We start from the raw sequence: 57671 nt of genomic DNA, 5'->3' as shown, positions 1-57671 counted from the left end.
GGCGATGAGTTGGCATTGAATATTGTTAAGGAATTTCTACAAGCAAATTATGATGGCGGTCGTCATCAAGTACGTGTCGACATGTTAAATAAAATGGCGTAATTAGGAAGGATGAATGAAATGAAAATCGCAATTGGCTGTGACCACATCGTCACAGATACAAAAATGGCAGTATCAGATTTCTTAAAATCAAAAGGACATGAAGTGTTGGATATGGGGACCTATGACTTTACCAGAACCCATTATCCGATCTACGGAAAAAAAGTCGGAGAGGCCGTGACTAGCGGAGAAGCAGATCTAGGAGTTTGTTTGTGTGGAACAGGTGTTGGGATTAACAACGCTGTCAATAAAGTACCTGGTATCCGCAGTGCGCTGGTTCGCGATATGACGACTGCTATCTATGCGAAGGAACAACTAAATGCCAATGTGATCGGCTTTGGCGCTCGGATTACGGGAGAATTTTTGATCTGTGACATATTAGAGGCCTTCATCAATGCCGATTATCAAGAAACTGAAGAAAACAAAAAATTGATCGCCAAAATCGATCACGTCGAAAAAGCCAGTGACAAGCAGTCTGATCCGCATTTCTTCGATGAATTTATCGAGAAATGGGATCGTGGCGAATACCACGATTAAGCGGGTGGACAAATGATTTTAACAATAACGATGAATCCCTCGATTGATATTTCTTATCCATTAGAAACCTTCAAGCTCGACACAGTCAATAGAGTAAGAAATGTTCGCAAAACAGCTGGCGGTAAGGGTCTAAATGTGACACGTATCTTGAAGCAATTAGATACGGAGGTGATTGCTAGTGGTTTAATCGGCGGTTTTTTAGGTGAAGAGATTAAAAAGGACCTGACTCAAAATGAGATTGCTCATGACTTTTTACCTATCAGCGGAGAGACACGTAATTGCATCGCTGTTTTACATGAAGGAAAACAGACGGAAATCCTAGAAAATGGACCTGTTATTACTGAACAAGAAGCAAGAGCGTTCTTGCAACATTTCGAAAAATTAGCTGTTAAAGCCGAAATCATTTCTTTTTCAGGAAGCTTGCCAGAAGGATTGCCTGCTGATTTTTATCGACAAATGCTGCAAGTTTGTCAGCCAAAGCCTGTCGTTTTAGATTGTTCAGGGACAGCATTAAGGGAAGTGTTGCGAGGCAGTGTAAAGCCTAAGCTAATAAAACCCAATACCGAAGAGCTGGCTGGTCTGCTAGGACGAGAAATCTCAACAGAATTATCAGATTTAAAAGCCGCCTTGTCAGATTCGATGTTTGATGAAATTGAATGGATAGTGGTTTCAATGGGGGGCGACGGAGCCTTTGCCAAACATCACGAGACTTTTTATCGCGTGACAATTCCAAAGATTGATGTCGTCAATCCAGTTGGCTCTGGTGATGCGACCGTTGCCGGATTGACCGCTGCGATTCAACAAGGTCTTTCGGATGAAGCCGTGTTAAAACAGGGCAATGTTTTAGGAATGCTGAATGCTCAGGAAGCGACGACTGGCTATGTCCAATTAGCCAATTATCAAAAACTATATGATCAAATCTTAGTGGAGAAAGTGTAGGAGGATACGGAAATGAACGAAGAAAAACGTCAATATATCAAGCAACTATGCAATGAAGATGGAGTGATTGGGGCCTTAGCAATTGATCAACGCGGGGCTTTGAAGAAGATGATCACAAAATTCAAGGGCAGCGAAGCAGAAGAATCAGAAATCGTTGAATTTAAAGAAATTGTTTCTTCACAATTAACGAAATATGCTTCATCGATTTTATTAGATCCCGAATATGGCTTGCCAGCAGCTGACGTTAGAGCAAAAAATGCCGGCTTGCTGTTAGCTTATGAAAAAACTGGTTACGATGCGTCAACTCCCGGCCGTTTACCAGATTTATTATCGATCTGGTCAGTTAAACGTTTAAAAGAAGCAGGCGCCGACGCTTGTAAGTTCCTACTTTACTATGATGTCGATGAAGCAGAAGAGATTAACAATCAAAAACATGCCTTTATTGAACGAATCGGCTCAGAATGTCAGGCTGAAAACTTACCCTTCTTCTTGGAGCTTGTTTCTTATGATGCGAATATCTCTGATGCGACTTCGAAAGAATACGCCATTAAGAAACCTCATAAAGTCAACGATATGATGAAGGAATTTTCTGATCCACGTTATGGCGTAGATGTGTTAAAGGTGGAAGTACCCGTCAATATGAATTATGTGGAAGGCTATGGGACAGACGAAGTCGTGTACACAAAGGCACAAGCGGCTAACTTCTTCAAGGAACAGGCTGAAGCCACTAACCTGCCATTTATTTTCCTAAGCGCTGGCGTGAAGGCCGAATTATTCCAAGAAACACTGCGCTTCGCGAAAAATGCCGGCTCAACCTTCAATGGCGTACTCTGCGGCCGTGCGACTTGGGCAGATGGTGTAGAAAGTTATATCGTTGATGGAAAAGAAGCAGCATTGGAGTGGATGAATACGCAAGGGCGTAAAAATATTGAAGAATTAAATACCGTATTGAAAGAAACTGCTACACCGGTGGAAGTGTTAACGAACTCTTTATCATAAGAAATCAGACTGTGAAGCACAATTGCTTGTAGTCTTTTTATATGAAAATAATTAATTGTGTTCCTCGAAAATTACGCAAAAAGACTGTCCGCCTATATACTGTAAGTGGATGGAATTTTTTAGCTATCGTAATGAGTTTGCGGCTCGATGCGGTAGCCTTTTTTAGTTAAGTCTGACACACTTGTTTGTTCATAGTGCAGTTCTAAGGTTTTATAAAGGACTCGTAAGATTTTGTGTGTAGTCGCGATTACAGCTTTCTGTTTACTTCCGCGACTGGCTATTCGGTGAAAGAATTCCGAAAATTCAACATTTCCGGACTGTTCCGCCGTTCGTCCAGCGTGATAAAGTACTGTTCGCAAGTACTTGTTTCCTTTTGTGATATGAGCGGATTTTCTGATCCAACCGCTCCCGCTGCTTTCATAGTTTCCCAGACATAGCCCTACCCATGAAGCTAAGTATTTTTCTGATTGAAACGCTGAAATATCTAGGCCGATTTCAGCCTAGATCACTTCGATCGTCGTTTGACTCACCCTTGGGATGGTGCGTAACTTATCAACGACTTCCTGATGAGGCGCGATTCTTTTTTTGAATATCAGTGGTTAATTCATGAATCTGCGTTTCTAGACAATCGATGTACTTTTGAAAGAGTCCCATCTAACGCTAAAAGGATATCTTGTGGAGAAACGCGGACTTTTGCATGAAGACACTTCGTGACGCTTTTCTCCGTCAATTTTTCACCACAAAGAAGCAGGTCTATCAATTTTCTCCCCGTTTTTGCATAAATATCAGAAAGAAATCCTGTAAGTTTGATGTTCGCCTGCTGTAGTACTTTGTGGATTCGATTTTTATGCTGGGTCACTTCAGAAACTATTTTCGAACGTGTTCTGGTCAATGCTTGCAATTCCTGAATATCCAGAGTAAGGACATAACTTGAAGCGACCAGTCCCATACTCCCTAACTCGGCAATCCATTCGGTATCTTTTTGATCGGTTTTTCGACCAACGAGCCCTCTAATGTATTGTGGGGTGGCGAGGATTAAACGAAACTGATTTTCCTCAAGAACAGACCAAATGAGGCGCCGATATTGTCCTGTACTTTACTTCAATACCGTAGTGATTTTTTGTTTTTTGAGCCTCGAAGCGAGTGCTCGCAACTCAAAAGTTCCCGTACCAAAAGTCTTGATCCGTTTCTTTGACCGACTCGTAGAAAAAGATCCTACAAGCAAACAATCAACAACTGTTTTCTGGTGCACATCCAATCCATAATACCGTTCAACCATCACATTCATTATTCCCACTCAACAATTGATTGCTTTTTTTCAAATTGGGCAACTATCCACAGAAAGAACGGTATACAAACATTTAAGTTTATTAAAGACAGAGAAATTTATTGCTAGATCACAAAATGGAATGAACACTTTTTATTATCTTACAAAAGAAGGACATAATTATATTGGAGGTTATTACACATTACCCAAAGTTCCCGAATACAATTGTAGCACCATTTACAAATCAATGATTATCTCATTAAAATATTGCAGCTTTGCCATAGTCACCCTCATTTAAAAGCAGTGGTTTCAGAACGACGGAAAGTCTATGAAGTCAAAGACCAAAAGAAAAATAAAAAAGGTGTAAAATACTTTGTCCCTGATTTTATTTTCGTTTTTGCTGGTGAGAACGGACGAGAAGTGGAGTGGCAATTTGAAATCGAATTGACTTTAAAAACAAGGAATCGTTATCGTGAAGGGGTCTTTCCAAAATATATTAAGCAATTAAAAACTTATGAAGACGCTCGTTTAATTTATGTTACACCTAGTCCAATCATAAAGGAAGAATTATTTAGAGAGTATTTCATTTATCAACAAGGTGAAAAAATCAGAGGAAGTTTTTGAACGACTACATTTATTTTGTGCAGAAGAATTTGAACATGAAATGAAACGATTACTAAAAGAATATAGATTTATTAATTGGAGTGGGACACATGGACAAAAAACGAAATAGTACGGTAGCACAAGAATAAAAACATAAGGAAAGAACTAGCCGCTTTGCGACTAGTTCTTTTAAGTGCATTGAATTTCGCTTCTTTGGCTCACGCTTTTACGGATTTGTTCCCGCTCACTCGTTTTTATGATAGTGCATTGCCGTATGTAACAATCTACTGCTGTTTGTTACAGTATCACAGCCAGTCGAAAACACAAGGGTATATAAACGAGCAAGCTCGCCCTTGTTTTTTTGTCTATGAAACTTTTACAGCACATCAACCGACCGAAATATACTGGCGAAAATGAACAATCAAATCTAAAAACGAAAAAGGGGAAGAGTGCAACAAGTCCTAGCATGAGTCAAAGAAGCGAACAGCTTCCCTCACTCACACCAGACAAAAATGGTTGTTGAAACCACAAAAAAATCGAAAGAGGGGACCGAAAAAGTTTAACGATAACAAATTTGTAAAAGGATTAAAAAAACAAGAAAACGAACAGCTGACAAAACGACATTTAAAAATTGATGGTTGTTTTGAAGGAGATTTCACCACTTGGATGGGCTGTTATGCTATTCAAGAAGACAAACCAACCGCTCTTGATCCTATGAATGAAGAAGTAGCCAAAGAACAAGATGAATATAGAGCAAATGGAATGGTACAGGATTTTAGCGAATGGTATAAGCGAGATATTGTCAGCGGAACCCTAGAAAATTTTATATAAAAAAGAAAGTTTTAAGATAAGTAGATTACTCTATTTTTAGAAAATGATAGTAAGTTCCACGGGTGATTATCCACTCGTGGACTAATATAAAAAATAGGTAAGTATGAAGATGGCACAAGAAAAATGGATAGAATAATGAAAGTGAGTTAGGAATCATGACCAAAGAAGAAAAAATAAGTTTGATTTTACGCAACAGCGCCTTCACTTATGAAGAACTAGAAAAACTATCAATGGCTAGTATTGATAGCCTATATGCGGCACATGTCTTAGAAAACAATGGGGATAAAACAATTACCCCGCTGTGTTGCCAATGTGATAACAATGTGGTATGCTTAGCTTTAAAGAAAGGAAGTGATTTCATGACTGTATCACGACTTAGTATTCGGATTGATGGAGATTTAAAAGAGCAAGCAAAAGAAGTTTATAAAGATATGGGAATGGATTTAACCACAGCTGTTACAATGTTCTTAAAGCAAAGTGTGCGAGAACAACGTTTGCCTTTTCAACCAGGCAGAGAACCCATTGAAAATGTTATTGCCCGCTATGAAGTAGAAAATGGATTGACAACAAAAGTTGATTCAGTGGAAGAATTGATGGAGCATTTAAATGCTGACAATTGAGTACACGTCTATATTTAAAAGAGATTATAAAAGAATGATGAAAAAGCATTACGACATGAAAAAGCTAGAAAAAGTAGCTACTTTGCTCGTCACAAACAACTCAGATGAATTGATAAGAAAATATAGAGACCATGCTTTAAAAGGAAACTGGAAAGGTTACAGAGAACTACATTTAGATAAAGACTGGTTACTAATTTACAGGATTGATGATAAAAATTTAATCCTAACAATGATACGTACAGGAAGTCATGATGAACTTTTTTAATCTCATAAATGATGGGATATGAGACTTCAAAATTAAGTAATCAGTAACACATCCCCCCCGTTCTCACGGGTGGATGTGTTACTTTAGACGAAAATCTGCTTGTTTGATTTTGGTTTTCAGTTGTCAAAGATCAAAGTGGAACGCTATTAAGTCCCTTTTCGTCTATTGGTCGTTCGGTATAACTGGCTTGAAACCATGTTCTGACGGTTGTCAAAGGCGTGTAGCGTGCATTTTACCCTTGGTAATTGTTAGATTATACTGGCTGAATGACTGATAGATGATTAGGGAGTCTGTACATCCACTTCTTTGGAAACGGATAAAGCGAACAAGCTAGTTTTTCCTAAAACCGAGTTTGTTCAAGTGTCTTGGAAGCTGAAACATTACGGGTGTTAACTATAGAAAAATAAGCGCGAGTAATAAAAAAATAGGATGTTTAAAGAGTATATGGGAGAAAACTTGTTCTAATGGAGTATGTATTTATTTGGATTAGGGAATATAATCTTATTTGTTATTAGAAATACATGTATTGGGAGATGGAGAAAATGGAAAGAGAACAAATGATTTTGTTGATTGTACAAAATAGTGATTTTACGTATGAAGAACTTGAACAAATGACTAGCAAGACTTTATATACTTTGTACGAAGCTCATGTGTTAGAAAAGAATGGTGGCTAATTGCCTATTTAAAGAAAAAACTTTCGATTGACTTTTTTGGAACAAAAATTTATTCGATAAAAAACAGTTGTTTTCATATGCTTATAGAAAAACTAGTATAAGGAAATTGTATATGTTTAATGAATTAGTGTTTGAGCAAATCCATCAAGAAAAAGTTATTGAACAGTTTATAAAAAAGATTAAGTGCATTGAAACTAAAGTTGGAATGGAAATCAAAGCACAGGACTGGAAATATGTAAAAACGGATTCACGTGTTGTGGTTTTTACGTTTGGAGAGGTTATATTTTCTCAAAAATGTTATACTGACGGAAACAAGTATCGATACTCTGTTGATGAAGAACTAGGGGTCTCTAGATATCCGCGTTTTTGATGGAATTATTATTACAGAATTGTAGTAATAAACGTTCAATGGCTTGCTTCAATTCTCCAAAGCTATGGTATTCTCTTTCGTGACAAATTTCCTGCTGTAATAGACTAAAGAAATTCTTCATGGTCAAATTATATAATCAGGTATTTTTACGGAACATACTTTGGAAGATCTTACGTTCTTTCAACTTATTACTATAGGCCTTCATTTTATAACCCTATCCTTGATTAGAGTGAAAGGTTTGACGATATACATAATCTTCCGTTATATGGATAGTTTCCCATAATAGCTAATACATCCGGATTCTTAGAGATAGGATAAGCTGTTGTACATATCTAAAAAGGGATCAAAATACAGCTTCTTTTTACGAATGATAGCGTATTTATCCGATTCAAAACATTTTAGTTCTGTTGCATCTGTTGTAATCTTTTGATGAAAAATAGTTGTGTAAAAGTATTGATGCATTCGATTTTTCACAATAGTTCCATTTTTCTCACGATAAAATCATACTGACGAGATTTCTCGTAAATGATTGGATTTTAATATCCAGCTTTCGAATCAAACGTTGAACCTTTTTCTTGGTAACATGGAATCCACGTTTTCACAATTCCTTTATCATATGTAAGCAGCTACAATTTTTATGTCAACTTTTTATTTTAAAAGTTTCCTCTTCATTTTTTTCTGGATGAACCATTTTTTTGCCAATACCTATAGGTTGCTTTCGGAAAGTTCAATGTTTCAAGAAGCTCAACTAGTTGAATGATTCTCGGAGGCTGCCGATGATGCGTACGACTGATTCATTTGTCTTTTTGTTTCCTTTTTTCTTCGATACGATGGTTTCGTCTTTAATAGCTGATCTACTCTTTCTGCACGAAAGATTTTCATTTAGTTGGCGATTAATGTAGGATTATTTATCTCTAAATGATTAGTACTTCACGATAAGACAGCTATAACTCTATCACATCTATCTTGAAATGAACAAAGAAGATTTTGACTTTTTCGCAGAAGACCTTCTTCATCGAACACGTGATAAGCATTGAACCAATTTTACATCCGCTGTTCTGATTTCACTCCATATTTTTTCGATAAATAAGATATGCCTGCTTTGAGGCTGTGATATAAGTAAAAAGATGACTTCAAAATTCGAACAATGAATTTGAAGTCATCTTCTTTATACTTATAAAGTATCAATTTTACAGCCTTCCAGAATGATTCATAAAATCTTAAACGAATGATTGTGGTTATCGACATTTTTTCATTCGTTTTTAGCTTAACGAAAATGACTTTTTATACGAAAACTAAAACTCTAAAAAAACAAAAAAAGGCTACCTCCTACTAATCGCATAGTTAGCCAAAATGGTATAGAGCACTTCAATTAATCGTGATTGAGGTGTTCTTTCTATTTGATAAATAACTTCCTCCAAGTTCTTGGTAACGGGACTGATCGGAAAGCATCCGATAAATGATTCGCAACAGTAGATGTACTGTCGCAATAATTGCTTTTTTATGACCGGCGTTCTTTCTTATACGAAAGAAAAATGCCCGTATTCGATTAGATTTCCCTTGGGAAATCGCCGCTGCTCCCTGAGCCAATACTTTTTTCAAATAAGAATTGCCTTTCCTTACTCTTTTACTTCGCGTTTTCCCGGCGCTCTGGTTGTTTCCCGGGCAGACTCCCGCCCACGAAGCTAAATGTCCGGCTGTCGGAAATACCGATATATCTAACCCAATTTCTGCTAGTACGACAGCTGCCGTTCGGCGATTGATTCCTGGTATTTCCTCTAAATGTTCCACATACTCTTCATAAGGCGCGAGATAGTCGTTGGTTGTTTCTTCGACTTCTTTTATTTGATTTTCCAAACACTCGATTTGAGTGAGATGAAGAGCCAACATTTTACGATAATGTGGTGTCATGAATCCTTCTAAGGATTCCATCAATTGAGGAACTTTTCTACGTAAAGTAGTGTAAACACACGCTAGAATGAGACTTTCTGTAATGGGTTTGTCCTCAACCAAGGCATAAAGTAAGGCTCTTCCGGATTTTCCATAGATATCTTTTATCACTGAAGTCAATTTGATTCCGGCATTCTGTAAAACCATATGCCCACGATTCTTTTCCCGATTCAAGTCTTCCACCAAATGCTTGCGATACCGAGTCAAGTCTCTCAATTCCTGAATCGGTTCCGGTGGAATGAAACTGGTAGGAACGACACCCAAACGAGTAAGGCGGGCGATCCATTCCGCATCCTTCATATCGGTTTTCTTTCCCGGGATATTTTTGATCTGACGAGGATTGGCCAATTGTAGCTCAAAATGGTTCTGTAGAATCCGCCAGACACATTTCCAATAGACTCCAGTACTTTCCATACTGATATGTGTGACGTCATAGGACACCAACCAATCAGATAATTCGAACAACCCACGAGTAGTGGTATCGAAGCTAGCGAAAAACTTTTCCGGGCGTTTTTTTCCATCAATAGAGCGAATAACACAGGCAACAATGACTTTTTGATGGATGTCTAATCCAGCACAACAAGAACGAAGGACATCTTCCATAATAAAAAAACTCCTGAAAAAAAGTTCAGAAGAGGCTATTCTACTTATAGAAATGATTTATTTTTATACGCAGGTTCTATGACCTAATGATTGGTACAAATAAGTAGAATGATCTAGTTTGTCACTCAAGGTCAACTTGGAGAAAAACCTCAATAAGTAATCGACCTACAAGCCACTCCTGTCAGTTTTAGTATGACAGGAAATGACCTGTAGGTCGATTCTTTTTCGTTTTCATTCTGTTTGGTGGCGGGAACCGCCATGGGTGTTTGTCACAGCTTCTTTAGTTTGAATTCAAAACTAAATTTTTCCATAAAAATCCCGACCAGATTTCTCCATTCGGTATTTTGTCTAATTTTTAAGTCTCACTACAAAATATTTTCTTTTTTATTTATATATTTGGATATAAGTTATAAAAAAGTGGTTTTTAGTTTTAGAATCTTGTAAGATTAGTGTAAGGAACTTTTTAAAGCCAAAAATGTGCGTATTTTTAGGGGGATTTCTAATAAAAGTTTAGGAGTGAAAAAATGAATAAGTTTCAAAGTTGGCTTTTGGCTAATAAAAATCTGTTAATTACAAATGTAGTAATGTGTCAAGTGTTAGTTTTAAGTATAGGGATAATCAATTTCCCTTATATTGATGATACAGGCAGACAAATCGATGGCAATACGGACTTTGCTAGAAGTTATTCTCGCTGGGGTAGCGAAATTGGTTCTTGGTTAGTTCAAGGAAGTAAACATCTTACGGATATGGGGTTGTGGACGCATATTCTTTCTGGACTCATTGTATCAGTGACAGGGATTATCATTGTTTGCTCTTTTCATAAGAAGCTATCTTTTTTAGCTTTAACAGCATCCATGTTGGTAGGATTTAATCCTTGGTTTTTACAAAATTTAAGTTTCAGATTTGACAGTCCTTACATGTCTTTGAGTCTTTTATTTTCTGTTATTCCACTTCTTTTTTGGAATAAAAATAAAGTCTTATTTTTGGTTGTTTCTATTTTAAGCATTTTTTTGATGTGTAATACTTATCAGGCGTCTTCAGGGATCTATGTGGTGATGGTGTTAGCATTATCACTGAAACAGCTGTTAGACAATCAATCGTTTATTGATGTGCTTAAAAAAGCGATTGTAGCTATGATTAGCTATATAAGCGCCATGTTTCTTTATCTTATTGAAACAAAATTTAACCCTGAAATAGCAACACGAGGCGGTATGACAACAATCGCGAGCGTTAAGGATATACCTAAAACAATCTTAGTAAATAGTCAAATGTATCTGTCAAAAATAACTGAGCAGAGTACAAAACTATGGATACTGTTGTTTTTTATTCTAGTAATTTTCTTTGTTTTAAGTACGGTTCTTAATGCGAAAGTATCGCCTGTTAAAAGCTTTTTATACGTAGTATTGTTTCTATGTTTAGGTTCTATTTTGAGTTACGGCGTCTTTTTAATCTTTCCGGAAAAGCTTCTTTTAATTTCACCTAGGTACGGCTATGGATTTAGTTTTTTTGTAGTTTCAGTTATCATGCTTACTTTGGCAAATACTTCTAAAAACGTGCTAGGATATGTGTCAAAAACAGCGGTTTGTCTCTTCTGTGTTTACCTTTTATCTTTTACATTTGTTTATGCTAGTGCGTTAAGTCACCAAAAGGAATCCTTTGAACGACAAAGTATGATATTAGCCGATGATTTAAAAGACCTAGTGAACCGTGACACGGTGACCGTGCATAGTACGTCTTTATTTAAGGATTCGCCAGTATTTGTCAATAGTTCGAAGAATTATCCTATATTAAAAGAACTGGTTCCACCAAATGAAGCCCTTTATTGGCCAAATCAGTTTTTATTTAGAACGTACACTGGTTTAAATGTGAACATGGAGATTTTTGATATTAACGCGTTGAATAAAGAAGAAAGTGAGTTAATGAAATCTAATTATTATCATGACATTTATGTAAAAGATTCAGAAATATTTGTTCATGTTAAATAATCCTAAAATAAAAGTAATATCAAGGCAATTGAAAGGCCAAAATAAGTTATAACCTTAGAGGCTGTCTCACCCCTAGAGCCAGTCTTAAGTCTTATATATTGGCTAATAGACAATTACTTTACTAAAATAGGATAAATTAAACCAGAAATGTATACTTTGTAAGAAAAAATCATAGCTGTTTTAGGATATTATTTGCTATTTTATGTATTTGCCAATTACAATGGTATTGTAAATAAATACATAAAGTAGCATTAGTAGGTTTGGAGGGATATAGATTTGGAAAATATTTTTGATTTAAACAAGGGATTGTCAAGAAGAAAATATTGGTATTATCAGTGTATACTGTTTGTGTTTGGATTAGGGATAGAAACTTTTTCAATGTTTGTATACAAAAATTCTCTGATTGAAAACAATTATTTAAAATATTTCGTGATAAATGGTCCTTTTGATTTTTATAATTTTCTTAGGATCGTGTTCTTTATAATGATTATTATAGGTTTTTCTGTTCCAAGAAAGAAGGTTTGTTGATATTGGGTGGTCGAAATTTGTAGCTTTACTAAGTCTGTTACCGTTAGTTGGTATTATCACAAGTGGGATTTGTTTATTTAAAAAGGGAAAAGACAATAAAACAGATGAGGCTGTGACATAAGTCTATAAAAAAGAGTACGGTAGCAGCCGTACTCTAAATCATTCAACCCTCGAAAGGATCAAAATCATGCATACAAATTATAACATGAATCAACTCACTTTAGATATCACAACTTCTTATATTCCAAAAGAAGATAGCACCGCTTGTTTTATCAATGAACTCGTTGAATCCCTTGAAATCAACGAAGCATACCTTTTTGGTCGCCCTCGTAATTATGATTTGAGTGCCCTGTTAAAATTAGTTCTTTTCGCCTATACATGCAGCGTGTTTAGCAGTCGGGAAATTGAGCAACTAGCAGAAGAAAGTCTCCCTGCTGGTTGACGCAAGAACAGATTCCTAGCTATCGTACAATCGCGTGCTTTCGAATTTCTAATGAGTTAGAAACGTTGATTGAAAAAGGGCTCGATTCGTTGATCCACTACCTTAGAGAGCAAAAATTAATGAGTGATTCGATTTTTATCGATGGAACGAAGGTTCTCGCAGATGCCAATAAATACAGTTTTGTTTGAAAAAAGAGCACCATTAAATACGACAAAATGAATCGTGAACAGATCATCTCTTTGATGTCTGAATTCAAAGAAGCACATGTAGCGAGTCATATTCCCGAAGAAACCACGCTCACATTAGATAGGTTAGATGAAGTACTTACAAGGCTGGAACTACGATTAGAAGATTTAGAGCAAGAAGTGATCCAAACCAAAGATGCTTCACCGAATCCAGCCAAACAACAACGTCGTACACTAAAAGCACAAAAAAGAAAACTAAGCGAGCGTCGGGACAAAATGACGGATCACCAACAGCGCTTAGCTATGTACCCGAAATAGTTATTCAAAAACAGATACAGATGCCACATTTATGCGTGTCAAAGAAGATCCTATGCGTAATGGGCAATTAAAGCCTGCGTTCAACCTTCAAATAGCTGCCAGTAATCAGTTCATTTTGGATTATGATGTCTATCAAAATCCAACGAATACGAAAACCTTCCCTACTTTTATAGAAAAAATGAACAAGGCGGGTCGACTTCCTAGGTATATTGTGGCAGATGCCGGGTATGGTTCAGAACAAAATTATCGGTACCTTGAAGATGAACGATCGAACCATACTATACCGCATTGATCCCCTACTCTACGATGTTGAAAGAGCAAAGTAAGAAATGGCAATCGGATGAACGAAAAGTCATGAATTGGACGTATAACGAAAAAGAGGATTGCTACCTTGATCCAAAAGGAGTTCGTTTCAATTTCAATGCATACAGGACAGACACGAATAAAGTCGACGGATTTTTCCGAGATTTTAAAGAATACAAAGTAGAAAAATATACAGAAAACAAAGAAGTGATTCAAGAGGCGTTGACCCAAGGGGGCAATACACGCATCATTAAAGTCAATCCTTCGCTAGAATACTTTAAAGTAAAACAACGTACCTTGCTTTCAGAACCTGAGAATGGAAAAATCTACGCACAAAGAAAAATTGACGTAGAACTAGTCTTTGGGTGGATGAAGGCTTGTTTGCATTTCACTCGATACCATGTTCGAGGGATGGAAAAGGTGAAAAAAGAGACAGGCATTCTTATCATGGCATTAAATATGAGGAAGTTAGCGGCAATGAAACGTCTCGGTATGTTAAATACATAAAGAAGTTGGCTCCATGAAATCATTTACTGATTTCATGGAGCCAACTTCTTGTAGTTAATGACAATGACTTATGTCACAGCCTCGTGGTTTGATTCCAAAAAGAAAAAATCCAGTGATTCAGAATGTAAGAGAAATGGTTACGGCTTTAAATATTATTTCTGCAAGACAGGTGAGTAGTGATCAAGCGCCAAAAGTTCTTAGAAAAGAATTTCATGATAACTTTTTGATTTGTGTAGGAAGTGCAAAAACAGCTGGCTCAAAAGCTACTCTCAGCAAACGAACGCTTGAAGTTTAATCCAAACGATCAGGAATTGCTAGCTAAGGTAAAAGTGTTACGTGAAGAAAAGAATGAATTGGAAAAAGAGATTAAGGTATTTGAAAAACAACTAAGAACATATGAAGAAGCATTAACAATTTTAAATGAAAAAGGATTTCCGGAGTTAGGAGATTTCGAAAAATAAAACTAATATTAGAGAGAGTTAATCAAGATTTTTATTCACAGATAATTATGTATATACTTCCAGGAAGTCTTGTGTTATACTTTGTATATACAGAAAGAGGTGTTTTAGATGGAAATGCTATCGATAAAAAAATGGGGAAATAGTAATGGACTTAGACTTCCTAAATCTACGATGGAATATCTTCAACTCCATACAGAAGACAAAGTGAAGGTTATACAAGATGAATCTGATGGTAAGAAACGATTAATTATCGAAGCTTTAGATTCAGATGATGAATTAACAATTGAACAATTGTTTGCAAACTACAACGGAGGAAAAGTAAATGTTGCTGTTCAAAATTTAGGAAAAGCCGTGGGAAATGAAAAATGGTAAAAGTTCCACACCAAGGCGATATTTTGTTATTGAATACAGCTCCCCGATCAGGTCATGAACAGACAGGAAAGAGACCGTATATTGTTTTAAGTCACAATATTATTGCGGATTACAGTAATGTTGTAATTGTTGCCCCGATATCAAGTACCAATAGAAACTATCCTCTGTATGTTTCTATTGACTCTTCCTATCAAATGAAAACTTCAGGAAAAGTATTATTAGATCAATTAACAACTATTGATTACGAAGCTAGAAAATGTGTATTTCTAGAGACAGCTCATGAAAACCTAGTCAATGAACTATTGTTAAAGGTTAAAACGGTATTTCAAAAAGTATAATCATTAGCGAAATGTAAAAAAACTTTATGAAAATGGGGGAACTACTATGGCAACCATTAATCAACTAATTGAATAAAAGAAAAAAAGCAGTAGCTCTTTCGCTAAAGAGTTTGAGTTAGAGTCTCAAAGACTAGAAGTAGCAGTTGCGTTAGCTCAATTGCGGAAAGAGCTAGGTTTTTCTCAAAGGGAACTTGCTGAAAAAGTTGTCAAACCACAAAGTACTATTGCTAGGATTGAAAATGGAACATTGAATGTTAGCTTTAAAGTTCTTTATGAAATTGCACATGACGTAGGAAAAGAATTACACTTAGAATTTAAATAGTTATAATATATTGCAAAAGAACGGCTTACTTTTAATGAAGTGAGTCGTTCTTTTTATTATGGCTCTTTTTCTATTAGTGTATTCTTCAAGCTCTTCTCGTAAATAAAGTTTCACTTTAGCTGGACCTTTTCCTTCAGTTTTATAAAAAGGAATTATATGGTCAATTTTTACTGCTTGATTAAAAGCATTGTTGTTTGGCCAGTTATCTGTGTACCGATCTCTTTGCTGACTAAATGATGAGACAACCATTTGTTAATTCCTTTTTTGTTGTTTCGTTTGATAAATCAATTTCCATTACTTGTCCCTCCATTCAATCACAGTGTACGGAAAACTTTTATAGAAATCAATATTTTACTTGTAATAATATACCAGTACTGTTAAAACAATCGTATAAAGTACGTGTACTGGTAAGAATAGAAAGGGTGATTTAATGATAAATAATGTTGTATTAGTAGGGAGACTAACTAAAAATCCTGATTTACGTTTTACTGTAAGTGGTGCGGCTGTTGCAACTTTTACACTAGCTGTGAATCGTAAATTTAAGAATCAGCATGGTAATCAAAGTTAGACCTAAAAATCTAACTTTTGGAGTTTTTTTGTATGGAAAAATACAGTTTTGAAGTTAAACTTGTTCATGACTACTTATCTGGTCAAGGAGGTCTAAGGTTTCTCGCAAAGAAGTATGGGGTTAAAAATAATTCTCAAATAAGCAAATGGATTAATACCTATAAAGAACTTGGTGAAGAAGGACTACTTCGCAGTCGAAAAAGTAAGAATTACTCTATTCAATTTAAGCTAGATGCGATAGAGTTGTCCTATCAAGAAGTAGCTAATCTTCTAAAAATGAACAATCCATCATTGATTGGAAATTGGCTTAGAACGTATCAGAAGTTTGGTATAGAGGGACTCTCTAAACAGAAAGGACGTCCACCTACCATGTCTAAAAAGAAATGAACCCCAACCATTACCAAGTGAACTATCTCAAGTAGAGAAACTAGAAAAAGAAAATAGAATGTTAAAAATCGAGAATGCCTATTTAAAAGAATTGAAGAGACTGCGTTTAGAGGACGAACAAAAAATGAACGAATCGCACGAATCATTCACAGTCTCCGAAGACACTTTCGATTAAAAGATATTTTGGAAACCCTAAGGTTTCCAAAATCCACTTACATGTACTGGCAAAAACGCCTTGACAGAACAGCTTCAACACAAATAATTGAAGAAGAAATTCAAGCGATTCGTAAAAAACATCAACATTATGGCTATAGAAGGATGAATCAAGAATTGAAACGACGTGGATTTCAAGTGAATAAAAAGAAAGTCCAACGATTAATTCAAAAGTTAAAGTTACAAGTCAAAGCTTTTACTAAGAATCTAGGAAGTACAATTCCTATAAAGGAACCGTTGGTAAAATCGCGACGAATCAAATTTTTAGCGATTTTACCAACGGTTCCTCATCAAAAAATCACAACTGATACAACTGAATTTAAGTACTTTGAAGCAGATAACGCAGGCATCTTTCGTCAGAAAAAACTATATTTAGATTCATTTATGGATATGTATAATAGTGAAATTCTAAGCTATAGCCTTTCTACTCAACCAAACGGTAAAACAGTTATGGCAGGTCTGAAAGAAGCAATTTCTCAAACAAATGATTGTCCCTATCGTCGCACCTTTCACTCTGAGCAAGGTTGGGCTTATCAAATGAATGTCTATATACAAACATTAAAGGACAACAATATCTTTCAAAGTATGTCTCGAAAAGGAACCTGTTTAGATAATTCTCCTATGGAGAATTTCTTCAGTATCCTAAAACAAGAAGTGTACTATGGAAAAATCTATCAAAATCAAAATGAATTAAGAGAAGCAATTGAGAACTACATTTATTATTACAACCATCACCGAATCAAAGAAAAACTTAACTGGAAAAGCCCAGTAGAATTTCGACAATTCAATCAAAAAAACTGCATAAAAAATAGAGTGGAAAAATCCACTCTATAAAATTCTAACTTTTTGGGGTCACTACACCTATTTGTTTGGTCACTTTTATTTTAGCAAAGGTGTTCTTATTTTTATACAAAAAATAAACCAGATGCCAATCAATCTTATTAATTGTTATCTGTTTTTTTCAATCTCTTGTTGTACTAAATTTTATTTAATTTACCGAGTTTTAATTGTTCAATATTTAAAAATTTCTGTATTGAAAGTGAAATAGCTCCACTAATTACAGGGTTCCATTCGATAGGGCTGTTAATAACTAATACGTCTTTTGTAAATTGATTGTTTAAATTTCTTTGGATTATGTTTATTATATCTGGAATTTTTTTTGTTAATGGACTATTGAAAATTACTAATTCAGGTGCATATAACATGATAGCATTATTAACACCAATAGATAAATAGTAGGCATATTGTTCAATCATTTTAACAACTTTTGATTCTTTGTTATTATATAGAATAGAAACTACATCTGAATTTATTTTATTGAGATTTTTCTCTTTCGAAATTTCGTGATAAATCACTTGTGTAGAGCAATATTTTTCTAAGCAACCATGATTTCCACAAGTACATTTTCTTCCATTGGGAAACAAAATAGTATGTCCTAATTGTCCAGCATAACCTTTATTACCAACATCTAGTTTACCATTTTTCACAAGTCCGACACCAATGCCACTATGAAGACTAATGGATGCTAAGTTTTCTATATCTGATGAAAAAGTATATTCACCCAACGCTGATAAATTAGCTTCATTTTGTAAGAATACTGGGAAGTTGTATTCTTGGTTTAACATTTCAACTAGGTTTATTTCAGCAAGATCATTGTAGGAAGTACTGATAATTTTATTATTTAGAACTTGACCTTGAAGAGCTATTGTCATACCTACTATGCCATAATGGGTATGAGGACAATCTGAAGTAAGCTGATTGAATACTTTATGAATTAAATCTTGGACATTTTTTTTGTTAACATAGGTATCAATAAGTTGAACCCTATGGATTTCTTTTCCATCTAAAGAAGCTAATGCGCCATCTATATAGTTATAGCCTAGATCAATTGCAATTACTAAGGCTGAAGAACTACCGTTAAAGGTCAGCATGATAGGTTTTCTTCCTCGATTTGTAGCTTCTCCGATCCTTTTTTCAATGATGAATCCATCGTTTATTAGTTTGTTTGTAATTGAAGAAACAGATGCTTTATTTAAAGAGGTGATCTTACTTAATTCGGCTCTAGATATTTCTCTATGTTTTATAATTTGATTAAGTATTTGAGCTTCATTTTGTTCTCTAATAGTGTATTTGCTGGAAATCATTTTTCTCTCCTTAAATTAGAATAAATTAGTTGTAATTAAAGTTTAAGATTCCTATTTGCTAAAAGCAAATTAATTTATCAAAAAAAATATAGCGTTTACAGTTGACATTTCACTGAGCCTGTTTTATAGTCTATTTATTAATTAGTTTAACGTGCTAACGAATAAATTTCAAGTCATTGATGCTGATTATCTTATGTTTATTTTTTTTAGTTAATTAGTTTATCGTGAAAACAAATTAATCTATAACCTTTTGTTGACACAGAGAGAGCAAAAGGAGTGCATATGAAAGCGTTTGTATTGTTGCGATTACTAGTATTGTTATCATATACAAACTAATTAAGAAGAAATTGAAAGTGGGTTGGAAGATGTGATTGAAGTTACACCAAAATCTTTTTCGAGAACTTTTGATGATGAATTATTGATTGTAGAAGCTTGGGGTGAAAATGCCGTTAGAGTCAGATCGTTTGTAGATATGAACTTTGAAAATAGACTTAATTCTTTAATTGGTGAGCCTGATGCTTTAGGTACAGTCATAATAAATCAAGACGAAAATAAGACAGAATTAATAAACGGGAAAATTAGAGTTGTGTTAGACCATCGGGACCGATTGACTTTTTATAATGAAAAAAATGAAGTGCTATTAAAAGAGTTTATCAGATTGAGAGCTGTCAAACATGATGACGGAAGTGAAGATGCAGGTACAATTGAAATAACTAAAGATTTTAATTCAACGCTGAAGTTGAAGTCTAGAGAATACCACTCTAATTTACAAGGTGGTTTTCAGGTTACAACTAGATTTGAATCTGAATCAAGTGAGAAGATTTTTGGAATGGGACAATATCAACAATCTTATCTTGATTTGAAGAATACAGTTCTAGAATTAGCTCAAAGAAACTCACAAGTATCTATACCATTCTATGTATCGAGTTTAGGATATGGATTTTTATGGAATAATCCAGGTATAGGAGAGGTATCATTTGCTAAAAACATGACTCGATGGAAAATGGCTTCTACTAATTATATTGACTATGTAGTAATTGCGGGTGATACCCCAAAAGAGATACTTCGAAATTATAGTGATTTAACTGGTAAAGTTCCTAAAATGCCTGAAAACTTATTGGGATTATGGCAAAGTAAACTACGCTATCGATCTCCAAATGAAGTAATGGATGTTGTAAAAAAATACTATGCTTTGGGAATAAAACTTTCAACTATAGCTATTGACTATTTCCATTGGCCTAAACAAGGTGAATATCGATTTGATGAAGAATATTGGCCTCAACCTGAACAATTTTTAAGAACATTAAGAGATGAATATAATGTAGAGCCAATTATTTCCATATGGCCTACTGTACAAACTGATGCAATGAATTTTAATGAATATCTAGAAAATGGTTACTTAGTGAAAGTAAATCGTGGCGTTAGATTAACAATGCAAATTCAAGGAAATACAATTTTTGTTGATATGACTAATGAGAAAGCACGAGAATATGTTTGGAACCTCATTAAAAAGAATTATGTTAACAAAGGAGTTAAATATTTTTGGCTAGATGTAGCTGAGCCTGGGTATTCTGTATATGATTTCGATAATTATCGATATAAAAAAGGAACCGATTTACAAATTGGGAATTTGTATCCAATCGATTATTTATCAATGATTTCTGAAGGTTTAGGAAATAATCAATCAGTTGTTACACTTGTAAGAGGTGGATGGGCAGGGGCTCAACGCTATGGAGCTTTGTTATGGTCAGGAGATATTGATTCTAGCTTTGAAGCTTTTCGTAATCAAGTAAATACTGGATTAAACGTTGGGTTGGCTGGGTTACCTTGGTGGACAACAGATATTGGAGGATTTCATGGAGGAGATCCTAAAGATCCTGAGTTTAGAGAATTACTAGTCCGCTGGTTCCAATATGCAACATTTTCGCCTATTTTACGAATGCATGGTGATCGCTTACCACACAGCAAACCATTATCTGATCATGGAGGAGGATCAATGGTTACCGGAGCTCCAAATGAAATTTGGTCTTATGGTAAAGAAGTCGAACAAATACTAACGAAATATATAAAAATACGAGAAGAATTGAAGCCTTATATTAGTAAGTTGATGAGACAGGCCCATGAGTTTGGTGATCCACTTATGAGAACATTATTTTATGAATATCCACATGATCAGAATGCATGGAATATTGAAGATACCTATTTATTTGGAGATGCGATTCTTGTTGCGCCTATTGAAAATTATAAAGAAACTAGTCGAGAAGTTTATTTACCAAAAGGTGAAAGTTGGACAAACCTATGGACAAGAGAAAACTTTGATGGTGGAAAAACAGTGGTAGTCGAAGCAGACATTCAACAAATCCCGATTTTTATCAAAACAAGTGAAAAAGGTAAATTTTCAAAATTATTTGATGTAATTAAGGAGGAAAATTAATGGAAGCAAGTATTTTTCAATTAGTATTAATTGTGCTGTATGGATTTTTTATTAACTTTGAAAAAAACTCAACAATGTTTGGAACTTATCAACCGGTAACAGCGGGTTTTGTTACAGGATTAATCCTAGGTGATATATCAACAGGTTTATTTATCGGTGGTACTTTACAGTTACTATCTTTGGGAATAAGTAATTTTGGAGGAGCTTCAATACCTGACTATCAAACAGCAAGTATCGTAGCAACTTTTATTACAATTACTACTGGGCAAAAACCATCTGTAGGAATCTCTATTGGTATACCAGTAGCTTTATTGATGGTCCAACTAGATGTTATCAGAAATACCATAGGTATCTGGATGGTTCACAAAGCTGAAGCAGGTGTGAAAAAAGGTGATTATAGTATGATTACCAAAATGCAAATGTTTGGCGTGTTTTTAACAGCAGCAACAACAGGCATACCAGTAGCATTGGCAGTAATTTTCGGTCCATCATTAATTAATACAATTCTATCGTATACTCCAGAATGGCTAACCAATGGATTAACTGTTGCTGGAGGTTTACTACCAGCTGTCGGTATAGGGTTACTACTGCGATATTTACCTGCAAAAGAATATTTTAGTTATCTTGTTATTGGTTTTGTAATGGCTGTTTATATGAAAATACCTTTATTAGGAGTAGCGCTTGTAGGGGCAGCTATTGCATTAATAATTTATAAAAAAAATAGTCAAGATTTAGTAAAGAATACTGTGATTAATATAGCAGGGGGGATGGATGACGATGAATAATATCGAACAATTAAAATTACGCATTGATACAAAAACTAAACGAAGTGTTTTGTGGAGATGGTTTTTTACAAGCTCAGTTTCTTCTAATTATGAAAAGATGCAAGCGCTAGCATATTGTTATGCAGTATTACCATTTTTAAAAATAGCATATAAAAATAAACCAGAAGCATTACAAAAAGCGGTATTAAATCATTTACAATTTTTTAATACTAATCCTTGGGTGGCACCTTACATTTTAGGTATTAATGTAGCTATGGAAGAGAATGCTGACGAAAACACAGAAGAGGCTGTAACATCTATTAAGACAGGCCTTATGGGCCCGGTAGCTGGTTTGGGTGATAGTTTATTTGTAGTTATTCCTTGGACTATATTTGGTGCTATTGCAGCAAATATGGCTATTGATGGTAGTCCAGTTGGAATTTTGTTATGGATTGTTGTAAGTGTAGCGCTAAAATTAGTTAGTATTCCATTATTTAATGCAGGATATGCCTCAGGAACAAAATTAATTGCTACTATAGAAAAAAGTTTGAAATTATTAACTGAGTCAACTTCGATTTTAGGATTAATGGTCGTGGGGGCATTAATACCTTCAGTCGTTAAAGCTAATATTACTTTAAACTTTAAACAGGGTAATTTTTCAATGAAAGGTCAAGATATTTTGGATCAAATAATGCCTGGATTATTGCCTGCATTATTAGTTGGTTTAGTTTTCTGGGCATTAAAGAAGAACGTTAAACCTATTTACTTAATTCTTGGTGTTATGGTATTGTCAATTGTTTTAGCGGCTCTAGGTATTTTAAAATAAAATAATTTATGGGAGGCATTTTCGATGGAAATGAAAGGTATTAACAATATTAGAATTGATGATCGCTTGATCCATGGTCAAGTAGCTACAATGTGGAGTAATAAATTGGGAGTAACACGTTTAATGGTAGTGAACGACAACGTTGCTAAAAATGATTTACAAAAGCAGGTTTTAAGAATGGCAGTTCCTGCTGGAATTTCTTCGTCTATCATAACTGAAGAAACAGCTATTAGTAATATTAAAAATGGCAAATATGAAGGACAAAATGTTCTGATGATTGTCAAATCACCCGTAGATTTATTACCATTTATTGAAAATGATTTAGAGATAAAAAGAATCAATGTTGGTAATATGTCAAATCGTAATAATACTACTGTTTTAAGACCAAATATTAGTGTCACTGATGAAGAGCGATCTGCTTTTGAGAAACTATTAAGTCTAGATATTGAAATAACAACAATTATGACACCAGATGATAAAAAGACTTTTTTAAAAGATATATTGTAAAGGAGATCATTATGACCAACGAAGTAATTTTAATGAGCCATGGCCTTATGGCGAAAGAAATTTTGAATTCGGCTCAAATGATCTTAGGTGATCAAATAAATTATCCTGTTGTTTCTATGACGCCTGATGATGGTATTGAAGGGACCTTTAATAAATTAGATAAAATTATTGGTACTTTAAATGATGCAAAAAGAATTGTGATTTTAGCAGATCTGATGGGTGGGACTCCAGCAAATACTGCCATGATGCTAGCAAGTGAAGACTCAAGAATTCAGATAATAACTGGAGTTAATTTGGGAATGGTTTTAGAATCATTCTTTGCTATAAAAGAGGAAAATCTTGTAGAACATTTATTGAAAATAGGTACCGAAAGTATTAAAATACCGAAGTTACAAATTGCTGAAGAAGAGGAAGAGTAAAATTAAAACTACCTCTGACTAATTAATTTTCAATAGTATATAAATTATAAAAATATTAATCGAATTGAAATAACAATTTTAAAGATGATAAGGAGACTTTTAACATGGTTTACTTCCCAAAAATCGAAAAAATTAAATATGAAGGAACGAACACAAAAAATATGTACGCGTTTCGACACTATAACCCAGAAGAAATAATTATGGGAAAGACTATGAAAGAACATTTACGATTTGCTGTAGCATACTGGCACACTATGACACAAGACGGTTCAGATCCTTTTGGAAAAGCAGTTAATAAGCGAAGTTGGTTGGGAGAATCTCCTATGGAGACTGCAAAAAAAAGAGTTATAGCTTTTTTTGAAATTTTAGAAAAGCTAGATGTTGAATATTTTTGTTTTCATGACATTGATATTGCTCCAGAAGGTAACTCTTTAAAAGAATTCTTTTCTAATATTGATGAAATTACAGATTTAATAAAAGAAAAGATGGATGAAACTGGTATTAAACTATTGTGGAATACTGCAAATATGTTTTCAAATCCTCGTTATGTCAACGGCGCAGCATCTACAAATAATGCAAACGTATACGCTATCGCAGCTGCTCAGGTAAAAAAAGGTTTAGATGTTTCAAAAAAATTAGGTGGAGAAAATTATGTTTTTTGGGGTGGACGTGAAGGATATGAAACATTACTAAATACTGATATGAAGTTTGAACAAGATAATATTGCGCGTCTATTCAAAATGGCTATATTTTACGGTGAAAAAATTGGACACAAGCCACAATTTTTGATTGAACCAAAACCCAAAGAGCCTTCAAAACATCAATACGATTTCGATGCTGCAACTACTATGGCATTTATTTTAAAATACGGGTTAGAAAAGGATTTTAAGCTAAATCTAGAGGCTAACCATGCAACTTTAGCTGGACATACATTTGAACATGAACTTAATGTAGCTCGAAACTATGGTGCCTTGGGTTCAATTGATGCTAATCAAGGTGATGTTCTGCTTGGCTGGGATACAGATGAATTTCCTACTAATGTTTATGATGTTACATTAGCTATGTATGAAATACTAGAAAATGGGGGTATTGAACCTGGGGGAATAAACTTTGATTCTAAAGTTAGACGTTCATCTTTTGAAATGGAAGATTTATTACTTGCTCACATTGCTGGAATGGATACATTTGCGAGAGGATTAAAGAGTGCGATGAAATTAAAAGAGGATCGTTTCTTTGAGGATCTAAAAGAACAGCGTTATTCATCGTTTAAAAAAGGTATTGGAGCAAAAATTATTTCTGGAAAAGAAAATTTAGAAAGTTTAACTAATTATGCCCTAAAAAATGATGAACCAATAATAGAATCAAGTCATATAGAATATGTAAAAAATATTTTAAATGATTATCTGTATTAAGAAAAATGAGCTGAAATATCTTTTGTAGGTATTTCAGCTTTTTTGAAAGGATTTAATAATTATGAGTTATGTTTTAGGTATAGATTTAGGTACAAGTTCATTAAAAGGATTATTGGTATCTGAAATAGGGGATGTCATTGCTACGTCTTCATCAGATTATCCATTGTTTTCTTCAAGACCAGGATATAGTGAACAAAATCCACACGATTGGATTAAAGCAATTGAAAATGTAATTAATGATTTATTGAGTGAATTTCCCGAAATGAAAAAAGAATTGAAAGGGATTAGTATATCTGGACAAATGCATAGTTTAGTATTATTAGACAAGGATAATGAAATAATTCGTCCTGCTATTTTATGGAATGATGTACGTACAACGAAACAATGTGAGGATATTATGAATTGTATGGGGAGAGAAGTACAGGAAATTACTAAAAATATTGCTTTAGAAGGCTTTACTTTGCCAAAAATTTTATGGGTTCAAGAAAATGAAGAAAAGAATTGGACTAAAACGAGGCATATAATGTTACCTAAGGATTATTTGGTACATTGGCTAACTGGTTGTTATTCTACGGATTATTCAGATGCAGCTGGTACGTTAATGCTAGATGTTAAAAAGCGCGTTTGGTCCAAGACAATTCTTGATAAGTTTAATATTCCTAAGGAGTATTTGCCAACATTATTTGAGTCTTCAGCTAAAGTTGGTAATATGAGAAGTTCGTTGATTAATAGATTTGGACTAGAAACAAAAGTGGAAATTTTTGCAGGTGGAGCTGATAATGCTTGTGCGGCTATTGGAGCTGGGATAGTTAATTCTGAAGTAGCAATGCTGTCAATTGGTACTAGTGGCGTCTTTTTGTCAATGGAAGACGATGCTGAGAACGAATATCAAGGTAATCTCCACTTATTTAATTCAGCTCTGCCTAATTCTTATTACTCCATGGGAGTAACGTTGGCAGCAGGTAATTCTTTAAAATGGTTTAGAGATACATTTGCTAAAGATGTAGAATTTTCTGATTTGTTAGCGAATATTGATGAAGTAATAGTAGGAAGTGAGGGCTTGATTTTTACTCCCTATATAAGAGGAGAAAGAACTCCGTATCAAGATAGTCAAATTCGGGGGAGTTTTATTGGTATCGATAGTCGACATAGTCTAAAACATTTTACACGATCAGTTATTGAAGGAATAACTTTTTCATTAAAAGAATCTAAAGTAATCATGGAACAAAGAAAAAATTTGAAAATAAAAAAAATTATTTCTGTAGGTGGAGGAACGAAAAATCAACAATGGCTTCAGATACAGGCTGATATTTTTGGCCTTCCTATCACTACATTGGAAACGGAACAGGGTCCTAGCTTGGGAGCTGCAATATTAGCAGTTATTGGTTGTGGTATGTGTGCAAACATTGATAGTTGTATTAAAATGTTTGTGAAATATAAAAAAGTATATCAACCAATTGAAAAAAATGTGTTGTTATATAATAAATTCTTTCAAGTATATAGTAAAGTTTATTCTACTACTAAAGAGATTTGTTATCAATTACAAGAGTAAACGTTAGTCAATTTAATATAATAGTGTTAGTCAAAAAGCATAAAGTAATATTTTAAATTTTTGTCTCCATGATAAATAGAATTGCATTATTTAAGGCAAATAGATAGTACAAAAGATTATGCTTTCTAGAAAATTAAAATAGTTAAGTAAGAAAAGGCGTTTTGTTTGAATATATTTCTTATAACTATTGTACAACGAATAGAATATAAAAATTATGATAGATAGTATGAATGTGTATTTGATGGATAATATATAGATAAAAAAGAGCGTAGCAGGCAATGAAATAGAAAGAAAGTACTATATTTAACTTACCGTAACTATTCTGTAACATTTAGAAAATAAGAATAGTTACGGTAAGTTAAAAAACGTTTTATAATTTTTGTTTTCGAGATAAAAGCTAATGAAAAAGAAGATAATTAAAGTTTTAGTTATTTGTGTTGAAATTAGTATTGGTTTCACAGCATTAGGGACAATTTTGAAAAAGGTTACTCAATTAATAATACGTTAGCAAATCCGTAAAATTCATTAGATAGAAACTTAAATAATCTTTTATTAAAATGAGGATAGAACTTTTATCAGTAAAAGCATTGTATAATAAAAAAAGAGTTTAACTAACAATTAGTGGTTTTGCTCTAAGAAATAAATATTAGAATTACTAATGCCGATATAAATTCTTTAAGGATGGTTAGTTTTTTTCATAGCCTTAGAATAGTTGCAAAATTTCATATAGGACAATGAAAAATAATTGAATATAAGAAAACTAATGGCTAGGAAACTCCAAAATTCTTGAACGACAATGGGGGGTATTTTTTAAATTATCTATATCCTTTTAATGATAATATATCGCAAAAAGAAAGTGATTATTACTGTTAATCATGTTGTATTAAAAAAGCTTGCCTAATTTAGAAATAAATTTATTTCTAAATAATGTTACAGAAAATACTACTCCACCTAAACATCCGATTAAGCTTATTAAAAAAAATAGTTGAAGAGTACTTTCAAATTTGTAAACACTAGAAATGATTTTTAACATTAGTAAGCTTAAAATAGTCATTACTATAGTTGAATAAACTAATCTTGAATAATACTTTCTGTTATATTTTATTGGATTAATATCAAATTTTCTACTTAGAAATCTATAAGCTATGATGGTTGTAAACATCGTACATATAATTGTAGCAATCGATAATCCATACCCTTTAAATAGATATATACATGGAATTTGAATAATAAGTTTTAATAAAAGAGTTATTGAAGTGATTTGCATAGCTTTCTTATGAAAACTTAGTGCTTGTAAAATAGATAATACTATTGTAAAAATCCCTAATAGAGATGTGCTAATAATTGTTGCTGATAAATATCTACTTCCATCTAAATTAAATCCAAAGAATAATGTATTAAGAGGATTGCATAATATTATCATTCCTATCGAAGTAGGTAGTAAAAATGTAAAGGCTAATCGTAGTATTTGTGAGGTACCTTGTAATAACTCAGGTTTTGATTTTACAGTACTTATTAAAGGTAGAGCTGAAATAGTAATTGATCCAATAATACCTAGTAGTACTGGAGCTAATTTATTTAGGATTTGCAGAGGCTAATGTATACAATGTTTGAAGTTCGCTTAAACTACTTTGAGGAAAAAACAAAGAATACAAAACCTTTAAAGAAAATTGATCAATTAATTGTAAAATAGAAATAGCCGATCCTACATATACAAACGGCAATGATTCTTTGATTATATCTATAGCAAGACCTTTCATGTGAGATATAGATTTTAAAGGTAAGAAGTAAAAATCTTTAAGTTGAAACAAATTTCTTTTTTTTCCGATAAAAAGTAGATAAAGAAATGCAACTATTCCCCCTATGGAGGATGCAAATGTACTTAATATAACTGCAGATAAAATACTACCATTAAATTGAACTCTAATTAGATAGGTTCCTACTAAAATACAAACTACTCGAACTAATTGTTCTAGTAGTTGGGAAACACCAAAAGGAAAACTATAATTTAGACCTTGAAAATACCCTCTTAGTGCGCTAAGTATAGGAATAATTAATAAAGAAAAACAAAGGCTACGGATTGCTGTGATACCCGCAGTATGATCAACTATTGGACTTATTTTACTTAATGTAGGAGCAAAAATAAACATTAATAAAGCAGAGAGAATCCCTATTATTTCCATAACTATCAAGCCACTTTTGAACAATTCTTTTATTTGGTTTTTATTTCCATTAATATTTAATTCAGCAATTTTTTTAGCAATGCCACTAGGAAATCCAGCTGTACCAAGTGATAAGAATAAAGCATAAGGTAAGTATGCAACATTATAAATAGCTTGAGCAGTTTGTTGATTGTGGATAGTTCCCATAAATTTTAGCCAAGGTATTAGATAAATGAATCCGAGAATTTTACAAACAATATTAAAGAATGATAACCAAAAACTCCCTATTAATAACTTTTCCCTCATATAGTAACCTCCAATCTATTATAAAAAGTATAAATAATTAGTTAGTAAATCTCTATGGTAAGATTCATTTTTTTATAAAAATTAAAACTTGTATTAATACTTACCTTGAAATAAAACGGAATAAAATCTAATTTAATCAAATTCGAAGGGCACCAACTTACAAAATTGTTAGATAGAAACCTTTGTCTCAATGTTTACAAAACTAGATCAATGGAGCTACAATTCTTGCGTGGAAGACGTTTTCTAATTTTTATTTTCGAGATGAATACTAATGAAAAAGAAGTTAGTTAAAAGTTTAGTTATTTGAGGCATGATTGGGATTGGTTTTACAGCATTAGAAACAAATATAGAAGTTGAAACTAGATCATATAGAAATATTGTAAAATGCTGTTTCTTTTATAGATAAAAATAGCATGCTTAAATACAAAGAGGTGAGAATAAAATAGATGAAATTTATATCTCCGATGATCTTTACGTTACTTCTCGTAATCTTTACTCTTGTTTTTGAATTAAATTTAGTATCTATAGCATACTTTGCCTTATTATTGTCTATCTTTGTACATGAGTTAGGTCATTTAGCTTTTGGATTATTTAATAAAGTTAGACCAGAGTCATTAATATTTGGGTTTATAAAACTTTCGTGGGAAAATCAGTTTAAGATTAGATTAAATACACAGTGGGGATTTTTGGTGGATTATTTAGATATAAGCCAACTACGTTTAATAATAAGAAAATTCTGAGGTTGTTAACCGGAGGACCAATATTTAGTCTTTTTTTTTACATTAACCTTTTTTGTAAAAATTGACTTTTTCAATATTTTTCTTTATTTAATTTTTCAATATTCTTGATTACTGTAGTTCCTTTTAATTTTAACGGGTTTATGAATGATGGATACAATATATATAAATTAGTTACTAAGGATTATATTTTCGAAATGTATTATATTGTATCAAATAGCTTACTTAATAAATATAATCAGTCAACTTTCTTAAATACCAATGAGGTATGCAAAATAATAAAAAAAATAAAGAATTACCATTATATGTGCTAAATACATTCTTACTGTATGTTATATATGAGTATTTAATAGACAAAAATAATAGGAAATTAAAACTAATATACCCAATACTTAGTAAAGAAGACAAGATACTGAATAATAAAAGTTATTTACAGAATTTTTATTTAGCTAATTTGTATATGATAGAATATATCTTATCTGTAGACAATAAACAAACTTTTAAAAAATCTAGACTCAATTAGTAGATCTAGAATTAAATATCTAAATTTTAAATGATCAAAAAGTGCTGATGATGAAATAAGCCAATCAATGACAAAATTTAACAATATCATTAAAAATTATTCAGATCAAACGTCAACTATGATTATAGCAGAAAAACAATGGGTTCAAAATTGAGATAAGAAACCAGCTAGACTGTCAACGTAAAATGATAGGCTAAAAAAAGTGATGTGTGCTTGATACAATTTTTATACAGTATTTCGTGATGTAATAAACAAATTTTCTATTAAAATATGTTAACTAAAAAGACAAACTTTTTGGGGGGCACTACATATACCTTGTTGGTCTTTTTTATATTCCAATTGTTATTAGGTATGTAGCAGGACATTTAAGGTATATTTTGATTTGTGTTCTGGGTCAGCGCACCAAAAACAAAAATGAAACGTGCGTCAGAGGAAGTATGTGTGGTTTTCCAATAAAAACAGCTGATGGTCCAATTTTAAAGAATAATATAGCACAGGAGAATATGAATGAAAAAAGGAAAGTTACCATTAATGATATAGGGAGAAATATAGTGTATTTAAGGAATTTGAGTAACGGTAAATAGTTGATGAATATATACTTTTTTAGTAGAAAAAAACACTGATAGGAGGTATAATATTGAAAAAGAGAATATGTATCACTACTGGAGTTGCAATGTTATTAGGATTATCACCGATATTAACAACAGGGGCTACAGTATACGCAAATGAAGAGAGTAACTACGTATAAGTAAATTCTACAACAAAAGAGCTAGAGCAACGGATGGAGGCGCTAGCCAATCAATACAAAGGAGTTTCTCTATTTGAAACCGAATTCAATAAAGAAAATATGACTCCTGTTCAATTAGAATTATATAACAAAGTTTTAGATCTACAATATGATATTGCTTTACAAAATGGAAGTGCAAAAGGGATGTCTAGAGAGCAATATAAACAATATCTATCAAACGCGATACAAGGTTTTATAATACAACCTAGAAATACTGGACATGGTTTGATTTCTGTTGACGTCTTAGAAACAGTTTTAGATACTGCGCTTAATGTTGTATTAATTATCGGAAGTTTTGGGTCAATGTCTGCAATGGTTAAAGAATTGGGTCAAGAAGGCGCAAAAAACTAATTACAAGATAAAGCAGTTGGATTAATTATTAGTGTGATTCTAAGTTCTGGAAAGCAAGCTGCAAAATTATTAGATTCTATTGACAAAATACCCAATAATGGCTACATTGAATTAACTTAATAGAGTTTACGAAAGGATTGAAAAAGATGTACCTTGTAATAGGGTCAATTCTAATAATCTTTATAGTCTCAGTTTTTATCTCTACTATAGGGACTTTGAATGAAAAAATAACAAATAAATTCTACTTATTTGTTAAATTTTCGTTTAATATTTCTATTGCTTGTATTTTTTTAGGTGGTATATCTTTTCTTTATGCTTACTTTGTTTTTGATGAGTTTAAAAATTTTAAAATTATCTTGATATCCATATTTTTATTTGTAATCTCTTACAAAGGTTATATGGATAAAAAATATTTTCCATGAAGATGTATGATACTAGACTTAATTAGTAAGAAGGAGACATATTGATGGTTCAACTAATTTCTATTATTTTTGCGTTTTTGATTATATACACTTTATTTAAAACAAGAGAAACAAGTAATTCTTCAAGAAAATTAAGAATGTTAGTGTACACTTTTTTGGGGATAATTTTTCTATTAGGCTTAGTAAGTGTCGTATTAGGAACCTATGGGCTGTTGAATTCTTATAACATTAGTGGAAATTGGCGTATAAATATGTCCTCTATTTTAGTTGTGTTGGCTGGAATTTTACTAGTTGTACTTTCTTATGTTGGTATTTCAAAATTTAAAATGAATTGTTAGGTGAATTAAATGAAGAAAGTTATCTCTACCATTTTACTAGTAATCCTTTTTTGTGGGATCAGGTTATGTGGTAAACGCTGCTCCTGAAATGAAGAGTTTGACTAATTTCGAAACGAATGATCAACATTATGATTTACAAGGGATAGAACATTCCTTTTGCTAAAGTGTTAAACTTTAAAACAAGTAGAAAAGATATTACAGCAAAAACGATATTAAAATTTGTATATCTAAAAAAGACAGACAATGAATTGAATAATGCTTCTGCATCTATTAAAGATTGTATTCGCTATGCCACTTCTATTGGGGTAAATATGGAATAGCTTGATGCAATGAAGAATGAACTTGATTTCAACCAAGTGAAGAGTGAGATTGATAAGGATCATCCAGTATTACTATGTTATAAACCAAACAAAACCGATTTAATGGAACCTTATTTATTAGCTGTAGCGCATGGATACGTATACGTTGCTCCAGATGGTCAAAATACTAAAGAACCATTTATGAGTACAAGTATCTGGATGTCGAACTATATATATCCTTCTATCCTGACTACGTTGGCGAATAAAAATAAGTAACAGTTACATATTTTTCAGTGAATAATGCGCCACAAAAAGATTATACATTTATTGGTATGATTATTTTTAAGTAAGAAAGGTTGTAAGGAAATTGAAAAAATACATTTTGTGTTTGAACACATTTGATTGAAGAACATCAACGCGACTATCTCTATGGTAATTAGGGGCACGTACTAAGTGCCTTTTTGAATGTAGAGTCATTTATTATGCTTAAGAAAAAAACTTACACAAAACTCTATACAGATCCGATTTCACTGTAACTGCTTTTAAAGAAAAGACGATATAAAGATAGTATAAAGAAATAAACTTAAGTTTCACACTATCTTTAGGTCTTTTTTTTTATGCTTACAGAGTAAAGAAAATTAGTTAGTTTATTTAACTGGTTGTTTTGAAAAGGAGTGAAGTGAAATGACGATTATTTTAGGAATTATTGGACTCTTATTAATGATCTATCTTTTCTGGTTTTTATTTAAGGGGGAAGAAGTTTGAAAATAAATCTATTTGAAGATACCTGAAGAACGGTACACTAAATAAGCCTACCGTTTTCAAAATTTTTGAAATGGAAGACAACGAGTCTATTTAGGAAGAATCAACGTAACTTTGGTTTAAGCACTATCTATAATGGTATATCCGCGTTTTCTTAAAAGGTCCAGAGCTTGGGATTGCGTCAGAACTTTCTCTTCTTTCGCAGGTTTTGGCTCCAGATATCCTTTAGCAGAATAGGGTTCCACCTTTGATAAGACATTCCAGATAGCGGTCAGGAGCATCTTACAAATAGCAATGATAGCTTTCTTGTGTCCACGATTCGCTTTGATTCTACGATAGCGATTTTTAAATTCTGGATGTTCTTTGGATCTGAGAAGAGCATTGGCAATCTGTACAAGTAGCGGTTTCAACGACTGCCCTGCACGAGAGATACGTGTTGATTTTGTTCGTCGGGCACTGCGATCGTTTCTTGGACAGCATCCAGCCCAAGAAATAAAGTGTTTCGAAGTTGGAAACACGGACATATCCGGTCCTATTTCTGAAAGAATCGCAATCGCTGTTATTGGCTGAGTGTCTAAGCCCGGTATGGTACGAAGTAGTTCCAAAACAGGGGAGAAGGGTTCTGCAAGAGCTTGAATCTCTAGATTGATCTCTTCTCGATGCTTCTCAATCTCGTTAATATGGTTGAGGCATTGGCGAAGCTTAATCGCTTGAGGTACAGAAATCGCCCCCTCAACTGCCGCTTGGATTTCTTCAACGGGAGTTTTACAACGGGCATGGATAAATGGTCGAACATCAAATGATTCACCGGGATGTTCTAACAAGTATTGGATGATAGAAGTGGATGATTTTCCGAACACATCACTAAAAACATCATCTAGTTTCAGATTAGAAACGGTTAAGCAGTTTAAAGCACGATTCTTTTCACTTGTTTTCATGTTGGTCAGTTTCGTCCGATAACGCATTAGATCACGAAGCTGGCGGATTTCAAGACCAGGAATAAAACTGGGTTTGATCATGTCGCACATAAAGAGATCACAAATCCATTTTGCATCTTTGCGATCTGTTTTATTTCCTTTCTGGGGTTTGGTGTACTTCGGATGAGCCAGTGTGACAAAACAAGTTTTTTCAAGAATATTAAAAACAGGGATCCAAAATTTACCGGAAGATTCCAAACACACATCCTTACAGTTGTATTTAGCAAGCCATTCAGCTAATTCATTGAGACCTTTTGTAAAGGAAGAGAAGCGAGCTTGCTTATACACTGTACGACCATTCGCATCTGTGATTCCGATACACGCATAGATCCACGTTTTGTGGACATCCAAGCCACAACAATTTTTACGAAAGATTTTGAACATAGCAACCTCCTGTAAAAAAATAGTACAGGTTTGGTAGGGACTGGTCATCCGGCGAAATCGAGTCAACTTCGGAAGAGATAAGTTTACGGGCTACGGGTTTGCGCCATTCATTGATGCCTTAACGGATGACCGACACCATATAATTATGCGGGGTTGCCGCTATACAGCCCCGCCACTCACCTCCTCGGGTTCTGTAGTGTACCAGGGACCTGCAAGGAAAGGGTAACACGGAATAAAAAAAGAAAGAAGGCGCTCTAAGGTTTTCATCACCTCATTGGTGCCTTTCGTAGGAAGGCGGATTTATAATTATGAATAGCTTGATTTATCAAGGATTATTTTTCCTATTCATATTATTGTTATTGGCAGTGCCGTTAGGCTGGTACATTAAAGAAATCATGCAGGGGGAAATCCCTAAAGGAGTATCCTTCTTACAGCCAGTAGAACGTTTATTTTATAAAGCGATTGGACCTATCAGCAAAAAAGAAATGTCAGCGAAACGTTATGCACTGAATGTGCTGCTGTTAAGTTTCTTCTCAATCGTACTTTTGATTGCTATTTTAATGACACAGCACTTTTTACCGGGAGGTTCCTCAGTAAAAAATCTAACGCTGCCGTTAGCGATAAATACGGCCGTCAGTTATGTTACGAATACCAACTGGCAAGCATATGTGGGTGAAACGACTTTATCAAATACATCGCAAATGTTTGGTTTGACAGCTCAAAATTTTGTTTCAGCAGGTGTGGGACTTTCTGTTTTGGTAGCATTGCTTCGAGGACTTTCACAAGTCAAAAAGAAAGCATTAGGAAATTTTTGGCAAGATTTAACTCGTAGTTTAGTTTACATTCTGTTACCGATATCAATCATTCTTGCTGTTTTATTAATTTCACAAGGAACCGTTCAGTCTTTCCAATCCGGGGTCGCTTATCAAGGTTTGGAAGGGAAAAGTCTTTGGTTGCATTTAGGTCCGGTAGCTAGTCAGGTGGCAATCAAACAACTTGGTACAAATGGCGGTGGTTTCTTTGGTGCTAACTCAGCATACCCATTCGAAAACCCAACACTATTCTCAAACTTTTTAGAGAATATTGCGATCTTGTTGCTCCCAGCGGCATTGATCTTTGCTTTTGGCTTTTGGGTCAAGGATTGGAGACAAGGACGAACGATAATGATAGTATCCTTGTTTTTCTTACTATTAGCTTTCGTCGGCGTTGCTTTTAGCGAGTATTACGGGCCTGAATTTACGCATGTTCTTGGATCGACCAATTTGGAAGGAAAAGAAATTCGCTTCGGCATTGGCTGGTCTAGCTTATGGTCCGTCGGTACGACCGCCGCTTCGAATGGTTCGGTGAACGCGGTGTTGGATAGTTTTACACCGCTTGGTGGCGCCATTCCAATGTTCTTAATGCAGCTTGGCGAGATAATTTTTGGTGGTGTTGGGAGCGGACTGTATGGAATGTTGGCATTTCTATTGCTAGCAGTTTTTATAGCAGGTCTTTTAGTTGGGCGGACACCTGAATATTTAGGTAAAAAAATCGAAGCTTTTGATATCAAAATGGCTAGCCTAGTTATCTTAACACCATTGATGTTGACGCTTTTCGGGGCAATGGCTCTAGTCCTACATCCAGAGGTAATGTCTTGGTTAACGAACCAGGGTCCCCATGCTTTCACTGAATTGCTTTATGGGGCAACTTCATTAGCCAACAACAACGGAAGTGCTTTTGGTGGGTTGCTAGCTAATACGACATTCTTAAACCTTTTAGCTAGTTTAATGATGGCTGTTTCAAGATACTTGCCGATCATCGCCATCTTACTTTTAGCGGAAAATATGGGAAGTAAAAAGAAAGCAGCTTTAAGTTCAGGAACATTATCCACGGTTAGTCCAACATTTGTTTCTATGTTGATTATTGTTATTTTGGTAATTGGAGCTTTAAGTTTCTTACCATCATTGGCACTAGGTCCGATTGCGGAATTCTTTACGATGAAATAGATGGAGTGAGTAAAAATGAAAAAAATCTATCAATGGGCAGTGGGACAATCCTTTAAAAAATTGGATCCACGCCAACAAGTTAAAAATCCCGTGATGTTTGTCGTTTATTTAGGTGCGCTCATCACTACAATATTATGCTTCTACCCAATGGGTATACCGTTATGGTTTAACATTTCAATAACCATTTTTCTTTGGTTGACTTTGCTTTTTGCGAATTTTGCTGAAGCTGTTGCAGAAGGACGAGGAAAAGCACAGGCCGATAGTTTGAAACAAGCAAAAAAGGAAGTCATGACTTATAAAATTAACAGTTTAGAAGATATCAAAGAAGAGAATTTCATTGAATTACAGTCTTCTGATTTAAAGCGAAACGATTTGGTCTATGTACGTGCAGGAGAGCAAATCCCAGCTGATGGTGATGTAATCGAGGGGGCTGCATCAGTAGATGAAAGTGCCATTACTGGCGAATCAGCGCCAGTAATTCGTGAATCTGGTGGGGATCGCAGTGCGGTTACTGGCGGAACAACCGTCGTTTCCGATTATTTAGTGATTCGTGTTACCTCGGAAAACGGTCAATCCTTCTTAGATAAAATGATTGCCATGGTAGAGGGAACTCAACGAAAAAAGACTCCGAATGAGATTGGTTTGCAGATTTTCTTGATTACTTTGACCATTATTTTCTTAACTGTATCAATTACTTTAGTCCCATTTACTGATTTCAGCAGTCAGTTATCTGGTAAAGGAGAAGCTTTATCACTGGTTATTGTGATTGCTTTACTAATCTGTCTGGCGCCAACGACGATTGGGGCCTTAATCTCTTCGATCGGGATTGCAGGTATGAGCCGCTTGACGAAGGAAAACGTCATTGCCATGAGTGGTCGTGCGATCGAAGCAGCTGGTGACGTGGATGTTCTTTTACTCGACAAAACAGGAACCATAACATTGGGAAATCGACGAGCAAGCGATTTTTTGCCAGTCCATGGTGTTAGTGAAGAACAGTTAGCGGATGCGGCGCAATTATCTTCTTTAGCTGATGAGACAGCAGAAGGTCGAAGTATCGTGATTTTAGCAAAAGAACGTTTCAACTTGCGGGAAAGAGAATTCCAGCAATCAGAGGTTAAATTTATCGATTTCAGTGCCAAAACACGCATGAGCGGAATTGATTATCGCGGTGACGTGATTCGCAAAGGTGCCGCAGACACCATGAAAAAATATGTACAATCTAAAGGAGAGGACTATCCATCTGAATGTGACAAGATTGTTGATAAAATCGCTCGAGCAGGTGGAACACCTCTAGTAGTTGTAAAAAATAATCGTGTGATGGGTGTCGTCTATTTGAAAGACATCGTTAAGAATGGTGTAAAGGAAAAATTTGCTGATATGCGTAAGATGGGTATCAAGACCATCATGATCACTGGGGATAACCCCTTAACAGCGGCAGCGATAGCAGCGGAAGCTGGAGTAGATGATTTCTTGGCAGAAGCTACCCCAGAAAATAAAATGAATCTGATTCGCGAGTATCAAGAAAAGGGTCACTTAGTTGCAATGACTGGTGATGGGACAAACGATGCACCAGCATTAGCGCAAGCCGACGTTGCGATGGCGATGAATACAGGAACACAAGCCGCGAAGGAAGCGGGGAACATGATTGATTTGGATTCCAGTCCAACAAAATTGCTGCAAGTCGTACAGATTGGGAAACAATTGTTGATGACTCGCGGCGCGTTAACTACGTTTAGTATCGCAAATGATATCGCTAAGTATTTTGCGGTGATTCCAGTACTATTTTACAGTATTTATCCGCAACTGGATCGATTGAATATTATGGGATTAGGTAGTCCACTGACTGCGATTCTATCCGCTGTCATTTATAATGCAGTCGTTATCGTGGCCTTGATTCCACTAGCATTAAAAGGTGTGAGGTATCAAGAAAAACCGGCCAGTCAAATTTTGAGTCATAATCTGCTGATTTATGGACTTGGGGGAATTATTGCACCATTTATTTTTATCAAGATTATAGATCTGATTCTCTCGCTGATCATTTTATAAAGGAGTAGAAACAATGAAAAAAAGTATTCTAGGCAGTTTGCGTTTTTTGATTTTTAGCCTGATCGTTTTTGGTGGGCTATATACCGTTGCAGTTACTGGCATTGGTCAATTGTTCTTTTCAGATCAAGCTAACGGCAGTAAGGTTTCAGTGAATAATCAAGTTGTTGGTTCAAAGTTGATTGGGCAAACTTTTGAACAGGCAAAATATTTTTCAGGACGTAGTGAGGAAGTTAGTCAGCTATCACTTGTTTCGGCGGAGCAAAAGCAATTAGTTGAGAAGCGTACCGTTGCAGAATTGGAAAAAAATCCAGCAGAGAAAAAAGTTCCGAATGATCTCGTGACAGCATCTGCTAGTGGTGTGGATCCGGATATTAGTTTGGCAGCAGCTCATTTTCAAGTTGCCCGAATTTCTAAAGAACGTGGCTTGTCTCAACAATCAATTCGTAAACTCATCGATAAACATAGCCAAAAAGATTGGTTTTCAGACCGATTTTATGTCAATGTTTTGCAGTTAAACCTAGCATTAGATAAACTAGGAATATAATATAGAACAATTCTCTAACCAAAAATGGTTAGGGAATTGTTGTGCATACAAAGAGAGGAGAACTGTTGATGCAGACAACAGAAGAAATGCAATCTGGCGATGGACGCCGAGGTCGATTGCGGATATTTTTTGGATTTGCGGCTGGTGTTGGAAAAACCTACGGTATGTTGACAGAGGCTCATGAATTATTGATGATGGGAAAACATGTTGTTGTCGGCTATATCGAACCTCATGATCGTCCAGATACCAATCGATTATTAGAAGGATTACCGCAAATTCCTCCTAAGAATATTTTTTATAAACAAATGGTTTTAACAGAGCCGGATATTGATCAAATCATTCAACAGAAGCCCGAAATCGTGTTGATTGATGAACTGGCTCATTCCAATGCGGAAGGTTCTAGAAATCGTAAACGATACCAGGATATTGATGAACTGTTGAATGCAGGAATCGATGTTTTTACTACGGTCAATGTTCAACATATCGAAAGTTTGAATGATATCGTTGAAGAAGTTACCGGAATTGAGGTCAAGGAAACGGTGCCGGACACTTTTCTACGGCAAGCGACAATAAGAGTGATTGATGTGGAGCCCGATGAGCTGATCGAACGACTTGAACAAGGAAAAATATATGCGAATGAAAACGCGAAACGTGCCTTGAAAAATTTTTTTATTCCACAAAAATTGGACCAATTACGTGGATTAGCAATTCAGCGAGCGTCGGATCATATTAATCGAATTAGTGGAAAGACAATTGGGATACAAAGTAAATTATTGACGGTGGTGAACGATGCCTTTCCAAAAATGACCGAAAAATGTATTCGCTGGACAGCACGTTTAGCGCAAGGTCTAGTTGCCGATTGGACAGTGATTCAAGTTCGTACGCAAGAAAATACACCAACGAACATTCCTTTAGCCGATAAATTAGGTGCGGAGGTTATTAGTATTGAAGAGGATGATAGTTTTGAGACGATTGTCGAGTTCGCAAAAATGACGGGTGTTACTGATATTATTATGGGGAAAAATCTAAGGCAGCCGTGGTATGAAAAAATCTTTATTGAAGCGTTTGATGATCGCTTGTTAAAACGATTGAAAGATACGGAACTTCATTTAATTCCTTTCAATGAAGAAAAGCGGTCTTTATTTTTTAAGACTCGTAAAGTCATTGAGGGTGGCGGAAAAGATTTAGTGATTGCAATTGGTGGTGTTTTTCTAGCGACGGTCGTGACGGAATTGATGCAATATATCCACGTTGGCGATCAAAATCTGATGCTTATTTATATTTCATTCGTATTATTAGTCGCTCGAACGACATCCGGTTATTTTTGGAGCTCATTATCCTCTATTTTAAGTGTTTTGTCTTTTAACTGGTTTTTTGTCGAACCATTATATTCTCTGACAGTATATAAACAGGGATATCCTTTTACTTTATTGCTCATGCTAGTTGTTGCCCTGATGAGCAGTAATTTAATGATTCGATTAAAGAAACAAGCAGATACTTCTATGAAAAAAGAGCACCAAATGGAAATTTTGTACGAATTGAACAAACGATATGTTTTAGTGGAAAGTCGAAAACAAATTCTTGATATTTCTGCCACTTATTTATCAAGATTATTGGAACGAGAAGTGATTATTTTTGATCGTCAAGTGAAGACAGAGAGTGTTCATTGTATCAACGAAAAAAAATCAATATTAAATAATGAAGACGAAGCAGCTGTAGCCTTTTGGGCAGCAAAGAACCAAAAAGAAGCTGGGAATGGTACAGACACACTAAATGGAGCTAAAGGATTCTATTTGCCGATTGCTGCAGGCAGGAAGACGTTGGCGGTATTAGGCATTGAACGAAATGCAGATCTTGATTTGGAAAATGATCAGCTCAATTACTTAAAATTGGTGCTGACGCAAATTGCAGTCATCTTGGAACAAACAGAATTGAAAGATGAGAAAGAGCTAGTTGAGTTAGAAAATGAACGGGAAAAAGTCCGTAGCAATTTATTACGAGCAGTATCTCATGATCTGAGAACACCATTAACTGTTATCTCAGGGACTGCTGAAACATTAGGTACTGGAAATGATTTAAAAGAAGAGACACAGCGAAAATTATTAAAGGATATTCAAGAAGAGTCACAATGGCTGATTCGGATGGTTGAAAATCTTTTATCCATCACGCGAATCAACATGGATACTATGAAGGTTAATAAATCTGCTGAACCAGTAGAAGAGGTCATCGAGGCTGTTTATAAGCATTTGAGGAAGGTCTATCCAGACGGCCAAGTGGATGTTCACCTGCCAGAAGAGGTCATTTTTATTCAAGCGGATCCCATTTTGATTGAACAAGCGTTGTTTAATCTGATAGAAAATGCGTTTCGTCATGGAGAAAATGATCTACCAGTCAAACTAAACGTCTATCAGGAAAAAGAACAAACAGTTTTTGAAATTGAAAATCACGGTGAAATTCCATTAAAACAATTTCAAAAGATCCAATCAAATTTGTCCAGCACAAATGAAGTGCCGGTTGACTCAAAAAATGGTTTAGGAATCGGATTGAGTATTGTAAAAACAATCGTCCATGCGCACAATGGTAAAATGGAAATGACGATAGGTGGGGGCAAAACATTGGTTCGAATTTATTTGAAGTGAGGGGAAGAATTATGAAGCAATCCATTTTATTGATTGAAGATGATCCAAATATTACAGATTTTATGGAAGTCGTTTTGGGACAGGAACGCTATCAGTTAACGATTGCTAGTACTGGAATGGAGGCATTGACTGCTTTTCAAACAACATCGTTTGATTTAGCTTTGTTAGACTTAGGATTACCAGATATTGATGGGATTGATTTGTTAAAAATCCTTCGCAAGCGAATGCATCTGCCCATCATCATTATTTCTGCTAGAAATAATGAAGAGGAGAAAGTTAAAGTGTTGGATTTAGGTGCGGATGATTATGTAACTAAACCATTTGGAACGAATGAATTACTTGCAAGGATTCGTACAGCCTTGCGCCATCAAAACGTTCAAACGGAATCACTAACTGTCGTGGAAAACAAAGACTTGAAAATTGACTTCGAAAAACAGTTAGTTTATAAAAAGGGACAAGCAATTCATTTTACAAAAAACGAATATCGAATTTTAGCGCTGATGTTCCGTCAATTGGGGAAGGTAGTTACGTATCAAACCTTGATGACAGAAGTATGGGGCCCTTACAGCGATGACTCGCAGACATTGAGAGTGAATATGTCTAACATTCGTAAAAAGATCGAAAGCGATACATTGAAACCAGAATACTTGATTACTGAGATTGGAGTGGGCTATCGTTTGCGAGATTATCGTTCGGAATAATAAAGTGATTTTACAAAGGCATAATAAACCGATTATTCATTAAAACGTACTATAACTATAAATAAAAATACTTGCATTGATATGTTTTTATATTCTTGAAATCAATTGTTTGGTAGTCCTTTAAAATGTTTGAAATATGTTATTTAATCTTCAAAATATTTTATACTTTGGATAGGCAAGCGGAGGTATGTTCAAGAAATGAAAGCAGAGATGGTTGTAAAGATCCATAAAGGACGAGGATGCATGGAAAATTATATCAAAGAATCCAAACGGAGTTTTCTCTTAGACAAGGCAAATAATATACTGTTTTCAATCAATGAAGTAAGGATGACAGTCCCTTTATTTAGTGGTTCTATAATATTTGGGGCATACTTATGGTGATGCTTTTTGTTTTTATTTGGTTCTGGTAGTTATAAACAGACTTTGGATCACTATGTAGTAGACAATCCGTTGTTTGAGACAGTGATTAAGTGTAACTAGAACAAATAATGTATCTTGCTTATCATTAATGGCATAAATGAAGTAATCTCACTATTATATAAATTCATAATCGAAGATAAATACAATTATTTTTGATAAAAAGGTAGATAATCAATAAATGTTACTAATTTCTTTAAAGGGATATCCGAAGAAATTTGTCTGTTTAAGTTGTTTTCGACAACCATATAAGGCTGGTCCACTTTACTGCGTTTTTTCATTTCCGCACGACAACTCCAATGATATTTCTGGATAATCTTTTGTATAGTATTTTTATTAATTTTGTATCATTGGTTAATCAATGCAGTAATCGAGAGTGTACAATATTTTGTGTAAGTTCCAAAATAGTAGAATAAACAAAATCAACTTGGAGGAACGAACCAATGAGTATGCTCTTTAAAGAGCAAATCAAAGAAATGACTTAACGATACGACATCAAAATTACAGAGAAAATTAAAATTGCATTTAAAGATATGTTTGGCGAAGCTGTTCAAGAATTTATGGAAGCGGAGTTAGTCATGCATTTAGGTTATGAAAGGTATTCCAATGAAACTTGAGGAGAGAAGTCTGAAAAATAAATTACTCTTTTCTGTAACTACAGAAAAAGTTTGCCCACTCGCCTTTTAGACTATATCATGCTAAGCGATTTGAAATCTGTGGCTTTCTGCAAATTGAATAGCTTCCTGAATAGATATTTTATATTTGGAGCGACATATTTTCGATAGTGATAAAGAGCAAGAATATATACCTTGTCTTTTTTGAGAATATGGTAGATTGCCACAAGCAACCAAAGAGTAATCGCAATTATTGATTTCTGGTGCCTTTTACATTTTTTAAGTCGATGATATCTATTCTGATATTTCGAAATCTGTTATACTTTACGACTGCATTGGCAATTTTAACCGGTAACGGTTTGAGGTATCGACCGCTTTTAGATGTTTGTGTAGAATATTTTTTTACCCACTCTTTTTTATTAGCAGGCACTCTACCCTAGCCCATGAACAGAGATGCTATGCAGAAGGGACTTCGTTCATATTGATGCCGATTTCTGAAATCACTCGTAACGCAGTTAGAGAATATTTAAATCCAGGAACGGTCTAAATCAACTATTGTGGGTGTGTATATTCTTTACTAGATTGGTAATTCATCTCTTCGAGATTTTTTTTGCATAAAGTAATCGCATCATAGTAAGCTTTTATTACGCGTAGTTTCACTGCTTGCTCATCAGATAGTTTACCATTCATTGAAATTTCTAATTATTTAACGGAAGCTTTAATATAACTGTGAATCATTGTGGTAATATCAGATTTCTCATCGGTCTTGTCTAGGACACTCTGAATATTTTTTTGAGCGGACTTTCCAAAGACATCGGAAACAATATTAGTAATTTGGAGATTGGATCAAATCAGACTGTTATGATAACGATTTTTCACTGGTTTGAAGATAGGTTAGCGATCCATTGGGCATTATTCTTATTGTCTTTTTTCCACGAATCGCTTTGATATATTTAGGATGTGCTAAAAAGAGATTTCCATTTCGTCTTCAAGAACTTTATAGACTGGAATTCAATACTTACCAATAGAAATAACTTTTAGATTTGTATAACGAAAAATCGGTCTAAAAAATAAATTATTAAAAATTGACTAGTCTATTCTATGATATTAGTAGATGTCGAATTTCTCTAACATAATGATTTTTCAATCTATTCGTTTTTTTCTTTTTTGACGTCGGCCGACGAAGTTATCCTTGATCTAATCGCTTGTATATAAAGAAGTGAGCCATCTTTTTTTCGTAATATAAATTTTTGAAGCAATCTCGTCTGCTTCCAACAAATAAGAAAAGAGCATTCTTGTAAATATTCGGATTGCACTAATATTGAGCGATGGAAACCAAGCCATCGATTCCTTTCCTTAGAATTTTCCACAAACAATAAAGATATATACGACTTTTTGATAATCGATTATCATGAGCCATAAGGTTCTTCAATACTGTTTTTATAAGATATTGACTCATGCCATCGTAAATAAAAATATCATGTTTTGTGGTTAATTATCGAACTTAATGGTAACGACCGCGTGTTTATTTTTCATAAAGAAAACACCTCCGATTTGAACTTGTATTGTGAGTATAATTGGAGGTGTTTTTTATTGTAGGTACTCAGTGGTTCGATCATATATTCATTACTTATATAGATGAGTTTATGTTAAGACGACTAGAAACTAGGTTGGTAGACGGTAAAATTTAAAGTCAAATAGCTCAAAACCCCCTTTTACGACTTATTTCCCCCTTAGCAAGAGTCACTAACGAAAATATGAATGAGTTGATTCGTGAATACTTGTCTAATATAAAAGATATATATTCCGTTTTAGTAGAAACTATTACATATTATGTACAGGCATTAAATACACTACTTTGAAAGTTTTAGATTGGAAAACACTTTATGGAGTTTATTTTGATGCAGTACAGCATTTGCTTTAACAATTCAAGAATTAAAAAGGCACTAGAAAAGGACATTTTCCTATTGTTTCTAGTGTTTTTTTGATATCTATGTCACAGTTCACTTTGTATATATTTGTATTTTTTCTTATCACTTCTTTTTCATTCAATAGGTACAGTGCTTGTAATCATCAAATATCGATATGTTAAAAAAATAATGTAATATACAAGAATTTTTTTTATATGAAAATCCTAATAAACTTAAATAACCGATATGTAAATGAAAATACAGTTGCGGATATTTATAATTATATAATATAAAGAAAGGAATGATTTAAGATGTTTTCTAAAAATAATCGGCAAATGTTTAGAAAAAAAACAGAAAATAGAAAACTTAGATATTCTATTAAGAAACTAAGTATAGGTGTTGCTTCTGTTTTAGTTGGAATTTACATTGGTTTTGGTGGAGCTGAGAGTGGAAACGCTCAAGTAGTAAATGATTCTGAAAACCATTTAGGTTCTTCGGAAGTTATGAATGGGTCAATGGAAAATCCAGTTATAGTGGATGGAGAAACTGATAAATTGGCTCTAAACTTAGAAAGTGATGAAAGTGTAACAGCAGAGGCGCCAGTCTCAAACCCAAAAAGTGATGAAAGTGCAACAGCAGAGGCGCCAGTCTCAAACTCAGAAAGTGATGAAAGTGCAACAGCAGAGGCGCCAGTCTCAAACCCAGAAAGTGATGAAAGTGCAACAGCAGAGGCGCCAGTCTCAAACTCAGAAAGTGATGAAAGTGCAACAGCAGAGGCGCCAGTCTCAAACCTAGAAAGTGATGAAACCACAACAGCTGGAGAAACAGTCGCAAATTCAGTAATCAATGAAACTGCAGCAGAAGATTTAAGTACAGAAACTCGTAATGCTACTGAAGCTCCAATAAATATTGATGCAATTGAATCTGGAAAAGTTAAAACAGGTGGACAATTAACGAATGAAGCTAATATCATAAGTGGGTGGTTAGAACTTGCACCTAAATCAGCTGTAGGATACACACCGGGTACAGGGGCAAGTACTAAGTTGAATGGTTATACAGTAAATGCTCAGTGGATTGATACAGATGGAGCAGTAAGTCCTGTTTATACAGCTGTTACGCATAACTTACCAGGAGGAGACACCAACGGTGGAGGAGATGGAGTTTTTGCATTTGAACTACCTACATGGACAGATGAAACAGGGGTAGAACATAGATTTACTTATATCCCAACTTCAAAACAAAGATTGAAATTATGGCTAGCACCTAAGCAATTATCACCGGATGGGAATGAGTTGATTACATTTCGTCCAGTAGTTGGAAATACACCTGGTTTTTCAACACCAACAACAGCGGGAGCTTTTTATCTTGCAGGAGCAAATCTACAGCGTGCAAGCATTTATGTAGTTGAACTGCCGAGTAAAGAGAATTTAGATACATTTGTAGGAAAAGAAGACACTTGGATTTATGATGATAAAGGACCAGATAGTAACCCGTCTAATATTGTAGGAGGAACTAATAGAGTTTCTGGAAAAGTTTGGTGGGAAACATCAAAAAATGGTGTTACTTTCCCAACTAGTACAGGTGAGAATTTTGTAACTCAAACGGCGGATGAAGCAAAGACAGGATTCAGAGTAGTTACTAGTATCCTTACTCCAGAAGGGAAAGCAGCGTTAGAATCTACACAAACTGCTAATAATGCGTATGATATAGTTAAGGAACAGTTAGCTATATTAAAAGCTCATCCTGAGTATGTACAAGAAACTGTAGTGGCTCCAATTATAGATGGAGAATATACTGCTCATTTTACTAATAATATTGATGTTGGTGCAATGTATCAGTTTGTAGTAAATGGTGAGGGAGAAATTCAACTGGCATATAGTAATTTTCCAGTGCTTGCTTATGGCTCACCAAGAGAATATACACATTCAAATCCGTTTATTGCGGCAGGTCGACAACAAGTATATAATTCTCATTTTGCATTAGTTCCTAACTTAGATAAATCCAATATTGACATAACTAACTATGATACAACGGAAAAAGTTGCTCTTCCAGGAAATACTGCAGTTAGTGATGTTCAAACTATCTTTAATGTTGGATCAACAGTAGAAATTGTGTGGTCAAATAAGGATGGGGAGATTAGTAGAACATCTGTTTCTACAATAGAGGAAGCTGAAAAAGCAGCAATATTTACAGTTCCATCAGATATAAAAGAAAATACAATTTATACTGTAGAGTTAGTAGTGAATGGCGTTACAGTTGATGCGGATAGTTTTCTTGCAAGATTAGCTAAAGAGGCAGATAAATACGAGCCAAAAGTAGAGCCAGTTGAAAAACCTTATGGGGAAGCAACAACAGAAAAGGATGTAACAGATGCAGTAACAGTACCAAATTATCCTAAAGATGGAGATCAACCAGTAGTTACGGTCGATCCAGGGGCCAAATTACCAGATGGTAAAACACCAGGCACTGTAGAAGTACCAGTAACAGTAACGTATCCAGATGGATCAAAAGATCAAGTTAAAGTACCAGTAACGACACTAGAAAAAGTAATTGATCGTACAGATGATCCGAGTCAACCAACACCAGCGGGATATGTTCGAGTAACATTTGAAGCTGGCGAAGGAAGTTTCGCGGCAGATGCAAAAACAGTATTTGATGTAAAAGCAGGAACAGCAGCAGCGGAAGTTCCAACACCAACGGTTACCGCACCAACAGGTAAAGTACAAACCGGATGGAATCCAGAATTACCTGCGAGCTATGATAAAGCGGGAACATATACTGCACAATTCAAGGCTAAGACAACAGAGGCAGATAAATACGAGCCAAAAGTAGAGCCAGTTGAAAAACCTTATGGGGAAGCAACAACAGAAAAGGATGTAACAGATGCAGTAACAGTACCAAATTATCCTAAAGATGGAGATCAACCAGTAGTTACGGTCGATCCAGGGGCCAAATTACCAGATGGTAAAACACCAGGCACTGTAGAAGTACCAGTAACAGTAACGTATCCAGATGGATCAAAAGATCAAGTTAAAGTACCAGTAACGACACTAGAAAAAGTAATTGATCGTACAGATGATCCGAGTCAACCAACACCAGCGGGATATGTTCGAGTAACATTTGAAGCTGGCGAAGGAAGTTTCGCGGCAGATGCAAAAACAGTATTTGATGTAAAAGCAGGAACAGCAGCAGCGGAAGTTCCAACACCAACGGTTACCGCACCAACAGGTAAAGTACAAACCGGATGGAATCCAGAATTACCTGCGAGCTATGATAAAGCGGGAACATATACTGCACAATTCAAGGCTAAGACAACAGAGGCAGATAAATACGAGCCAAAAGTAGAGCCAGTTGAAAAACCTTATGGGGAAGCAACAACAGAAAAGGATGTAACAGATGCAGTAACAGTACCAAATTATCCTAAAGATGGAGATCAACCAGTAGTTACGGTCGATCCAGGGGCCAAATTACCAGATGGTAAAACACCAGGCACTGTAGAAGTACCAGTAACAGTAACGTATCCAGATGGATCAAAAGATCAAGTTAAAGTACCAGTAACGACACTAGAAAAAGTAATTGATCGTACAGATGATCCGAGTCAACCAACACCAGCGGGATATGTTCGAGTAACATTTGAAGCTGGCGAAGGAAGTTTCGCGGCAGATGCAAAAACAGTATTTGATGTAAAAGCAGGAACAGCAGCAGCGGAAGTTCCAACACCAACGGTTACCGCACCAACAGGTAAAGTACAAACCGGATGGAATCCAGAATTACCTGCGAGCTATGATAAAGCGGGAACATATACTGCACAATTCAAGGCTAAGACAACAGAGGCAGATAAATACGAGCCAAAAGTAGAGCCAGTTGAAAAACCTTATGGGGAAGCAACAACAGAAAAGGATGTAACAGATGCAGTAACAGTACCAAATTATCCTAAAGATGGAGATCAACCAGTAGTTACGGTCGATCCAGGGGCCAAATTACCAGATGGTAAAACACCAGGCACTGTAGAAGTACCAGTAACAGTAACGTATCCAGATGGATCAAAAGATCAAGTTAAAGTACCAGTAACGACACTAGAAAAAGTAATTGATCGTACAGATGATCCGAGTCAACCAACACCAGCGGGATATGTTCGAGTAACATTTGAAGCTGGCGAAGGAAGTTTCGCGGCAGATGCAAAAACAGTATTTGATGTAAAAGCAGGAACAGCAGCAGCGGAAGTTCCAACACCAACGGTTACCGCACCAACAGGTAAAGTACAAACCGGATGGAATCCAGAATTACCTGCGAGCTATGATAAAGCGGGAACATATACTGCACAATTCAAGGCTAAGACAACAGAGGCAGATAAATACGAGCCAAAAGTAGAGCCAGTTGAAAAACCTTATGGGGAAGCAACAACAGAAAAGGATGTAACAGATGCAGTAACAGTACCAAATTATCCTAAAGATGGAGATCAACCAGTAGTTACGGTCGATCCAGGGGCCAAATTACCAGATGGTAAAACACCAGGCACTGTAGAAGTACCAGTAACAGTAACGTATCCAGATGGATCAAAAGATCAAGTTAAAGTACCAGTAACGACACTAGAAAAAGTAATTGATCGTACAGATGATCCGAGTCAACCAACACCAGCGGGATATGTTCGAGTAACATTTGAAGCTGGCGAAGGAAGTTTCGCGGCAGATGCAAAAACAGTATTTGATGTAAAAGCAGGAACAGCAGCAGCGGAAGTTCCAACACCAACGGTTACCGCACCAACAGGTAAAGTACAAACCGGATGGAATCCAGAATTACCTGCGAGCTATGATAAAGCGGGAACATATACTGCACAATTCAAGGCTAAGACAACAGAGGCAGATAAATACGAGCCAAAAGTAGAGCCAGTTGAAAAACCTTATGGGGAAGCAACAACAGAAAAGGATGTAACAGATGCAGTAACAGTACCAAATTATCCTAAAGATGGAGATCAACCAGTAGTTACGGTCGATCCAGGGGCCAAATTACCAGATGGTAAAACACCAGGCACTGTAGAAGTACCAGTAACAGTAACGTATCCAGATGGATCAAAAGATCAAGTTAAAGTACCAGTAACGACACTAGAAAAAGTAATTGATCGTACAGATGATCCGAGTCAACCAACACCAGCGGGATATGTTCGAGTAACATTTGAAGCTGGCGAAGGAAGTTTCGCGGCAGATGCAAAAACAGTATTTGATGTAAAAGCAGGAACAGCAGCAGCGGAAGTTCCAACACCAACGGTTACCGCACCAACAGGTAAAGTACAAACCGGATGGAATCCAGAATTACCTGCGAGCTATGATAAAGCGGGAACATATACTGCACAATTCAAGGCTAAGACAACAGAGGCAGATAAATACGAGCCAAAAGTAATTGGAGAAAAAGTAGAAGTTGGAGAAAAAGTAGATTTAACGGATAATGTTACAAATCTACCAGAACTACCTAAGGGAACGAAAGTGACTGATATTACTCCTGATGGGGAAATTGATACTTCAACACCAGGGAAATATCAAGGAACAATTGAAGTAACGTATCCGGATGGATCAAAAGATCGAGTTAAAGTACCTGTAGAAGTTGTGGATACAGTTGCACCTGATAAACCTAAAGTTGATCCTATTAAGCCAGGGGATACTGAAGTAACGGGAAAAACAGAACCGAATATTGATGTAACAGTTAAACTACCAAATGGAAGTGAGTATTCTGGTTCTTCTGATGATCAAGGAATCTTTAAAGTAAAAGTTCCTAGCCTAGAAGCGGGTGATAAAGTGATTGTTACAGTCACTGATAAATCAGGTAATACAAGTGAACCAACAGTTGCTATTGTTTCTTCTGAAAATGCAGAAAATGTAATATCAGGAGATAATAATAAATCTAATGCAACTCCTCAACAGAAATTGGAGAGCGGTATTGGATTATCATCAACAGTGCTTACAGAATTACCTAAAACAGGGGAATCAACTAGTAATAAGTTTGTAGTTACTGGAGGAGTTGTTCTTATGAGTATGTTTGGATTGCTTGGATATAAAAAAAGAAAAGAGAATGAATAAAGGCTAGAAGCTTAATTCTTCTCATAGAAGAGTTTTTGACATAGTTCTCTGAAAAAAGCTCCAGAAATGGCGATTTATTCGTCATTTCTGGAGCTTTTTAGGTAAAATAAAGGTGAGCGCAAAGACGGTCATTTTTCTGATACCTTGTAATGAATTTCTTTTGTTGGGAGATCCACCAGTTTTTTTCTTTCAACCCTTTTCTTCGCTGATGATTTTTGGTGATGCCCTCTTCTGAAAGAGGTTGTGGAGCGGGTAGGTACATCAAATAGATCCAAAGCTTATCTACCCAGAACCGTCTGCACAAGATATTGACTCGCGCCATTGTAGATAAAAATGGCGTGCATTTCTGCTTTGGTTATTATTCCTATTTTAGCAGGAGTGAGTGTTTTTCTTTCATAAAGTAACCATTTCTAATTTGTATTTATATTGTCTGCATAGTCAGAAGAGGTTTTTGATTGTAGGCACTCAGTGGTTCAGCGCTTACGTTTTTCTGATCCTCTTTTTTCGTTGCAATATGTTGAGAAAGTAATCATATACGAAAATCAAAGAAAGCCCAAAATAATCAGGCTTTCTTTGTGAATATAAAACTATTTATTTAACTTCTTCTTTGCATCGTCAGCAACATCTTCTGCTTTTTCTTTTACATCAGAAGCTACTTCTTTAACTTTACCAACGGCTTGATCTAAAAGACCTTCAGCTTTTGTTTCTTTGTTGTTCGTAACGTCACCTGCCACTTCTTTTGCTGTGCCTTTGATTTTATCGGTTGTTCCTTTATCTGTCATTTAAATCACCTCCTAAAAAAGAATGATGGACCTTGCAGGATTTGAACCTGCGACCTGACGGTTATGAGCCGTCTGCTCTAACCAACTGAGCTAAAGGTCCTAAATAAAATGAATGCTTATTTTTTTGAATAATAAAAAAATACATTATAAAATATAAATAGGTGTTAGTAGCATCCTCCATAAGAGAGTAACAGGGCCTAAGAACTTGGGGAAGTCTTTTAGGAAAACTGTTACTCTTTTACGTTATATAAGAATAGCATATTATCAAAAATAATCAAAGAATATTGAACTTGCTTATTTTTTGTATACTAAGTATAGTAACTATGAGTGATATAGGAGACCCTTTTTTTCCGAGACCCGCGTTAGTATGGGTCTTTTTTATGTGTATCAAGTCTGTCATTTATCTAGTTTGTGAAAAGCAGTAAAGCGAGTTAAATAAGGATTTATTTTAGAGTCAAAGAGATACTAAAAATAAGCACGCAATTTCACGACTGATAGGAAAGACATTTATCAAGCTTAATGAAGAAATTCGCGGTTGAATCAACTATTATCGGATTGTAAGCGAAGCGCAAAGAATTACTTAGATAATTTTGACAGTGGTTAAGACTTAAAATCAGAGTAATTCTCATCAAGTAGTGAAAAATCTTGCAGCGTATCTATAAGAATATCAATCAATTGGACAAGATACAGCGATGTAAATTCACCGAAGAAAACATCTGAAAAGTAGCCAATTCAAGATTAGTCTGGCACAGACGGTATGAATGTAGTTAACTTTATCTCAAATCTCAAATACTTGTCCGAAAAAGGGCCGACTAGGTCTAGTTTATCATCTAAGGATACACTATATAAGACAGTCATGAATGATGTAGTTGTATCACTGTATACGAGCACCATACGTATGGTGCTGCAGGAGGAGCAGAAATTATTCAAAATTCATAAGAACGGCGTTCACTTGACTAAAATAGGATAATCTTTTTGAGACACTTGGTTTTTCCGATGATACTCTGATAAATCTAAAGTAATTACTAAATCGAAATTATCCTTATTATCTAATAAAATGTTTTTTGGACTAATCGGCTTTGGAAGTCATTTTTGCTTAAAGATAGCATAGCTTAACGCGGCTTGCTCCATTTCAACAGATTCATCGATTCTCTCACCAAACGTTGTGGCTTTTAGAACCTTTGAGAAAGTAATATGTAGTTATCCTCTTCAAGACTAAAAACTGCTGGATAAATAACTAAGTGCTTATTGGCTATTATAATCATCTCCTTTGTTTATTGGATTAACAATATGCCCATGGTAGGTAAGGACTATTCAAGTTTCACCTACTTCCATATGTTTTTTCTGTAACGATAGGAATATCTACTGTATGATTAAGCACAATTGTTGTTCTGTTAGTTTTTGAATAATAAAATTCATAGGGCTGTCGTTTTGGTCAATTTTAGCATAGTCGTTGTATTGAATACGTCAAATTCAAGTGATTTATTACGCTAGCTTATTTCTAGATATGAGAATGGCTATTTGTTGGGTATTCGTGCATTTAATAAGGAGATGATTAGTAGAAAATCTGGACATCTAAGAAATTTTAATATGTAAAAAAACATTGCTTGCTGAAGCTGATGAGGTTCTTGACGTTAATAATATAGCGAATGAGTTAGATTGTATCGGAAAATCTGTAAGAAACAAAATATACTCATTATAGCTCTCATGAGAACTGCAAGTATGAAAGGCAAAGAAGTAATATTCGTTTTAATGATGCTCGCTTTGCGCATGTTCCTAGCAAAGAGGCTATTTAATGGATATTTTTCTATTGGATTAAAACAAGTTAGCTTGATTTGATCCAATAATTATCTCTGGAAGTCAACGAATAGAGCAATGTTTCACCATATAAGGACAAGTAATTACTATAAGAAAATAGCCTGAACCAGTTTCTGAGTGCAAGCAAATAATAAGCATATTGTTAAGAAGAGAGAACAGGATCAATGAAAAATTCAACTCATGTTAAAAGAACTATAAAAGGAACATGAGAAATAAGGTATATTAACAGTTTGTGTTATGAAAAAAGAGTGCAATATGACTACTGTGCTTAACGGATGTTTAAGAGATTAGCGAATTTTAATAAATCAAAAAGGAAAAATACCAAGAATTAGTATCAAGTTCGTCAAAAAGTGAAAGACAGGGTTTATTAGGGCTTAAAGGCACTAAGGAAAACTATCATATAGTTTGAAGTAATCTAGCAACGCTCGTTCAGAAAAAAGGAGGACCATCAAAAAAGCCTAGTGATTCTTTTCTCCTGAGAGGTTAATATATGTGGACTCAGGAATAGAAGCACCACATTTTTTACAAGTATAATCGCCAGTAAATATTCCATTAAAAAACTCTTTTTCATAAATATGATCACATGGTGGATTACCCTTTTCTAGATGGTTCGTTCTCAATTTAAGCGTTTGTTCTAATTCAATAGACATAATATAATCACCTACATCTTAATTGTATCATAATATAATAGTTTTTGCAGAAGTAACAAAGTGTATGTGAACTCCCCCAACTTAGCAAAACCTAACGTTTCTTAACGCTTGAAGTTGGCGTTTCTTGGGAAGAGAGCATACTTAATAGCTTATTTTTTCACTAATAGTGGTGTCTCTTATTTACCAAGCTATCCTCGTAGTTCCTACGGTTCTCGATGATTTCTAAAACAAAGCTTGCGTACGCAGACCTTCGGTCAGAATATTGATACTAGCGTTGATATCTCGGTCATGATAAGTATGACAAATAGGACAAGTCCATTCTCGAATTTCGAGAGGTTTCTTGCCGTCTTTCTGTCCGCATTTCGAACATATTTGACTAGATGGAAAACACTTATCCACTTTGATGATTTTCCGACCGTACCAGTCAGCTTTGTATTGTTATTTAGTCACAAAACTAGACCAAGAAACATCCGAAATGCTTTTCGCTAGTTTATGATTACGCAACATACCTTTTGTATTTAAATCTTCCATACAAATAATCTCGTGGTTTTTGATAATTCTTAGTTTCAAAAAGATTGATACCTTTCTTTTTAGCTAACAACGAATGCCTTGACAATTTACGTTTTAATTTCTTCTTCATCTTAGAAGTAATTTATTATTATCAATTTTTTGACCATTAGAAAGAATTGTAAAATCTGTAATACCTAAATCAATGCTAATAGCAGAATTAGATTTAGGCAGTTCGCTAACTTTATCTTTGCATAACAAAGAAATATAGTATTTACAACTGGAGCGACATGATATTATGGCAGATTTAATCATTCCTTTTGGTTGTCTATGAAATTTAATTCTGATTAAGGATTTTAATTTAAGAACTTTGATAAATTTATTATCGATCAAAGCAATTATTTCATTTTGATTATTCGTTGTATAACTCTGAACAAGGTTTTTCTTGCTTTTGAAACGATGAAATCCGATGGGTTTATCACGAAAGAAATTCTTGTATGCCTTATCTAAATTGGGTTGTGCATTCGCTAAAGCGAGACTGTCCACATCTTTCAAGAATGGAAAATCTTGCTTGTATTTTGCAGGCGTTGGAAAACTCATTCTTTTAGAGGAATCATTCTTAGTTTCTTCATAAGCTTTCATTTGGTCATCAAGCATTAGATTGTAGACCTTACGACACAACCAAAAGACTTACCAAAGTAAATTCAGATATTTCATTATCAATTACTTATCTACGATATTTAGTTACCAGTACAAGATGATAATAGAATGGAAATATTGAATGATTATTCGTAGCTAATTCCATATTATATCAACTCATTTCTTATATAGATTGATTTATAATATGAAGAAAAATAAAAAGGCAATAAGCCTTATGGGTCGGTTTTCGAGTTACCAACGGTAACCCTCATACCGAATGGCACTCATCACCCATCTTTTATAGTTGGGTGATGAATGCCTAATTATGTTAGAATAATTTCTACAGAGGACTGCTGGGCTTGACCTATTCCCAGGTTGATATAGATTTTACACATTCTTTCATACGACGATAGTCTCAATATCACAATATACAGTATTTCTTGGATTTCATGATAACTGAGGTTATACTGAATATAGTAGACAGCGCCTACTGTTAGAAACTAACTTAAACACTCATCAAAGAAAAGTACTAGTCCACAGTGAATGACTCAATTAAATAAAATCGATTGACTGATCAATTGAGTAATCTAAGTATATAAGGAGGAAAAATGGTGCCTAAAAAAAATGATATTATTGCTATTTTAAGTGTATTATTTGGTTTATTTGCAAGTGTAGAAGTTTTTACTTACTGGTTAGGTATGCCTGTTGTATCAATAGTGATAATTACAGCTATAGGAGGAACTATTTCGTTACTAAAATTGATTGAAAGTATTAGTATATTTAATAAAGCAGTAGCTGTGTTGGGGTTAGTATTGAATATGGTACCGTTAGGTTATATTATTTTCTTGTATTTTGTTTTATAATTTTTTTAAAATTTTATGAATTAAAATGAGATAATCATCCTTCGATAAGAGTAGATATAAAGCGAGCCTGCAGAGGGGGTACAATATTTTGTGTAAGTTCCAAAATGGTATAATCAAATAAATGAACCAGGGAGAACGAGTCAATGAGTATGCTCTCAAAAGATCAAATCAAACAAATGCAATACTATGATATAAAAACTACTGATGACATTAAGGATGCGTTTAAAGATATGTTTGGTGAAGTCATCCAAAAAATTATGGTGACAGAACTAAATACACATTTAGGCTATGATAAAAATTCAAAAGGGATGAAAGATACAAGCAACAGGCGCAATGGAACGAGCAGTAAGAACCTTACGGTAGTCTGAATTTGGTGAAATTTCATTAACGATTCCTCTTGATTGGAACAGTGAATACGAACTCCTAATCGTGAAGAAAAATCAAACGTCTTTATCTGGACTAGAAGATCAAATCATTACCATGTATACAAAGGAATTGAGCACGAGAGATTCAAGACTATTTTACTAATTTATATGGTGTTGAGGTTTCCCCCTACACTAATTTCAAATGTTACGAATAAGATTTTACCAGTGATAAAAGAATAACAGAATCGTTCATTAGACGTGCTCTATCCGATTATTTTTATAAATGTCATTTTAAAGTTCGTCATGAAGAACGGATTCAGTCAAAAACA

Annotated in this window: 41 protein-coding genes, 1 tRNA gene and 8 pseudogenes (2 of these 50 running past the window's edge); 36 read left to right on the top strand and 14 right to left on the bottom strand. The window is 34.7% G+C overall.

The features are described 5' to 3' along the window. The 4 genes in view from lacA to lacD are tightly spaced (at most 18 nt apart) and all read left to right on the top strand, a layout consistent with a single transcriptional unit that may run on beyond the window. Window positions 1-102, top strand: the final stretch of a protein-coding gene (lacA, locus tag AB1I62_RS08960) for a galactose-6-phosphate isomerase subunit LacA (protein ID WP_016178526.1). The gene continues 327 nt to the left of window position 1, outside the view; only the last 102 of its 429 coding nucleotides appear in the window; its start codon lies off the left edge, out of view; it ends in the stop codon at window positions 100-102. 18 nt (window positions 103-120) lie between these two features. Next, complete coding sequence (gene lacB / locus AB1I62_RS08955) at window positions 121-636, top strand: galactose-6-phosphate isomerase subunit LacB (protein WP_010731482.1); 516 nt, start codon at window positions 121-123, stop codon at window positions 634-636. Window positions 637-648: 12 nt separating this feature from the next. Then, window positions 649-1575: a tagatose-6-phosphate kinase gene (gene lacC, locus AB1I62_RS08950; RefSeq protein WP_016178525.1), complete on the top strand. Its 927-nt coding sequence runs from the start codon at window positions 649-651 to the stop codon at window positions 1573-1575. A 12-nt stretch (window positions 1576-1587) separates the two neighbouring features. After that, window positions 1588-2574 carry a tagatose-bisphosphate aldolase gene (gene lacD, locus AB1I62_RS08945; RefSeq protein WP_367019188.1) on the top strand — a complete coding sequence of 329 codons (987 nt, stop codon included), beginning with the start codon at window positions 1588-1590 and terminating at the stop codon, window positions 2572-2574. A 119-nt stretch (window positions 2575-2693) separates the two neighbouring features. Here lacD and AB1I62_RS08940 read toward each other — a convergent pair whose 3' ends face one another. Continuing rightward, window positions 2694-3068, bottom strand: a complete 375-nt coding sequence (locus tag AB1I62_RS08940; protein WP_367019429.1) for a transposase — start codon at window positions 3066-3068, stop codon at window positions 2694-2696. Between the two features lie 110 nt (window positions 3069-3178). Continuing rightward, window positions 3179-3658, bottom strand: a pseudogene (locus AB1I62_RS08935) (transposase); the annotation flags it as partial. A 193-nt stretch (window positions 3659-3851) separates the two neighbouring features. Here AB1I62_RS08935 and AB1I62_RS08930 point away from each other — a divergent pair. The 6 genes and pseudogenes from AB1I62_RS08930 to AB1I62_RS08905 all read left to right on the top strand — a co-directional run bounded on the left by AB1I62_RS08930 (window position 3852) and on the right by AB1I62_RS08905 (window position 7204). Next, window positions 3852-4574: pseudogene (locus AB1I62_RS08930) on the top strand (ArsR family transcriptional regulator). Between the two features lie 389 nt (window positions 4575-4963). Continuing rightward, on the top strand, window positions 4964-5275 hold the full coding sequence (locus AB1I62_RS08925; RefSeq protein ID WP_367019187.1) for a hypothetical protein: 312 nt from the start codon (window positions 4964-4966) through the stop codon (window positions 5273-5275). A 155-nt stretch (window positions 5276-5430) separates the two neighbouring features. Further along, the gene (locus AB1I62_RS08920) at window positions 5431-5895 is read left to right on the top strand and encodes a type II toxin-antitoxin system RelB/DinJ family antitoxin (RefSeq protein ID WP_367019186.1); all 465 of its coding nucleotides are present in this window, start codon (window positions 5431-5433) and stop codon (window positions 5893-5895) included. Next, window positions 5882-6160, top strand: coding sequence for a type II toxin-antitoxin system YafQ family toxin (locus AB1I62_RS08915; protein ID WP_367019185.1), 279 nt, complete (start codon window positions 5882-5884; stop codon window positions 6158-6160). The genes AB1I62_RS08920 and AB1I62_RS08915 overlap by 14 nt, the downstream gene beginning before the upstream one ends. Window positions 6161-6702: 542 nt before the next feature. Then, window positions 6703-6834, top strand: a complete 132-nt coding sequence (locus AB1I62_RS08910) for a hypothetical protein (protein WP_367019184.1) — start codon at window positions 6703-6705, stop codon at window positions 6832-6834. Between the two features lie 112 nt (window positions 6835-6946). Next, entirely contained in the window at window positions 6947-7204 is a 258-nt protein-coding gene (locus AB1I62_RS08905) for a hypothetical protein (protein ID WP_367019183.1), read from the top strand. 1368 nt (window positions 7205-8572) lie between these two features. Here the strand turns inward: AB1I62_RS08905 and AB1I62_RS08900 are convergent. After that, window positions 8573-9757 carry an IS110 family transposase gene (locus tag AB1I62_RS08900; protein ID WP_367019182.1) on the bottom strand — a complete coding sequence of 395 codons (1185 nt, stop codon included), beginning with the start codon at window positions 9755-9757 and terminating at the stop codon, window positions 8573-8575. A gap of 524 nt (window positions 9758-10281) precedes the next feature. Here AB1I62_RS08900 and AB1I62_RS08895 point away from each other — a divergent pair. From AB1I62_RS08895 to AB1I62_RS08870, 6 genes and pseudogenes are all read left to right on the top strand, one after another. Beyond that, a complete protein-coding gene (locus tag AB1I62_RS08895) occupies window positions 10282-11742 on the top strand; it encodes a glucosyltransferase domain-containing protein (protein ID WP_367019181.1) in 1461 nt (486 codons plus the stop codon). Window positions 11743-12457: 715 nt separating this feature from the next. Further along, a pseudogene (locus tag AB1I62_RS08890) lies at window positions 12458-13989 on the top strand (IS1182 family transposase); the annotation flags it as partial. 275 nt (window positions 13990-14264) lie between these two features. Further along, window positions 14265-14486 carry a hypothetical protein gene (locus AB1I62_RS08885; RefSeq protein ID WP_367019180.1) on the top strand — a complete coding sequence of 74 codons (222 nt, stop codon included), beginning with the start codon at window positions 14265-14267 and terminating at the stop codon, window positions 14484-14486. A 108-nt stretch (window positions 14487-14594) separates the two neighbouring features. Beyond that, complete coding sequence (locus AB1I62_RS08880) at window positions 14595-14858, top strand: PbsX family transcriptional regulator (protein ID WP_367019179.1); 264 nt, start codon at window positions 14595-14597, stop codon at window positions 14856-14858. Further along, window positions 14852-15196: a type II toxin-antitoxin system PemK/MazF family toxin gene (locus tag AB1I62_RS08875; RefSeq protein WP_367019178.1), complete on the top strand. Its 345-nt coding sequence runs from the start codon at window positions 14852-14854 to the stop codon at window positions 15194-15196. The genes AB1I62_RS08880 and AB1I62_RS08875 overlap by 7 nt, the downstream gene beginning before the upstream one ends. Window positions 15197-15242: 46 nt before the next feature. Further along, window positions 15243-15518 (top strand): annotated as a pseudogene (locus AB1I62_RS08870) (helix-turn-helix transcriptional regulator). On the opposite strand, the gene AB1I62_RS08865 reads toward AB1I62_RS08870, so the two are convergent. Beyond that, window positions 15519-15767: a hypothetical protein gene (locus AB1I62_RS08865; RefSeq protein WP_367019177.1), complete on the bottom strand. Its 249-nt coding sequence runs from the start codon at window positions 15765-15767 to the stop codon at window positions 15519-15521. 181 nt (window positions 15768-15948) lie between these two features. On the opposite strand from AB1I62_RS08865, the pseudogene ssb reads away from it, so the two are divergent. From ssb to AB1I62_RS08850, 3 genes and pseudogenes are all read left to right on the top strand, one after another. Continuing rightward, window positions 15949-16080, top strand: a pseudogene (gene ssb, locus AB1I62_RS08860) (single-stranded DNA-binding protein); the annotation flags it as partial. 38 nt (window positions 16081-16118) lie between these two features. Beyond that, window positions 16119-16472 (top strand): transposase, encoded by a 354-nt coding sequence (locus tag AB1I62_RS08855; protein WP_367019175.1) that lies wholly within the window; start codon window positions 16119-16121, stop codon window positions 16470-16472. A 90-nt stretch (window positions 16473-16562) separates the two neighbouring features. Continuing rightward, window positions 16563-17519 (top strand): IS3 family transposase, encoded by a 957-nt coding sequence (locus AB1I62_RS08850; RefSeq protein WP_367019428.1) that lies wholly within the window; start codon window positions 16563-16565, stop codon window positions 17517-17519. 143 nt (window positions 17520-17662) lie between these two features. On the opposite strand, the gene AB1I62_RS08845 is transcribed toward AB1I62_RS08850, so the two are convergent. Then, window positions 17663-18829 (bottom strand): ROK family transcriptional regulator, encoded by a 1167-nt coding sequence (locus AB1I62_RS08845; protein WP_002358549.1) that lies wholly within the window; start codon window positions 18827-18829, stop codon window positions 17663-17665. Window positions 18830-19187: 358 nt separating this feature from the next. On the opposite strand from AB1I62_RS08845, the gene AB1I62_RS08840 reads away from it, so the two are divergent. The 7 genes from AB1I62_RS08840 to xylB all read left to right on the top strand — a co-directional run bounded on the left by AB1I62_RS08840 (window position 19188) and on the right by xylB (window position 26743). Continuing rightward, window positions 19188-21263 (top strand): TIM-barrel domain-containing protein, encoded by a 2076-nt coding sequence (locus AB1I62_RS08840; protein WP_002382850.1) that lies wholly within the window; start codon window positions 19188-19190, stop codon window positions 21261-21263. Further along, a complete protein-coding gene (locus AB1I62_RS08835) occupies window positions 21263-22048 on the top strand; it encodes a PTS sugar transporter subunit IIC (protein ID WP_002358551.1) in 786 nt (261 codons plus the stop codon). The genes AB1I62_RS08840 and AB1I62_RS08835 overlap by 1 nt, the downstream gene beginning before the upstream one ends. Further along, the gene (locus AB1I62_RS08830; protein WP_002358552.1) at window positions 22041-22853 is read left to right on the top strand and encodes a PTS system mannose/fructose/sorbose family transporter subunit IID; all 813 of its coding nucleotides are present in this window, start codon (window positions 22041-22043) and stop codon (window positions 22851-22853) included. Before AB1I62_RS08835 ends, AB1I62_RS08830 begins: the two co-directional genes overlap by 8 nt. A 24-nt stretch (window positions 22854-22877) precedes the next feature. After that, window positions 22878-23360 (top strand): PTS sugar transporter subunit IIB, encoded by a 483-nt coding sequence (locus AB1I62_RS08825; protein WP_002363085.1) that lies wholly within the window; start codon window positions 22878-22880, stop codon window positions 23358-23360. Window positions 23361-23371: 11 nt separating this feature from the next. Further along, complete coding sequence (locus AB1I62_RS08820) at window positions 23372-23779, top strand: PTS sugar transporter subunit IIA (RefSeq protein WP_002382851.1); 408 nt, start codon at window positions 23372-23374, stop codon at window positions 23777-23779. A gap of 104 nt (window positions 23780-23883) precedes the next feature. Next, window positions 23884-25191 carry a xylose isomerase gene (gene xylA, locus AB1I62_RS08815; protein ID WP_002358555.1) on the top strand — a complete coding sequence of 436 codons (1308 nt, stop codon included), beginning with the start codon at window positions 23884-23886 and terminating at the stop codon, window positions 25189-25191. Window positions 25192-25252: 61 nt separating this feature from the next. After that, window positions 25253-26743, top strand: coding sequence for a xylulokinase (xylB, locus tag AB1I62_RS08810; protein ID WP_002358556.1), 1491 nt, complete (start codon window positions 25253-25255; stop codon window positions 26741-26743). Window positions 26744-27626: 883 nt separating this feature from the next. On the opposite strand, the gene AB1I62_RS08805 is transcribed toward xylB, so the two are convergent. Then, window positions 27627-28259, bottom strand: coding sequence for a polysaccharide biosynthesis C-terminal domain-containing protein (locus AB1I62_RS08805; protein ID WP_367019427.1), 633 nt, complete (start codon window positions 28257-28259; stop codon window positions 27627-27629). A 58-nt stretch (window positions 28260-28317) separates the two neighbouring features. Next, a complete protein-coding gene (locus AB1I62_RS08800) occupies window positions 28318-29211 on the bottom strand; it encodes an oligosaccharide flippase family protein (RefSeq protein WP_367019173.1) in 894 nt (297 codons plus the stop codon). A gap of 2041 nt (window positions 29212-31252) precedes the next feature. On the opposite strand from AB1I62_RS08800, the gene AB1I62_RS08795 reads away from it, so the two are divergent. After that, entirely contained in the window at window positions 31253-31609 is a 357-nt protein-coding gene (locus tag AB1I62_RS08795; protein ID WP_002377964.1) for a hypothetical protein, read from the top strand. A 1089-nt stretch (window positions 31610-32698) separates the two neighbouring features. Next, entirely contained in the window at window positions 32699-32944 is a 246-nt protein-coding gene (locus tag AB1I62_RS08790; RefSeq protein WP_002377967.1) for a hypothetical protein, read from the top strand. Window positions 32945-33549: 605 nt separating this feature from the next. Here AB1I62_RS08790 and AB1I62_RS08785 read toward each other — a convergent pair. Then, window positions 33550-34791 carry an IS110 family transposase gene (locus AB1I62_RS08785; RefSeq protein ID WP_016178709.1) on the bottom strand — a complete coding sequence of 414 codons (1242 nt, stop codon included), beginning with the start codon at window positions 34789-34791 and terminating at the stop codon, window positions 33550-33552. A 308-nt stretch (window positions 34792-35099) separates the two neighbouring features. On the opposite strand from AB1I62_RS08785, the gene kdpA reads away from it, so the two are divergent. The 5 genes from kdpA (at window position 35100) to AB1I62_RS08760 (ending at window position 42706) form a co-directional block, all read left to right on the top strand. After that, window positions 35100-36776, top strand: coding sequence for a potassium-transporting ATPase subunit KdpA (gene kdpA, locus AB1I62_RS08780; protein WP_002377968.1), 1677 nt, complete (start codon window positions 35100-35102; stop codon window positions 36774-36776). A 15-nt stretch (window positions 36777-36791) separates the two neighbouring features. Next, a complete protein-coding gene (kdpB, locus tag AB1I62_RS08775) occupies window positions 36792-38822 on the top strand; it encodes a potassium-transporting ATPase subunit KdpB (protein WP_002358564.1) in 2031 nt (676 codons plus the stop codon). A gap of 13 nt (window positions 38823-38835) precedes the next feature. After that, window positions 38836-39366 carry a potassium-transporting ATPase subunit C gene (locus AB1I62_RS08770; RefSeq protein ID WP_367019172.1) on the top strand — a complete coding sequence of 177 codons (531 nt, stop codon included), beginning with the start codon at window positions 38836-38838 and terminating at the stop codon, window positions 39364-39366. A gap of 68 nt (window positions 39367-39434) precedes the next feature. Continuing rightward, window positions 39435-42005: a sensor histidine kinase KdpD gene (locus AB1I62_RS08765; protein WP_367019170.1), complete on the top strand. Its 2571-nt coding sequence runs from the start codon at window positions 39435-39437 to the stop codon at window positions 42003-42005. Window positions 42006-42016: 11 nt separating this feature from the next. After that, window positions 42017-42706: a response regulator transcription factor gene (locus AB1I62_RS08760; protein WP_367019168.1), complete on the top strand. Its 690-nt coding sequence runs from the start codon at window positions 42017-42019 to the stop codon at window positions 42704-42706. Window positions 42707-43272: 566 nt separating this feature from the next. Here AB1I62_RS08760 and AB1I62_RS08755 read toward each other — a convergent pair. Further along, entirely contained in the window at window positions 43273-43404 is a 132-nt protein-coding gene (locus tag AB1I62_RS08755; RefSeq protein ID WP_367019167.1) for a hypothetical protein, read from the bottom strand. A gap of 2554 nt (window positions 43405-45958) precedes the next feature. On the opposite strand from AB1I62_RS08755, the gene AB1I62_RS08750 reads away from it, so the two are divergent. Then, window positions 45959-51718: a Rib/alpha-like domain-containing protein gene (locus AB1I62_RS08750; protein ID WP_367019166.1), complete on the top strand. Its 5760-nt coding sequence runs from the start codon at window positions 45959-45961 to the stop codon at window positions 51716-51718. 587 nt (window positions 51719-52305) lie between these two features. On the opposite strand, the gene AB1I62_RS08745 is transcribed toward AB1I62_RS08750, so the two are convergent. The 5 genes and pseudogenes from AB1I62_RS08745 to AB1I62_RS08725 all read right to left on the bottom strand — a co-directional run. After that, entirely contained in the window at window positions 52306-52500 is a 195-nt protein-coding gene (locus tag AB1I62_RS08745) for a CsbD family protein (protein ID WP_367019164.1), read from the bottom strand. Between the two features lie 26 nt (window positions 52501-52526). Further along, window positions 52527-52600 (bottom strand) — tRNA-Ile (locus AB1I62_RS08740). A gap of 2176 nt (window positions 52601-54776) precedes the next feature. Next, complete coding sequence (locus AB1I62_RS08735; RefSeq protein WP_367019163.1) at window positions 54777-54968, bottom strand: hypothetical protein; 192 nt, start codon at window positions 54966-54968, stop codon at window positions 54777-54779. 222 nt (window positions 54969-55190) lie between these two features. After that, a pseudogene (locus AB1I62_RS08730) lies at window positions 55191-56179 on the bottom strand (RNA-guided endonuclease TnpB family protein). Window positions 56180-56205: 26 nt separating this feature from the next. Then, window positions 56206-56280, bottom strand: a pseudogene (locus AB1I62_RS08725) (IS200/IS605 family transposase); the annotation flags it as partial. 445 nt (window positions 56281-56725) lie between these two features. On the opposite strand from AB1I62_RS08725, the gene AB1I62_RS08720 reads away from it, so the two are divergent. Both AB1I62_RS08720 and AB1I62_RS08715 read left to right on the top strand, forming a co-directional pair. Next, a complete protein-coding gene (locus tag AB1I62_RS08720) occupies window positions 56726-56977 on the top strand; it encodes a hypothetical protein (RefSeq protein ID WP_367019162.1) in 252 nt (83 codons plus the stop codon). Window positions 56978-57120: 143 nt separating this feature from the next. After that, window positions 57121-57671, top strand: a pseudogene (locus tag AB1I62_RS08715) (IS256 family transposase); it runs 567 nt beyond the window's last position.

The organism is Enterococcus sp. AN402 (genome assembly GCF_040719405.1).
Lineage (GTDB): Bacteria > Bacillota > Bacilli > Lactobacillales > Enterococcaceae > Enterococcus > Enterococcus faecalis.
Note: the sequence above shows the minus strand (reverse complement) of the source record. Positions and strands in the feature narration are given on the sequence as shown.

Coding starts and splice junctions, on each gene's coding strand:
- lacB (WP_010731482.1), top strand. CDS start 121: ATGAAAATCGCAATTGGCTGTGACCACATCGTCACAGATACAAAAATG.
- lacC (WP_016178525.1), top strand. CDS start 649: ATGATTTTAACAATAACGATGAATCCCTCGATTGATATTTCTTATCCA.
- lacD (WP_367019188.1), top strand. CDS start 1,588: ATGAACGAAGAAAAACGTCAATATATCAAGCAACTATGCAATGAAGAT.
- AB1I62_RS08920 (WP_367019186.1), top strand. CDS start 5,431: ATGACCAAAGAAGAAAAAATAAGTTTGATTTTACGCAACAGCGCCTTC.
- AB1I62_RS08915 (WP_367019185.1), top strand. CDS start 5,882: ATGCTGACAATTGAGTACACGTCTATATTTAAAAGAGATTATAAAAGA.
- AB1I62_RS08910 (WP_367019184.1), top strand. CDS start 6,703: ATGGAAAGAGAACAAATGATTTTGTTGATTGTACAAAATAGTGATTTT.
- AB1I62_RS08905 (WP_367019183.1), top strand. CDS start 6,947: ATGTTTAATGAATTAGTGTTTGAGCAAATCCATCAAGAAAAAGTTATT.
- AB1I62_RS08900 (WP_367019182.1), bottom strand. CDS start 9,757: ATGGAAGATGTCCTTCGTTCTTGTTGTGCTGGATTAGACATCCATCAA.
- AB1I62_RS08895 (WP_367019181.1), top strand. CDS start 10,282: ATGAATAAGTTTCAAAGTTGGCTTTTGGCTAATAAAAATCTGTTAATT.
- AB1I62_RS08880 (WP_367019179.1), top strand. CDS start 14,595: ATGGAAATGCTATCGATAAAAAAATGGGGAAATAGTAATGGACTTAGA.
- AB1I62_RS08875 (WP_367019178.1), top strand. CDS start 14,852: ATGGTAAAAGTTCCACACCAAGGCGATATTTTGTTATTGAATACAGCT.
- AB1I62_RS08865 (WP_367019177.1), bottom strand. CDS start 15,767: ATGGTTGTCTCATCATTTAGTCAGCAAAGAGATCGGTACACAGATAAC.
- AB1I62_RS08855 (WP_367019175.1), top strand. CDS start 16,119: ATGGAAAAATACAGTTTTGAAGTTAAACTTGTTCATGACTACTTATCT.
- AB1I62_RS08845 (WP_002358549.1), bottom strand. CDS start 18,829: ATGATTTCCAGCAAATACACTATTAGAGAACAAAATGAAGCTCAAATA.
- AB1I62_RS08835 (WP_002358551.1), top strand. CDS start 21,263: ATGGAAGCAAGTATTTTTCAATTAGTATTAATTGTGCTGTATGGATTT.
- AB1I62_RS08830 (WP_002358552.1), top strand. CDS start 22,041: ATGAATAATATCGAACAATTAAAATTACGCATTGATACAAAAACTAAA.
- AB1I62_RS08825 (WP_002363085.1), top strand. CDS start 22,878: ATGGAAATGAAAGGTATTAACAATATTAGAATTGATGATCGCTTGATC.
- AB1I62_RS08820 (WP_002382851.1), top strand. CDS start 23,372: ATGACCAACGAAGTAATTTTAATGAGCCATGGCCTTATGGCGAAAGAA.
- xylA (WP_002358555.1), top strand. CDS start 23,884: ATGGTTTACTTCCCAAAAATCGAAAAAATTAAATATGAAGGAACGAAC.
- xylB (WP_002358556.1), top strand. CDS start 25,253: ATGAGTTATGTTTTAGGTATAGATTTAGGTACAAGTTCATTAAAAGGA.
- AB1I62_RS08800 (WP_367019173.1), bottom strand. CDS start 29,211: ATGAGGGAAAAGTTATTAATAGGGAGTTTTTGGTTATCATTCTTTAAT.
- AB1I62_RS08795 (WP_002377964.1), top strand. CDS start 31,253: ATGGAGGCGCTAGCCAATCAATACAAAGGAGTTTCTCTATTTGAAACC.
- AB1I62_RS08790 (WP_002377967.1), top strand. CDS start 32,699: ATGAAGAATGAACTTGATTTCAACCAAGTGAAGAGTGAGATTGATAAG.
- AB1I62_RS08785 (WP_016178709.1), bottom strand. CDS start 34,791: ATGTTCAAAATCTTTCGTAAAAATTGTTGTGGCTTGGATGTCCACAAA.
- kdpA (WP_002377968.1), top strand. CDS start 35,100: ATGAATAGCTTGATTTATCAAGGATTATTTTTCCTATTCATATTATTG.
- kdpB (WP_002358564.1), top strand. CDS start 36,792: ATGAAAAAAATCTATCAATGGGCAGTGGGACAATCCTTTAAAAAATTG.
- AB1I62_RS08770 (WP_367019172.1), top strand. CDS start 38,836: ATGAAAAAAAGTATTCTAGGCAGTTTGCGTTTTTTGATTTTTAGCCTG.
- AB1I62_RS08765 (WP_367019170.1), top strand. CDS start 39,435: ATGCAGACAACAGAAGAAATGCAATCTGGCGATGGACGCCGAGGTCGA.
- AB1I62_RS08760 (WP_367019168.1), top strand. CDS start 42,017: ATGAAGCAATCCATTTTATTGATTGAAGATGATCCAAATATTACAGAT.
- AB1I62_RS08755 (WP_367019167.1), bottom strand. CDS start 43,404: ATGAAAAAACGCAGTAAAGTGGACCAGCCTTATATGGTTGTCGAAAAC.
- AB1I62_RS08750 (WP_367019166.1), top strand. CDS start 45,959: ATGTTTTCTAAAAATAATCGGCAAATGTTTAGAAAAAAAACAGAAAAT.
- AB1I62_RS08745 (WP_367019164.1), bottom strand. CDS start 52,500: ATGACAGATAAAGGAACAACCGATAAAATCAAAGGCACAGCAAAAGAA.
- AB1I62_RS08735 (WP_367019163.1), bottom strand. CDS start 54,968: ATGTCTATTGAATTAGAACAAACGCTTAAATTGAGAACGAACCATCTA.